This window comes from Thalassospira sp. B30-1, assembly GCF_015767575.1.
Lineage (GTDB): Bacteria > Pseudomonadota > Alphaproteobacteria > Rhodospirillales > Thalassospiraceae > Thalassospira > Thalassospira xiamenensis.
Genome location: NZ_CP065232.1, coordinates 3,784,246 through 3,841,916 on the forward strand (window position 1 = coordinate 3,784,246; position 57,671 = coordinate 3,841,916).

Here is a 57,671-nt window from a genome sequence, read left to right on the forward strand (position 1 = left end):
TGGACCATCCAGACGATAAAATCGCTTGTTGTGACCTTTGGCGTGATTGTCGGCTTGCTGGTGTTGCTCGATATCCTTGATAAAACCGGCATTACCGAGCGCATCACGCGTGGCATGATGCCGATCCTGCGGATTTCGGGATTATCGCGCGACGTCGCCCCGGTAACGACCATTGGTGTGTTGCTGGGCCTGACTTATGGCGGGGCGCTGATCATTGACGAGGCGCGCAAAAAGAACTTCCCGCCGCGCACCCTGTTCTTATCGCTTGCGTGGTTGTCGCTGTCGCATTCCCTGATCGAGGATACGGCAATCATGCTGGCCCTTGGTGCGGATATCTGGATCGTTCTGGTCGGGCGGGTGATCCTGACATTGCTGATCATTGCCGCCCTTGCGCGCCTGACACTGCGTTGGCAGCGGGAACCGGAACAACTGGCAACGGATTCTGCCAGTTCCTGAACGAAACCCGGCCTTGGCATCCTTGATCCCCCTCTGTAAGCCGCAGAATATCTGAAATGTCACAGTGACAAGGCTTGCCCGCGACTATGGCGCGTGTAGAGTGAGCAGGATTGAATTTCTGTCAGGGTCAAGCGGGGTCAAGTTCGGGATTGATGTGTCAGGACATGTATATCCGCGCCATTTTACCTGTGACGAATGGCCAGAACACCGGGATCATCCAGATGGCAGTCCCCGGATACGATATTGACGAAAGCGGTCATCTGGCGATGGATTTTGGCCGTTGTCAGGCAGCCCTGAAAGAGCTGAAACAGCTTCATGTGCGTCATTATGTGTGTCTGACCACGCTATCCGAGATCGGGCCGGAGGAAACCGGCGATATTCGCGATCTGGTCGCACGGCAGGACATCAAAAGCCATCACCTTCCGATAGAAGATTATGCAAAGCCGGACGGGAATTTTTTGAGCGCCTGGCGAAATGTGTCGCCGCAATTGCAGGCATGCCTTGATGCCGGGGACGGGATTGCGTTGCAATGCCTTGCGGGCTATGGCCGAAGCGGCACCATCGCCGCCCTTTTGCTGATCGAGCGGGGAATGGCACCAGACACTGCGATAGAGACCGTAAAGAGGATAAGCGGTGAATCGATAGAAAGCAGCGTACAGTTGGACTTTCTGTTATCCCGGCCTACCCTGTAAAACCTGACCGTTCAGCTTTCCGCAGCGTCAAGCAACGCGCAAAAGCTTAGCAAGGTTTCGGCGCGCAGGCAGAAATACGCCTGAAAGTCGCCTTTTTCAATCGGGCCGATCAGCTTTTCAAATTCGGTCCGGATCAGCTTGGTCGCAAGATCAGGGAAGCGTGCCGACTGATGCACAAGCCCCGGCACGGTGCGATAAAACAGCATGTCGTCGGTACGTTTCAAGACGTCATCCGCAATCAGACCTGCTGTCAGAAGATGGACATCGCGTAGCACGCTCCAGAATTTTTCACGCTCTGCATCGGCCGAAAGACGCGATACCCGATAATAAAGCGGGGCAATCGACGCCTCGATATCCTGGGGCGTTGCGGTAATGCCAAGATCATCAATGATGCGATAGATTCCCGAACGGATCTGCAACCCCTGACGTTGGGTTTCCAATGGCTGATCCTGCACCGTGGTACCGACACCGACCTTGACCACCGCGAGTTTTTCGTAGGCAAGACGCTGGAGCACCTGACGGATCGGCGTGCGGCTGACCTCGAACTCCTTGCCAAGTTCCCCTTCATACAGGACCGCGCCGCTTTCATAGACACCCAGACAAATGCGTTCACGGATGGCTTCGTAAATAATATCAACGCTGGATTTCTGTGTGGATGTCATGCGCTCTGTTCTTGTGTTCGGGCCGGAGTCGCATTGTGAAAACGGCAAATTCGCAACCGATCATGGCCCACCCAATGAAGAATGGTGTACATGTATGCACCTATAATAGCAATGGCAAGATTTCATATTTCGACCTGAGAACCGCTGATAACTGCGATTAAACGGGAACCATTTGCGCTTCCCCACCCTTGTTTACCTCTCTGTCATATAAATATCATTTACTGTATAGCTGTATACAAGCATACTAGCTGCAATGCACAAGACACTCAAATCAGGGAATGGGTGATACGCATGCGTCTTCCAAGGTCACAGTTCTTCTGGCAATTGCTTGTCGTCGGTATCCTCGTCTGGCTGGGATATGTACTGGCCAGCAACATCGAGGCGAACCTGGCGAAATCGAACATCGTTCTGTCATTCGACTTCCTGTCGGGGCAGGCCGGTTTCGATATCAGCGAAAGCCTTTTGCCGGTTTCATCGACCAGCAGCTATGGCAGCGTAATCCTTGCTGGCGTTCTCAATACATTGACCCTTGCATTGTGCTGCATAATCGGCGCGACCGTGATCGGCGTGCTGATGGGGATTTTACGAACAAGCGGCCATTATCTGGGAGAACGGGTTGCCGGGTTTTACATCGAGATCACGCGCAACCTGCCCAAGCTTCTGATCCTTCTTGCGCTTTATCTGGCGATGGTAACCGCACTTCCGATCGTGCGCGAAAGCTGGTCATTTTTCGGTCTTGTCCAGATTTCGAACCGGGCGGTTTATTTCCCGGTTATTGAACAGGGCATCGGGCTTTATTGGGTTATTGCCATGCTGGCGATCTGGCCTGCGGCCCTTTTTATACTTGGCCGCATTGCCCGTCAGATACAGGAACGAACTGGCATCCGGTATCCGGTTATCTGGCCAGTTTCGATTTTCATTCTGGCGATGATCGCAGTACCTGCGACGACGGGCCTGATTGAGTATCCCCTGTCGTGGCCGGTTCTCAAGGGGTTCGATTTTGCCGGGGGCGGACGGATTTCAGTTCAGTTCCTTGTGCTGGTGCTGGCACTTTCGATCTATCACGGTGGGCAGGTCGCGGAACTTGTGCGCGGTGCCGTTCAATCGGTCCCGATCGGGCAATTCGAAGCCGCACGAGCATCTGGACTGAGTTTTGCCCAGATGACGCGACTGGTCATTCTGCCGCAGGCGGTCCGGGCTGCCGTGCCATCAATGGGCAACCAGTATCTGAACATCACCAAGAACACCTCGATCGCGCTCGCGGTCGGTTATTCCGATCTGGTGTCGGTGATGACGACATCAATCAACCAGACATTCCGTCCAATCGAACTGATGACGGTGTCCATGGGTGTTTACCTTGGCATCTGTCTGATCGTTTCGTGGCTGGTCAACATTTATAACGCGCGCGGCCAGATGGTGAGGACCTGATCATGGAACAAACTCTCCGGACCGGAAACGTTACCGCCCCGATCATCAGCCCTGTGACCATATGGCGCAAAAGATTGTTCGGAACCGTGCGCGACAGCGTGCTGACCCTGATCCTGATTGCGATGATTATCGCCTTTGGCCGGGTCGCGGTTGACTGGCTGTTTCTTGAGGCGGTTACCCCGTGGGGGGATCAGGCCGCCTGTGCGGAGGCTACCGGAGCGTGCTGGCCGTTTCTTGTCGAAAAGCACCGGCTTATCTTGTTTGGCACTTATCCGTGGGAACACCAGTGGCGTCCACTGATTGCCAGCTTGCTGCTGATAGCAGGGGTTGTTGTTTCGATGGTACCGCGCTGGCAGGACAGGCGTCTGGCATGGCTTTGGATCTGCCTTGCCGTCGGGTTTACCGTTTTGATGCGTGGTGGCGTGCCGGGCTTGGAATATATTCAGCCAGAACGCTGGAACGGCCTGCCGGTATTGTTGATGCTGGCGATTTTCGGGCTGGTCTTTGCCTTTCCGCTGGGCGTTGCACTGGCCCTTGCCAGACATCAGGACCAATTGCCAGCCATTCGGGCAATTGCCGTTCTGTGGATCGAACTGGTACGCGGCGTTCCGATGATCATGGTGCTGTTTCTCGGGCTGTTTGTTCTGCCGCTTATGATGCCCGACGACATCACGCTCAATCCGCTGATCACGACCATGATCGCATTGGTGATTTTCCATTCCGCCTATTTTGCCGAGTCCGTCCGCGGTGGTTTGCAGACCGTACCAATCGGGCAGTATGAAGCCGCCGACAGCCAGGGCTTGGCCTGGCTGCAAAAGACCCGACTGGTCATTCTTCCGCAGGCTCTCAAGATTGCGATGCCCGGAATTCTGAACACGGTCCTTGGCGCTTACAAGGACACGTCGCTCGTCGTCATCATCGGCATTCACGACATCATGGCCACCGCGAAAATGTCATTCAGCGACCCTGTCTGGCAGCGCTACGGGCTGGAAGCGTATTTGTTTGTAGGAGCGTGGTTCCTGGCAACCTGCTGGTGCCTTTCTTCCTATAGCAGATGGTTGGAGAGAAGAACTTCGTAACGGCATTTTAACAGGGAGCCAAATGATGAAAGTACGTTTTTCCTTGCCTGCTGCGTTTGCAGTACTCGCCGGTCTGACCACACAGGTTCAGGCTGGACCCGTGATGGATCAGATCAAGGCGGATAACAGCCTTGTCTGTCTGGTCAATACCAACTCGCCGGGCTTTTCGGTTCCGGACAGTCAGGGTGTTTATCAGGGTTTCAATACCGATTTCTGCCGCATGGCGGCGGCGGCCATTCTGGGCGATGCCAAGAAAGCCGACATTCGCGGGATCGGTTTTTCCGACAGCATGAAAACAATCGTTGCCGAAGGTGCCCACATGGCATCGCGCAGCATCACCCGCACCGGCACACGCGATGCCAATCCGGGCATGCGGTTTGTCGCGACGACCTTCTATGACGGTCAGGGCTTTATGGTGCCGAAAAAGCTGGGCGTTACCGGTGCATCCGAACTGACCGGTGCGACGGTCTGTGCCGAGGAAGGCTCCACCACGCTTTTAAACATTGCCGACTGGTTTGGTGATCGCAATATCGAGTACCGCGTTGAGAACATTGCCGACAAAACGGCACGCTTGCAGGCATTCTTCTCCGGGAAATGCGATGTTCTGGCCAGTGACCGCACGGCATTGAGTTCCGACCGGTTGCTTGCGGAAAATCCCGATGATTTCACCATCCTGCCCGAAGTGATTTCCAATGAGCCGCTGACCATTCTGACACGCCCCGACGCGACACTTGAAACCGCCATTTACTGGGCTTTTCAGGTCATGCTGAATGCCGAGGAAATGGACATTACGTCGGAAAATGTCGATGCCATCATGGCCGATCTTGCAAATCAGCCCCAAGGGGTTGTGCGCCTTCTGGCTACAGATTCCGCAGCCGGCGAGATGGCCCAGCAGATCGGTCTTCCGGCTGACTGGAGCTATCAGGTGATCAAACAGGTTGGCAATTACGGCGAAGTATATGAACGCCACCTTGGCACCAAGACCACCTTTGGCATGGAACGAACCGGAACGGTAAATGCGCTTAGCCGTGATGGCGGCCTGCTTTATCCCGATCCGATCCGCTAAGCACCCCGGAACGGGGCCGACCAATGAAGACAGCCCGCACGCACCTGTGGTCTGTGAGCAAGTCGGCCCCATTCTTCAGAAATTCAAAACCGGCCTTTGAAGCCGCCACACTATCGGACGGCAGGGCGACATCCGCCCCCGAAGAACAGGGATGGAAACCGTGAACGTAGCAACAACAAGCCCGAACCCGCACCGCGCCAGCATGATCCACATCCGGAACATGAACAAATGGTTCGGCGAGTTTCAGGCACTTAAAGACATCTCACTCGACATTGCCGAAGGCGAACGGATGGTGATTTGCGGGCCGTCGGGATCGGGAAAATCAACCCTGATCCGCTGCATGAACGGATTGGAAAGCCATCAGGCCGGCAGGATCGAAATTGCCGGAAACCGGATTTCGGAAGATGGCAGGTCGCTTGCGAAAATTCGTAAATCGACGGGCATGGTTTTCCAGCAATTCAATCTGTATCCGCACCTGACCATTCTGGAAAACTGCGTTCTTGCGCCGATGTGGGTGCATAAGACACCCCGCAAACAGGCGGAAGAAACAGCGTTTCGGTATCTTGAACGGGTCAATATCACAACCCAGGCGCACAAATACCCCCATCAGCTTTCGGGCGGGCAACAACAACGTGCAGCAATTGCGCGCACGTTATGCATCAGCCCGAAAATCATGCTGTTTGACGAACCGACATCCGCCCTTGATCCGGAAATGATCAAAGAGGTCCTTGATGTCATGGTCGACCTTGCACGCGAAAATATCACGATGATTTGCGTCACCCATGAAATGGGCTTCGCACGCCGGGTCGCCGACCGGATGGTGTTCATGGATCAGGGCGAGATTGTTGAAACCGCCACACCAGATGCGTTTTTCGATGCGCCGCAATCCGAACGCAGCAAGGCCTTTCTGGCCAAGGTATTCAGTCACTAGAAAGTCGCTTTATATGACGACAATTTTATTCGTCTGCACCGGCAATACATGCCGGTCCCCGATGGCGGCCGCCATTGCACGCCAATATGCCCGGCAGCACAAATTGCCAATTACCCCGCATTCCGCCGGAATTCATGCCCGCGAAGGTGATGCCATCACCCCGGAATCAGAATTTGCGCTGCGCCAGATCGGCATTGCCGGCAATCACACGAGCCGGGGTCTTTCACGCGAAATCCTTGAAAGCAGCCATGTGATTTTTGTCATGGAAGCCTGGCAGGCAGAGGCAATCGAGGCCAGCATGGAAGGTTATGCATTTTCCTGCCCGCCCCCGGTTCGAATGCTTGATCATACGGCAGATATTGTTGATCCGCTGGGCCGCGGGCAGGCCGTCTATGACGAACTGGTTTGTCGTTTCCGTGAACTGATCCCTGCCCGGCTGTCCGAGCTTGAAATCAGCGCCATTCCCGAGGGCCGCCCCCGATGCCCCTAAAATTCCAGCAAAAGAGATTGCACTCAGTCAGCCTGAGCAAGCCAATCGAGCATCGGTTCCCACATCGATTTTTCGGCACGTGATCCGACCATCATGCCGATATGCCCCGCAGACGGATGCAATTCCGTCCGCAATTCTTCGGGCAAGCCTGCGAAAAGGGCCTGCGCGCTTTCGGGCGGGACGATCCGGTCATTTTCGGGGATGACGGCAAGTGTCGGGCAACTGATATCTGCCGGGTTGATATCAATGCCGTCGATCTGCCATTCACCCTTGGCCGGTTTGTTTTCGACATACCAGCCAATCAGGCAATCAATCGCTACCCGGCGCGTCAGCGGCACACCATCATTAAGCCAGTCTTCAAGCGCGACGAAATCATCGGCCTTGGCCGAATTGGCCGGGATGGATGCAAAGCGGCGGAACTTTTCCCCGATCATAAAGGGATCGAGGCTGGCAAACAGGCTTTGCAGCACATCGACCGGCAGGCTGTCATGGATCGACAGCATATGGGGCAAAGAGGGCGCGAAGGCCGCGGCAATGCGCCCCTGTGTCGGACCAGCCGCCATGAAATCCCAGGGGGTCGCCAATAGCACCAGACGCGATACCTGTGCGGGGTCAAGCAAGGTCGCCGCCAGCGTGAGCACGCCGCCCATGCAATAACCGATCATCGGCACCGGCCCGCCATTCATATCGGCGATGTCCTGAAGGGCGGTGACCAGACGACCGGCGATGTAATCATCAAGGCCGTAATGGGTTTCTTCTTCGCCGGGATAGCCCCAATCGACCAGAAGCGGCCGATATCCGGCCTTGGCCAGAAAACGTGCGAAGCTTCTTTTTTTGTTTAGATCAAGAATATAGCCGCGGTTCACCAGCGACGGCACCAGCACGACAATACCAAGCGGGCTTTTGGGCTTGGCTTCTTCGACCGCACCGTAATCAAGAATGCGGGTTGCACCATCTTCCCAGAGTACGGGCGCATCATCGGTCCCGCGTTTATAGCCATGTTTTTGATAGGCGCGAACACCGTCATGAAAGGCCGACTGATTGGCAAAGGCGACACGATCAAGTGCCTGCGCGATATCGTCAGGATGATGGTTTTCCATCTCGCTCAGGAGCTTCTTCGCCTGCTCCTGCAGTTCCGGCCTCCAGGGCAGAAATTGTTTCCTGAAGATCGGCAATGCGGCGCGCGAGCTGAGCCAGCTCGTCATCTCGACCGCCAGATGCATCGCCAGCGGCCTTGGCCCCGCGCGACGATTGCTTGCCCTTTTCGGCGGGTTTGTCTGCTGTCGGTTTTGCGCGCTCATTTTTTCCCTGCCCCGTTTTCTTGCTTTGGCCTGTCTTGTCTATCCTGCCTGCGGCGGCCTTGGCCGTATCGGCATCTTTGGCGGCTGCGTCCGGATGGGACGTTTCATCGGCGCTGGTTGCGCCCGTCATTCCGGCCATCGTCGCCATATTTGGCGGGAAAGGCCCACCGGATGGAAAACCAGGTATTGCCATTTTTGACATCTGATTGAACATGGCGGCCATCGGGTTGGCTGCCGGGTCCATCGGCGTGCCCTTGATCATTTCCGGGATCGCTTCGGGCATCATACCCGCTGTCATACCCGGAAAACCGCCCGGAACAGCACCGGGAAAGGCACCGGGTTTCTGCCCCGTTGCCAGTTGTCCGATCAGCTTGCCCCATGCCTCGAACCCCTCGCCGATCCGCGATGTATCAGCCCCGAGCGATGCATAAAGCCGCCCGATGGCGCTTGCCGCGTCGGCACCATCGGCCGTTGCGGCAACCTGTTCGCGCCAAAGGTCCATGAACTGCTGGGCCAGATGATCAAGATGATCGTCAAGTTCATCCTCGAGGTTGTCATTGGGCAGATCGTCGGGCTCCTGATCCTTTTTCGCCCCTATGTCGGACAATGTTGCTTCCCCCGGTTCTGATACGGATCACGCAGATGACATGCGCCTTGCGGCTGGTAAATACTATAGGGGGTTCGGGCCTGCACGAAAACGAAATCCATTGCTGCGTGGCAGCAACCGGGACCAGAGGTTGTTTTTCGCAGCGCACATCGCGTTGAACACTGGACACATTGGAAATTACACGGCACTCTTATGCACGCTTGAGCAGGCGCAAAATTCAAAATGCTGCGCAACATTCAAATTTGTGCAAACGCAAACAAGGTATTTCATACCGCACTGCCCAAGCCAAACGTCCGGGAAACAGGGAAGCAGGGAATAACGTCATGACCACGAAAAAATCAGATGATCAGGATCGCGTCGTTATCAAGAAATACGCGAACCGCCGCCTTTACAACACTGCGACCAGTTCGTATGTGACGCTTGACCACCTGTCGCAGATGGTCAAGGACAATACCGATTTCGTCGTTTATGACGCCAAGACCGGCGAGGATATCACCCGTCCGGTCCTGACACAGATTATTGTCGAGGAAGAAAACAAGGGGCAGAACCTGCTGCCGATCAGCTTCCTGCGCCAATTGATCGGATTCTATGGCGACAGCCTTCAGGGTCTGGTACCGAGCTATCTGGAACAGGCGATGCGTTCGTTTGCGCATAATCAGGAACAGATGCGCGAATATATGCAGGGCACGATGCAGGGCATTTTCCCGTTCGGCCAGTTCGAGGAAATGAACAAGCAGAACATGGCGCTATTTGAGCAGACCATGAAGATGTTTTCTCCCTTCCTTCAGGAAGAGGCCGACAAGGCCAACGGGAAAGCCGATGCAGCCCAGACCGGCAAACCGGCAAAAAATGACGCATCCCTTGATGACCTGAAAAGCCAGCTCGAAGCCATGCAGGCACAGCTCAACAGTCTGGTCAACAACAAAGCCAGCAAGTAAACGGCCCCAAACCCGTTCATTTCAAAGCATCACGCAGAAAGCTCCGGATTTTCCGGGGCTTTTTTGTTTTTGCCTGCGTGTGTCGCGGCATCATTCCTGCATAAACTTTTCATTAACGTTTTTCACCGCCCGGCACCTGTCGCAAGGCGGCAATTTTTGCCGGGTTTACGCCCCCTTGAATGGAGTCCCTTGCATAAGACCAGTTTAATACCCGGGTTAAACGCACAAAACCGCAAAATGACATGACAGCGATCACACCGATCCCCTTGCACCCGGCCCGCAGGCCCGACGCTGCAAGTAGTGGAACAGACGGCCCTGCCGGGATCGGGATGGATATCACTGCACTGGTTTCGCCTGTACGGGAAATCGCGCAGAACGGTGGCGCATGGCTTGAACCCCATGATCCTGGGGGCAGCGCAGCATTTTGGGCGCAGCTTTTGGGCCAGCTCCTACCTCAGGAAAACCTTTTGCAACCTGCGGTCATTCAGGAATTGCATGCCAGCTATGCACGTCATTCCACACCTTACGGCTCAGAAAGCCATGTCTTTTTTTCGCCTAACGCACTAGACAACGACAGGCGAATTGACCTATATAGCTAGCTTCTGGCGGATCGCTGAGACTCCTATCTGACCAAAGTTCAGATATTTCTTGCAAGCAGAAGGCCTTCAAACCGGGTCAACCTGATTGTGATTAATAGGCGAAATTAACAAGCCTGACAGCGTCCCGAGTGGGAATAAATAACTGGCGGTTGATAACGGAAAAATATGCAATGACTGAGATTGTATCAAACGAAGAACCGAAACGCGCTAATCGCGCAACAGATACGGACCGTTATGTCGGTCAGCGTATTCGCGAACGTCGCATCATGCTGGGTCTGTCCCAGCAGCAGATGGCCGACCTGATCGGTGTTACCTACCAGCAGGCTCACAAATACGAGCGCGGCATCAACCGCATTTCTGCCGGTCGTCTTTACGAAATCTCCCAGGTCCTGGGCGTTCCTGTCAGCTACTTCTATGAAGGTCTCGACGGCAACCAGGAAACCGAACTTAATGCGCGTCAGCGCATGTGCCTTGAACTGGCGCGCAACTTTGCGAGCATCAAGCACGAAAAACACCAGGAAGCGCTGAGCCAGATGGCACGCGCACTGGCCGATCAGGCTGCCTAAGCCTGATCACTGCGATCTTCAGCATTGCTGCAAAAATCAGGCTGCCTTCCATGGCAGCCTTTTTTTGTGGCTGATCACAGGCACGATTTTTGTGATAGCGTCACGGCAAGACCAAGACAGGGGCAAACCGCATGACAGGCGATATCACGCAATCCGGCCTGATCGATCTGATCGACGAGCAACGCAGCAAACTTGGCTATCTGTCGATGTCGGCACTGATGGCGCTGTCAAGGACCGGCAATGTCATCCTCGATCCGTTTTCAACCCTGATCAGTATCCATGCCGAGATCGGGCATGACAATATTTTACATCCTGCCGTCCGGCTTGATGCCACCTTACCCGCAACGCTTGAAATTGGCAGCCGAAATATGTTTTACGGCAACACGATGATTGATGCCCAGACAGGGCCGATCACGATCGGCAATGGCAATCTGTTTGGCGAAGGTTGCGTTCATGTCGCCACCAGCCAGCCCGGTGCGGCGATCACTATCGGATCAGACGGTCGTTATCGCGGGTCAATCCAGATTTCAGGCTTATCCGTTCTGGGTGATGGCAGCCAGATCCTTGGCAGTATTATTGTCCGCGATGTGCAGCTTGGCGCAGGCGGATCATTTCGCCACCCGAATGCCGATGAACGTGGTGCGGTTTTAAAGGGGGTTGGACAGGGAAGCGGGATTATCCTTCAGACGGGTCAGGTAATTGCCGGAAACGGCACCCTCGCCCGGGAAAACGTCCGCATGCAGTCCTTCTATCACCCAGACGCAAAATAGGGGCAGCCGATGGCTACCCCTTTGTCGCAAATCCTGTAACCGAACTCTATTGATCGGCAATCACCAGATCGTCGGAATGAATAACCGCGTTGCCACGGCTATATCCCAAGGCGGTTTCGATTTCCTGCGAGGAATGGCCTTTGATCATCCGGGTTTCCTCGGCCGAATAGGATGTAATGCCACGCGCGATTTCAGTGCCCTCGGCATCAAGGATGCGCACCGCATCACCGTGCTTGAAGCTGCCATCAACACCGGCAATCCCCGCCGCCAGCAGGTTTTTGCCTGCCCGCAATGCCTTTGCCGCACCGCCATCAACAATGATGGCCCCGCGTGCCGAAAGCGACGTTGCGATCCAGTGGCGACGTGCCGCAAGCGGGCTTTCACTTGGCAGAAACAGGGTATGTGGCCCGCCTTCGAGCTGCGCCTTTAGCGGATGATAGATGGTGCCGCGCGCGATCATCATGCGGCATCCGGCCTTCATCGCGATTTCGGCGGCCTGCAATTTGGTCACCATGCCGCCGGAGCTATACATCGTCGGCGCGGCACCGGCCATGTCCATGATTTCGGGTGTCAGTTCACGCACCGTCGGGATCAGGGTCGCATCCGGGTTCTTGCGCGGATCAGCGGTATACAGACCATCGATATCGGACAGCAACACCAGCGTATCGGCCGAAATCATGTGGGCAACCTTGGCACCGAGGCGATCATTATCGCCAAAGCGGATTTCTTCGGTGGCAACCGTATCGTTTTCATTGATCAGCGGCACAGCCCCGCGTGCCAACAGGGCATTTAACGTACCGCGCGCATTCAGGTAACGGCGACGGCTTTCCATATCCTCAAGCGTCACAAGAACCTGCGCCATGATCAGGCCATTACGACCCAATGCTTCCTGCCAGACCTGCGACAGGCTGATCTGGCCGGTGGCGGCGGCGGCCTGCTTATCGGCAAGGCTGATGGTGCGGTGATCAAGCCCCAGCAAGCGCCGCCCCATGGCGATCGCGCCACTTGAAACCACGATGACCTCGACCCCGCGTTCGCGCAGAAGTGCGACGTCATCGGCAAGTGCTTCGAGCCAGGCACGGCGAAGCTTGCCGGTATTTTCATCGACCAGAAGGGCAGAACCGACCTTGATGATCAGGCGTTTTGCGTCCGCAAGGCTCACGGTTGGTAGCCCTCATCTTCGCGGCCCTCCATCGCACGGTGCTCGCGCTCTTCGACAATGTGGCGGCGCAGTTCGCGATGAACTTCCTTGACCCCCTGCTGGGTGGCGCCAGACACGATAAAGACTTTCTTGCCGATCCCTTTTTCAAGGATTTCACGCTGCTCCTCGACCATTTCCGGCAGAAGCTGATCGGCCTTGGAAAGGGCGACGATTTCCGGCTTATCTATGAGGACGTCGGCATAGCTTTCAAGCTCTTCGCGAACAGTGCGATAGGTTGCGACCGGGTCCTCGTCCGCGCAATCGATCAGATGCAGCAGAACTTCGCAGCGTTCGATATGGCCCAGGAACCGGGTCCCGATGCCCTTGCCCTCGGATGCGCCTTCGATCAGGCCAGGAATATCGGCCAGAACGAATTCATGATCATCGATCTCAACCACGCCCAGCTGCGGATGCAGGGTGGTGAAGGGATAATCGGCAATTTTCGGACGCGCGCTGGATGACGCGGCAAGGAAGGTGGATTTACCCGCATTGGGCAGACCGACCAGACCGGCATCGGCAATCAGCTTCAGACGCAGCCAGACCGACATTTCCTCGTTCGGCCAGCCTTCTTCAGCACGGCGCGGTGCCTGGTTGGTGGAGGATTTGAAATGGGTATTGCCCCGGCCGCCATCGCCGCCCCGGCAAAGCACAAAGGTCTGGCCCGGCTCAAGCATATCAACAATCAGGGTTTCGCGGTCTTCTTCAAGGATCTGGGTTCCGACCGGGACCTTGATCGTGATCGAGTTGCCCGAACGGCCGGTCCGGTTGCGCCCCATGCCGTGCATGCCGATTTCGGCCTTGAAATGCTGCTGATAACGGAAATCGATCAGGGTGTTGAGGTTTTCAACGGCTTCGACGATCACGTCACCGCCGCGCCCGCCATCGCCGCCATCAGGCCCGCCATATTCGATGAATTTTTCGCGCCGGAAGCTGACCGCACCGGCACCGCCGCGGCCACTGCGTACGTGGATTTTTGCTTCGTCGAGAAACTTCATAACCGGTCCTTTGGGCGATGCCCGTCAATCATTCCGCCCGGCCGGATCGCGATTTCGAAACAGATCGCCTCGCATCGACGGCACGGGAAATTTTCATATAACACATAAAACAAGGGAGGAATGATTGCTCATTCCTCCCTCGAAATCTTTGCTACGGATGAGCGCAGCCGACGGGAGGCTTACGCCTCGGCCGGAACGACACATACATAGGTACGACCCTTGAAGCCCGACTTGAACTGGACGTTGCCGCCAGCCGTCGCAAACAGGGTGTGGTCTTTGGCCAGGCCAACATTGTCGCCTGCATGGAACTTGGTGCCACGCTGACGAACGAGAATGTTACCTGCAACAACCGTCTGGCCGCCGAATTTCTTGACGCCGAGGCGCCGACCTTCGGAGTCGCGACCGTTACGGGAGCTACCACCAGCTTTCTTATGAGCCATGAAACTCTCCTAAAACTGCATCCCGGCCGATCAGGCCGTGATGTCCGTGATGCGCAGAACAGTCAGGTTCTGGCGATGACCATTTTTGCGACGGTAGTTGTGCCGGCGCTTTTTCTTGAAAACGATCACCTTGTCGCCCTTGGTCTGCTCGAGAACTTCTGCATTCACAAAAGCCCCTTTGACCAACGGAGCACCAACCTTCGGCGCACCGTCGCCAGCAACCATGAGAACTTCTTCAAGTTTCACGGTGTCACCGGCCTGGGCAGCGATCTTTTCGACTTTGATAACGTCGTTGGCAGCAACTTTATACTGTTTGCCGCCAGTTTTGATGATTGCATACATCGATATAGTTCCTGAAAAATCATTCTGGAAACGCACACGCGCGCTTCGGTGTCGCTGCTAACTGAAACCGAACCGCTGCGAGAGACGGGTGAAATACCTTTTTCGCCCACCAGAGTCAACCGCAAACCGCACCGTTTCCGGGCTTTGGCCATGGCAGGGACGCATGGCAGAGGTTTGTTTCCCAACCCGGCCCGGCCCAACCGGCAAAAGAGTTCGGGGAAAATACGTTTTCCCTCTTGCATTCTGGCTTAAGGATCGTTAAACAGCGCCTCGAACGCCAGACCACACATGCGGAGAGGTGCCGGAGTGGTCGAACGGGGCGGTCTCGAAAACCGTTGTACTAGCAATAGTACCGTGGGTTCGAATCCCACCCTCTCCGCCATTTACACGTTCGCACCAGAGAAGATTTAGCTGTTGGGAATCCTTACCCCCCCCCCTCCCACAACACTTCCAAAGCGATCCAGAACTCTCAAGAAACACATATTCAAGCGCCACAAGGGATCTTGGAAAAGAGACGCCTTACACCAACCAAGGCAGCACTCTGCATAGTAAAGCACTGTAATTGCTATAACATACTGTCGCTGGTATCTGCTCCCGTTTGAAAAATCCGGTTTCAAGGCACACCCAGTCGAATTCCACTACAAAGACGAAAATCGACGCAGAGTCGTTTGACAGTTGAGATCAAAGCCAAGAACCAATGGAGATTAATATATGGCGTATATTGGATAGAGACAGAGTCACAGGAGCGACAAGACCACATATCACTCATTATTCAAGCAGGACAACCTGACGAATCACAATATTCTGAAAATATTGCTCATACCCTGGAGAACACCCCTCTTCCGAGAAATCAAATTTCGACATATTAGTACTACTTGGATCGAAATCAATATATACAATCTCTCCATCTTTTTTCTTATGCATTCTAGGCAATACATCAAGAACAGAAAGTTTTTTTTCCTTGACCAAAGTATCTTTGCAACTCTTGAGAGCCTATTGCCCCCCCTCCATTGTTACCATAATAGCCAACCATGGATCGAAAACGACCCATCTCTTCAATTCTTCTATCCAAATCTTCACTGTAGAATGGCTATAAGAGATCAAATTTGGAATTTGAGGGCTATAATTGTAGGCCTCAACCGCTCTTGCTTGGAATGCATCAGTAAACAAAGATGCATGTAGAAATATGTCCCGAAAGCCTTGGCACAGAACTACAAAATCGCCACTCATAAGCTGGCTCATTTTATCTTCAAATCCAAGATCAAGAAATGATGCATAACTTTTAGTTGTTGGCCCCTGCATCAAAGGCTTTTCCCATAATTATTCGAGAAGCCCTGTTGCATACCGCACCTCTCTAAACTGACTATTCCCTGTAGGTTGATATTCGATGCTTGCAGCCCCCCCCAGCAAAGGCTATTTGCTCCGAGTCAACATCAATAGAGCGAGTAACACCGACTGAGCGCCGGCTAAGTATCGAATATCCCCCTTGGTAAACAAAAGAAAATGTCGCGTCCAACCATCCCTGCGACTGCCTAACCAACTCGAAATATTCACCATTTAAAAAACAATAATCGAGTATTCGTGGTCCTCTGGCTCATTGACCAAGGGAATACGAACGCTTCCATCGACAACTTTGAGAGCTATCTTTTCTTCTTGAAATTCTATAGAACTTATCTTAGACGGGACATTCGGCAAAACAACGTATTCAACAGATTCAACATCCTCACCAAACACCATTTCCAAATAATCTTTTGTTTGACGATATTCTGAAATGAAGTCATTTCTGAATTAACTTTTATCTTGCTCTGAAAAATACGGGATAAAATCATAATTATACACAAATGCAGCGAGAACCGCAGACATTGTCAGCGCACTATACAGAAGCACTACTCTACTTAAGAACGCCATGCTGTGTTTTTTTTCAATAAAATGACCCACCTTTAGATTTTTATTAAAATCCTACAGCAATAAGAAGTTCTGCAATTCGATGATCATACGTGTGATAGGCCATCACATATTGGTGCGCATTTTTGGCGATGTTGCTCCGATAGTTTACATCACCAAAACGGTCCAGCACGTCATCAAGATTGGAATAGTCTGACGCCAAAGAGATATAATGCTCGTCGGCCTTTAGAATATCGTTATATCGCCCGTTCACCAGTATCTGGCACGTCTGGGTTCCGATTGCGTCGAAATGCCTTGATGAGATGCATTTAGCATAGAACGGCGGACGAGGACGACCTTCGAAAAAGGTCGAATAAATCTCACCAAACTCCATTTGCTCATTAAGTGAAGATTCGTGCTGTACCATGCCCGAACTCAGCACTTTTCTCAAAAACGCTCTAATCTGCCACGGCAATTTATGACCGATTTTTCGAAGCGGAGAGTCATTTGGAATAACCAGAACCTTACCCTTGGTGCGTTCTGCGGTCCATGTCCGGATTTCGTTTATGATCGCGTCGTCTCGTTCCACCCACCAGGACCCAGCTTCACTTGAGACGGTGCCTCGACAGTTATTGAGAAACTGCGCCCATCCCTTTCGGTTCAAGCGCTCCGTGCTGATATTGACGTTCAGCCCCTTTTTTGACATCTCAGGTGACGAAAATAGGTCATGCAAGTTATTACGCTCGCCATCCCCCAGATGAGGCAAATAGCGAACAGCACGAACCCCAATGTCGATTGCGCGATCTGCATCCGACAATACCGGGTAAAACGCATCCGGATTGAGAGCGTGTGGAACAGCCAGCACCGAGTTCTCGACCAAATCCCCCCAAAGAAACTCTCCGGCTTCAAGGGGAAGCTGCGTCGCGATGAAATCTGGTCTGATTACGGCCAAGACATCACGCTTGGCTCCAATTGGAGAACCGGGCAAGTTCACTTCGTTACCAACAAAACTCACCAGTGTTCCGCGACGATCTGCTAGAACATTTGCAAACGGCTCCAAATAGATTGTGGTGTCGCCGTTAGTCGAGTGCAGTAGAACAATCAGATCGGCCTCAGAAACTTCTTTTTTTAAGTCGCTCAGGTTGCCTTTCTGACAGATATTGATCTTCGTTACAGCGAATCTGCTGCTTCGTTCAAAAGCCTCAGTCCAGTCGTCATAATAAGAAAGCCGAGTGGTGTATTCGGCATAGAGAAGCAGCGTGCGTATTGAAGAAGAGCTCATGACGCACGCAAAATTTTCTCGACGATGACAAACGCTGCACGTCCGTCACCAAACTCGGTAATTTCTTTGCGTGGGCCGGCCTCTGGCCCTTTCCACAAACGATTCCATCCCGCCTCGATTGTTTCGGGCCACTCGGTTTCACTGCGCAGGGTAACGCAGGGTTTGGCGTGGAAATAAGCCTCTTTCTGCAACCCTCCGGAATCTGTAAAGACCTGCGTGCAATTGGCAATCAATCCGGCCATCTCCAGATATCCAACCGGGTCGATAATATCAATCCCGTCAAGCGAGACGCCGAACCGCTCGGCTGCGGCTTTTGTTCTTGGATGCAAAGGCAAAACAATCTTCATTCCAGCGGAGTTGTCGCGCAGGAATTCAATCACTTCGCTCAGGCTTTCCGCACTATCTGTATTCTCCGCACGGTGTATCGTCGACAGCGTGTAAGGAACGCCTTTCAAAGAAGCGACAAGCGCACTATTCGGGTCCGCATTGAAACGTTCAATTGCGTCACGGGTCGCGTCATACATGACATCGCCAACATGATGGACCTGATCGACTACGCCTTCATTTGTCAAGTTTTGGACCGCAGCAAATGTCGGACAGAACAGAATATTGCTGACATGGTCTGTAAGAACCCGGTTCACTTCTTCTGGCATTCTACGATTGAATGACCGCAGACCGGCCTCGACATGAGCAACTGGAATATGTAGCTTTGCAGCTGCCAATGCACCAGCCAAGGTTGAGTTCGTATCACCGTAAACCAGAACCCAATCTGGCTTTTCTTCGACAAGAACAGTTTCGATCTTTTCGAGCATACGGCCCGTCATTTGACCGTGATTTCCGCCGTGGACGTCAAGTGAATATGCGGGCTTAGGAATTCCAAGCTCATCGAAGAAAATATCCGACATATTCGCGTCGAAATGCTGGCCGGTGTGTATCATCACCTCCTGCACATCAGGCGTCTGGTCAATGGCACGGGTAATCGTTGCAGCCTTTACAAACTGAGGGCGTGCGCCAACGACCGTAACAACCTTGGTTGGCATTCCTACACCCGATCCATGAAGTAGTCGTGCTGCTTGATGCATGCCTCGATGGTGGATTTGTTCTGGTTCATCCACGTAACAGTGCGCTCAATCCCCTCTCGGACACTAACACTGCATTCAAATCCAAGTTCGCGAAGAGATTTCTCGGTTGAGCCAAACCGTTTACCAGAACGGTCCCAATCACGAGCAGGCTTAAGATCTACCGGTGTTTTATTCCCGGTTACCTCGTTAATGATGGTCGCAAGTTCGAGAATGGACGTCTCCACACCGGACGCAAGATTATAAATCCCGCCATCTTCGCCCTTGGCAGCACAAGCCATAAGGCCGCGCGCCATATCTTCCACAAAAATGAAATCGCGACTGGCATTACCACCATTATCAAGTGGCAAGGCTTCACCATTCATAGCCTTCCAGATGAATGTCGGAGTTACGTTACGCCAGACCGTGTGTACTGTTCCACGCCATTCGCCTGCGCCCAAAATCTCACGCGGGCCATAAACATTCTGGAAGCGCGCCTTAACAATCGGCAACCCATGACGGACCCAGTAGTAGTTGCCGTACAACTCGCCTATCAGCTTGGATATTGAATACGGGCTGTCGTGGTAAAGTGACACCGGGGCATCTTCAGATGTTGCAGATGCTTCGTCGAATGTTTTTTCAGCGACCGCGCATCCTGCAGCAGCGTAAACAACCTTCTTGAGTGATTTAATATCTTTGAGACGTTCGAAAAGCTTCAGACTGGTGAGGGTATTGTTTTCATGATCGGCCATGGGATCATGGATCGACGACTGGTTACCGTGGTAGCAGGAGAGATGCCAAGCATATTCCAAATCATCAGGCAAATTTTTCAGGATCTTGTCACTGGTGATAGAACCAAAAACGAAGGTTACTCTCGGATCATCAACAACGTTGGAAATGTCCGACGAGAGAAGGTTATCAACAATGATGATCTCTTTGGGATCTTGTTCAAGCAGTTTCAGGACGAGGTTGCTACCCACGAAACCTGCACCACCAACAACCAGAACTTTCTTGCCGTTGAACTTGGAAAACTCTTTATCAAGCACTGAACTACCCGCCATTTATTTCTTGAGTCAGCCCCTGTGTCGGTATTTACAACAACCAATACAGAGAGATTACATTCCACAAAACTGTTTCTAAACAATAATGAAACACCCCGATCCACTGCTGCGGACCGGGGTGTCCCCAACTAATTCCTACCCTTGGTCGGGTCAGCCAAATGGCTGTGGATCGCACTCACACCATAATTGTCATACCACTTAAGCATATTGCTTATGGTATCTGCGAAATTCACACGCGCCTTCCACCCGAACGCTTTTTCCGTTTCGGATGGATCAAGGACCACAGCGGGAACGTCGTCATCACCTACAGGTACAACTTTCACCGGCTCATCCAACGTCACACCGAGATGCGCAACCACAGCATCGAAGATGTCTTTGATTGTGTGACCTTCACCGGTTGAAACGTTATACACGCCCGTTGGCGCATCGTCCTGCAAAACCAAGTCCATCAGATCAAAGAAATCGCTCATATCCAGAAAATCGCGAACCGTGTCCGAACAGAAGCAGGATTTTCCATCTTTCAGGCGAGTGTAGAAAGTCGGGATTGGACCGATTGCCAATCGCGGACCCGTGACATTGGCCAGTCGCAACGAGACATATGACAACCCTGACATCGCAAGGTATTGCTCGCCTGCCGTCTTCGAAATGCCATAGCTTGTGAAAGGTGCAGTCGGCGCATCGGCAGGAATTGGAACAACCGCCGGTCGACCATAGCAAAGCGCGGTCTGAAAGTTGATAAAGCGCCGAACGTTATGCGCTTTCGCAGCATTCACAACATTGATCGTTCCGATCACATTGGTGTGTGTATCTTCAGTCCAGTCAGTCAAGTCCTTATAGGCTGCTGCGCTATGAATGACGTAGTCAGGCTGGAATTCAGCAAAGACTTTGTCGACAAGGCTGCTGTCAGCAATCGTGCCTTCAACAACCTTAAGCCCGGCAACGTCGGGAACGACTTCCCGACGCCCCGTTGCAAAATTATCGACAACCAGAATCTCGTGCCCCTGCGGAAGGAGCCGTTCAATCAGGTTTGAACCAAGGCAGCCTGCACCACCAGTAATCAGTATTTTCATATCGAGACTTACTTTTTAGCGTCGTGCTTAAGGTGAGTGTATCCACCGTGAACGCCGAACTCCTGATAATATTCAACACCAAGACGGACGGTTTCTTCAAGCGGGGTAAACTCGATATCGCCGAAATCAGCAAAGGTCCGAGACGGGTCAAGCAAAATTGACTCAGCATCATCCGGACCAAGGTCCCGAACATCCGGTTCCGGATATTCATTGAGCTTCATGGCCTTAACAACCGCATCATACAGCTCAATGATTGCAACGTCTGTTCCCGATGAGAAGTGGTAGGTGCCACTGCCTTGACCATCAGCAGCTTTCACCGCATAACGCGCCAAGTCACCAACAAACACGAAATCACGACGCGACTTTGTCACGAAGCACTGTTTGCCCTGGCTCAGTCGATCAAAGAAGATTGGCAGCGGTCCGCTTACGTTGCGCGGGCCAATTACGTTTGCGAGACGGAAAGTTACGTAATCAATCCCTGAAAGACGAAGATATTCTTCGGTCACAGTTTTGGAGATCGAATAGCTGGAATTGTCCGCATTGATTGGGTGTTTCAACGTAACCGGCTGCTCGTTCGGTTTAACACCATAGCAAAGAGCAGTCTGGAAATAGACGAAACGGCCTACGCCAAATTCCTTCGCAGCATTTACCAGGTTCGCACCGCCAACACAGTTGGTCATAGTGTCGCTGTACCAGTCAGACGGATCTTTATAGGAAGCTGCGGTATGAACAATCACGTCTGGACGAAAATCACCGATCAGCTTGTCGATCAAGCCCTTGTCGGCAATCGAGCCTTCAACAGCGGTCAGATTTGGGTGCGCTGACAGGTGCTCAGGACGACCAGTCGCAAAGTTGTCAATGCTGACAACCTCGTCACCACGCGCCAAAAAGAGTTCTGCAATGTGAGACCCAACCTGTCCACAACCGCCAGTAATAAATGCCTTCATAAATCCTAGACCCTATTCCAAAGTAGTTCCCTGCATACAAACGAAGTATGCGTCTAATTCAACATCGCACGATATTCGCTGGCCTTATCATGGAACTGCTGATGCCACAATTCCAGACTGAGTAATCCCCATGTCTTACGCGAAAAACGACCTGCTTTATCAAAGTTCCTCAGAACGGCGTCGTAATTAATGTAATCACGTGAACGCGCCTTTGAACCATGGAAAATATCGCGAACCATTTCGTTCAGCTCCCCGGCAAACCACTCGCGAAGGGGAACCGGGAAGCCCATCTTGTCTCGACGTTGCAACAATCCCTCAGGCAACACATCTTTGTATGTCTGTTTGATCATATGCTTCATATGGCCACCTTCAAATTTGACGTCTGCCGGTACGGTCGCTGCAAACTCAATAAGAGGATGATCCAGAAGCGGTACGCGGCTTTCCAAACCGTGCGCCATGCTCATTCGGTCTTCCACCTGAAGAAGAGCTGGCAGCAGACACTTGAAGTCAAAATGGGTCATGCTGTCAAAATAGGCTTCCTTTCGGACGTTCCCGCGATTGTTAAATATCGCCTTGAAGTCTTCGAAAACTTTTTCCTTGCTCAATGAGCTCCAATCAACTTCATCAACCATATCGGTTGACCTATCAACCAACCGGAAATAGCGAGCGTCAATAGACTCAAACAAACCTTCACGCCAAAATTCTTTGATCAGCGGCTTGTATTCACGCAAAACGCCCAAGTTTGGAATAATCGATTCAGGCGTAACGACGAAATTACCGTTTTTATAGGTCCCGTCGATCGCAGCCTTAATCGCTTGCTCGAAATAGGCAACAACATACCGGGCGTATCCGCCGAAAATTTCGTCCCCGCCCTGACCGCCTAGGACGACCTTAACATGTTCGCTGGCCAGCTTTGAGACCATGTACTGTGGAAACGACCCTGGACCTGCTACCGGAACATCAAGATGATAAATTACCTTTTCAATATTCTCACGGAAGTCTTCTGCGGTGATATCGATCTGATTGAGCTCAGAGCCGCATTGATCAGCAGCTATTTGCGCATACCTGCTTTCATCATATCCGTCAAAACAGGTAAATTTCCCGTGGAAGGCCTGATTATTCTCTGGCGCATGTTGCCGCGCCAGGATCGCTATAAGGCTTGAGTCAATGCCGCCAGACAAATAGCTGCCGACGGGCACATCGCTTCTCAGATGGACATCAATTGAGTCATCAAGAAGTTCTCTCATCTTACCATCAAAGTAAGAAGCAGTGTGATCATAGTCGATTTCGTAATGGACGTCCCAGTAGCGCTCGACCCGTACCTGGCCGCGTTCTACAATAAGCTGATGGCCTGGCATCAATTGCTTCACACCTTCAAACAGAGTGTGCTCGCCAATTGTGTACTGGAAGGTCAGGTATTCGGCAAAAGCCCCTGCGTCGGTACGAATATCGGGAAGCAGCGGCAGCAACGCCTTAATTTCCGACGCAAAAATCAGGTTGCCCTCAACTATAGCATAGTAAAAGGGCTTAATCCCGAAACGGTCACGTGCCGCCAACAAGCGTTTGCGTTTTTCGTCCCAAATTGCGAACGCAAACATGCCTCGAAAATGCTGAACACAATCAGTGCCATACTTTTCGTAGGTAGCAAGGATTGTTTCAGAGTCTGAAGAGCTTTCGAACGACCATATCGGAGACAACTCTTTCTTAAGCTCAATATAATTGTAGATTTCGCCATTGAACGTTAGAACCGTATCATTCGGTGCTGTCATCGGCTGAGCACCATGATCGGTCAGATCAATGATCGAAAGACGGCGGTGAGCAAGACCAACACTCTTATTTTTTGCAGACCAAGTGCCTGCGCCATCTGGGCCGCGGTGTGCGATCAACTTATTCATTACATTAAGTTTATCATCCAGACGGCCCAACTCCGAACCGCGAAGAGAAATAATCCCAGCAATGCCGCACATCTTAACCTTACCCCCAACCGAACAAAATTTTTCTAACGAAAGGCTTTATTTTACATTCTACGATCTGAATCAACCGTCGGAATACTGGAGACTTCGAATTACGCATAGCCCCTTTGAATTTGCCCCACAATGACGATAGGGCAATAGCAAACCTCATTCGGTACTTAAACCCCAAAGATTTTTTATCAGACGATCGCTCTATCTCAGTAACGAACTTCAGTCCCATATCAGCCTTTCTTGGAATATTAAGCTTCTCAAAGCTGGCCGATATTTCTTTGTCAAAGGCAGCTATAAAAGTCTTCAGTGTCCATTTTGAAGAAAGAGCCACTTCTTCATGCGCCGCCATTATTATCTTGTTCGCCTTCGCAGGGTCGCGAATAAAATCGACAACTTCCTTCATATTTGAATGGTCACGAGAGAGAACTAAAAAATGCCTGTTAGGCTCAAGGACCCCCGAATACTCTCCGTCGTACATAATCATCAAAGTTTTCAGGCACGCAGCTTCGAAACAACGCGGTGAAATTGCCTTGATAACAACTGAACCGTCACGCCCTTCCATGAATAGCTCTTGAACTTCGCGGAACGTTGCTTCGGGATAAAGCCTTACATATTCTTCAATCTTGGAAGATACATGGCCTGTGAAATCAATAAAGCTTGCACCACTTTCTGTACCCAGCACAGCTTTCGAGTTGGCCAGAAATGAGTTCCACTTTTCACCATACAGACGGCAGGATTCCTCTGTAGAAATATCACAAGTTAATTTATATTTACGCGCATCCAGCAAGAAATTTTCGGCGATTTTCCACTTCTCTTGACTGAACTCACCATACCAAGCAGGTAGCTTTCGGGCCCGGTATCCCACGTCGACAGGCCTGTCCAAATAGTTGGGGACAGTGCGCGACAACAAGTGCTCGGGAACAAAGCCGGTCAAAGTAGATACAAAGCGTACTCTCGTAAAATCAACATTGCGATACACCTGCTGGGCTTGAAAATTATTCAATATAGTAAAGACAAGATTAATTCCGAGGTCATTTATCGCTGCACTAGTTTTGTCAGCCCATCTCATTTCATCCTGAACAAAGGCAGCCTTTAATCCTTTGAAATCTGATACGTCATTAAAAACCCCTTTTGATACGTACTGTTCATTAGATATAATTACAGAATAGTGAAAAACTACTACATCAAAAGTATCAAAGTTTATATTCATCGACTTCGCGGACATAACGTCCACTAAAGCAATTCGATGCTGGCTCCAGTTCTTAAACGCAAGAAGGTGATCATTCACAGTTCCTGCTTCTCGCCCAACATTTGAACAAAGAACAATTATATTCATTTTAGTATCCGACTAACTATCAGCCAGCGCGGCAGGTCCCCCGCTTCTCCACCATCCACGGTCGTTCAATTCGAACCATTCGACCAAACTAATCCATTTCCAGAGAGCCCAAGAGTTATTTTTCCGACCGCCCAGATGCTCTTCCCACAACTTAAGCACTTCATCTTGATAATATCCGTCAATCCCGCTTAATCTATCGTCGGTGATCCTCTCAAAGCACCAGTCTTTCAACTCTCCCCTCATCCAGTGATCCAGCGGAGCAGCATACCCAACTTTGTCAACCCGCCACCTGATACTCTCGGGGACGATGCCCGCAGCACATTCACGCAGGATCCTCTTTTGCCACCCGTCTCGAATATATGCGTCATCAGGTAGGCTCATGCAAAGATCAGCGAATTCGTAATCCAGAAAAGGCAGGCGCGCCTCTCTTGAAAAGGCCATAGAGTTCCGGTCAGCATACCGCAACAACATAGGCAGGCTGTTATAGGTGACAGCATCAAATAGAATTCTCCTAAGATCACTATTTTCAGCCCCCAAAGCCTTTTGATCCTTTGAGCCTCCTCGAGCTTTCTTTTTCTGTATAAGTGAAGCAATTTCTTCGTTACTGAACGCAACTTGTGCGTTGAACCGACGCTCCGGCTTTTCGTACCCCTCAGATGCTGAGATGAGCCTGCCATTAAACGCCTGCGTCTCTTTCATTGCTACATCGAAATATCCTTGATCAATAAGATCAAGCTGACGTGTCTTAAAATAATATTGATAACCGGCCAGCAACTCATCAGCCCCCTGCCCATCCAATAAGACCGTCACGTTGTTTTCCTTTGCCAGACGGGCAACACACCACTGCAAATAGATAGACGCCGAGAGAAAAGGCTCCTCCTGATGCCAATGCAGCATCAATGAGTCTTTCTTAAGTCCTTCCGGGTTGGGCGATACCTTCAATGAGTTTACGTGCGTAAATTCTTGGACAGCATCAATTTCATTTTCTTCGGAAATATCTGCATCATCGGGAAAACAGGCAGAAAATGTATGTTGTGTGTTAATATTGCTTTCATTTTGATTAGCAATGATGCCGACGATTACAGACGAATCCAGCCCACCAGATAAGCTAGAACCAACAGGAACATCAGACCGAAGCCTCATTGCCACGCTTTTTTCAAGCTTGGCCTTGAGATCCGATACCGCATCTACATCCCGAACGACGGAATAATCAGGCGTCCAATATTTCCATTCCTTGATATTCCGACCTTCAACAGACAACCATCTCGCCGTTGCTGCGGGGAACCTTTTAATATTTACAAAAAATGTGCGCTCGTCATTCTCGTACCAGTCACCCTTGGCGTAGGCCGTAATGCTTTGGTCATCGATGGTAAGATCAATAAGCGGATGCGCTGTAATCGCCTTCATTTCAGAGGCAATGACCACAGTACTTAGATCTCCGAAACCAATAAAAAGTGGTTTTTCACCGAAACGATCTCGCGCGACAAGCAACCGTTTCTGCAAACGATCATAAAAAATCAAAGAGAACATACCATTAAGTCTAGATAATGCACCCTCCCCCCACTCTATCAACGCAGTAAGAAGTACTTCTGTATCGCCAGATGTTCTGAACTTGTGCCCAAGCTTTGACAGTTCTTCCTTGAGTTCGATAAAATTGTAGATTTCCCCATTGAACACCAATACATATTGATTACAAGCTGACACCATCGGTTGATTGCTCCCCTCAGAGCAATCAACAATCGAAAGTCTTCTATGCCCAAATGCGACCTTACGTTTGGGCGACATCCACTCGCCACAGGCATCGGGTCCTCTGTGTCTCAACCTGTCGCGCAATTCGCATAACAATTTTGTCTCGACAGGTACTACCGGAGACAATATCCCCACAATTCCACACATGACGCGCCTGTTACAAAATATTAGTGACCATTTTTTCTTTTATCTTCGCAGGTATTCTCTGCCAAACAGCACGGCACACTGCGTACAGACATTTATTGTTTTGGATTGTCCCGACAACGTATTTACGAATTACGTACTTGACGTTCTTTCTGTTTATGCTCGGAATTTTTATCGTTAGCCATCCCCCGGATTTTTTGAAATGAATCTTGGAGATATTAGCCAACAACTCTTTACGATCAACGACTCCAAGAGGCAATGGCGGCATAATCTGCTTTACCACGGTATCCCCCGGAACCTGATCGACATATAACGCAAAAATATTGTTTTCCCTAGGCCATCTTATGTAGCGACTAATGACCCGGTCAAAATTCTCAACAAAGGTTTGGTAACTGTATCGCCCGGTATTGATTACATCTTCATAAGCTTTGGCGGTCATATTTTCCAAAAATTCGTGATTTTCCAAAAGATCAAATATTTCATAAATATTTGAAAAATCTTTTTTCAAAGGAATATAGTGCTCCCAAGGCCGAACAACCCCGGAATAGTCCCCCTCGAACAAAACGAGCGCCGTTCTTAACTTTATTGCTTCGAATATCTTAGGAGAAACTTGATTCATGACAATCTCCCCTTCGACGCTGGAAACAAGCTCAAGAGCTTGATCGTAATAGCAGTCCGGTGATAGCCTCTCGCTCATTTTCTTTAATTGATCGGAAATTCTTCCGTCAAAATCAAAGACATTGGAGCCACTTTCAGTTCCCAGCGTTGCCCTGCAACTTCCCAAGAATCTATACCATTGATCCCCGTAAACTCGAAATTGATCATCGACTTCTATATCGATAGACACTGCTTTTTCTTGAGCCAACTTCTTTACTTGCTCACCGATGATATACTTGTCATATCCAAGTTGACCATAAATCGGTGGCAACCGACGCCCACGATAGCCAATCCGGACCTCTCTTTGATCCAAAGGAATGCCAAAGTCCTCAATCCCCGGGCTTTCGGGAACATATCCGGTCAAATTGTTGATAAACTTTGTTCCTGGAAACCGATAAGAAGGATATACCTTTTCGATGTAGTCTTCCGGCACACAGGTGTAAACAATATCGAAACCTAGCGTCTCGATGTAGGAACGCGCTCTTTCGGTATTCTCATATTCATCTTGAATAAAGAGTATCTTGAGTCCGTCAAAGTTTCTCATTTTATTGAAAAACTTCTCTTGCAGATGTCCAACTATAGATAGCCGAATCGAGTAATGCAAAACAACGCAATCAAATGACGAAAAGTCGACCTCGCCTGGATCCGCAGATAAAGCCTGCCAATCATAAATCGAGCATGGGATGTTGAATATGCGGCTGGAGCTGTACTTCGTAAAAGCAGCAACGTGTTCTTGAACCGTTTTGGTCTCAACAGCACCTGCGTCGTATAAAAATGCGATATTTGCGCTTTTTTGATTGCTCTTATTTATCTCATCCTCGATTTTCGCCAACAAAGCATTAAAACGGGAATTATATGAATTCTCCTGAGCAACCTTTCTACGCAGATTCTTGGCCTGACCATCACTCGACACAAACTGCAATTTTACAATCTGCTGCACAAACTCATCTGAATTACTTGCAATTGCGAAAGTATCGGGATGCTTTTGCAGGGCATCAATTGGAACGCTAACAACGGGTAAATCGCATGCAACATACTCAAAGGCCTTAAGAGGCAGAGAATTTTTAATCCAGGCATCGACATAGAATGGGATCAACCCTACCGTCGAGCATTTCAATTCCAAGTAAAGATTCTTGCGGTCTAGCGCCCCCAAATAAATGACGTTTGGCAGCTCTTTGATCGCTTTCCAATCTTTATTGCGTGTAGTTTCTTCCCCTATAAACTTGAATGTCCAATCGTCAAGGCTTTCAACCAAGGTGCGGATCATACCAAAGTCAAGCCGATCGTTCACCCCGCCCTGATATACAGCAATTTTATCAGAATCCCTGCGTGACACGGTCTCTGGCACAACACTATCAATGAAGCCCAGATCACAACCATTCTCAATTACTTGCATGTTCTTAATAGCAGGAATTGCGCGTGCATAAGAGTTAGCGACACCATTACTACATGCAACAACCATATCGACCTTCGGCAAGATCCATCGTAAGGACTTTCTTATGTCGTGGATGCCATCTTCCCAAACTTTGGTATCGGTGAAATAATCTTCAGTTGCGTGATAAACTCTAAATCCTGAACTTAAAGATTCTATCAATAACTTATAGTTAATGGGGTCGTATAACCACACAATCGGACGCCGATACCCGCGGGCGCGCAGAATTTTCTTGATAGTAGATACATCTCGCAACGTGAGTTGCACACTCACATTGACCAATTCAATATTTTTATACTGGGTATCAACAACCCGAACTTCCGATGATATTGTATTCTTATGCTGAAAGAAAAGAACAGGCAGGCTATCTGCAAACCTAGTAGCGTAATGAAATCTATTACTTATCGCCTCTTTGTCCCAGTCGGACCAAGTCAGCATAAGAACGCAATCAAAATCATCAGAAATAGAATAAAACATATTTATAATCTCTAATATCCAGACTTTAATTCAATATGCTTTTCTTTTACTGCTTCCACAACAATCTCATGAGGCCGCATAAATACCCGACACAGCAAACTATTCCACTTATTTACATCAGACGGATTACCTATCTTTTCCAATACTTTCTTTTGAATTAACTCGTAAATCCTCTTAAATGATTTATTATCCATATAAATATCTCGAGGAGTAAAAATACTATATCCATCAATATGATATTTTCTGATCGAGAAACCTGCATCTACGAACATGTCGCGCAACAATTTTTTATTAAAGTTTCTCAAATGGACATACTCATATTTACATCCCATTTTCGGAGAATACTTTAATAAAGACTCCCGGTAAGGCACTCGAATATACGCCCTACCTCTTACTTTCAATGACCGATTAACACTAATAAGATAGGATCCAACATTCAAGACATGTTCCATTACATCGGTACTGGTAACAATATCAAACTCGTTAAGATACGGTAGGTTTTCTGCGTTAGCGAGAACCGGTTGAATCGATCTTTTATTCTCCATTCTCTTAAGATATGGAAGGGAGATATCAACAGCAACTACAGATTCAGCTCCTGCAGAGACAAGAGCTTTAGCAAGAACACCTTGACCAACCCCCAGCTCACAAACACGAGAACCTGTAACGTTGCCAATATACTTTAGCATATTGTTTGCTTGGTGGCCGATATACGTCCGATCCAAAATGGATTCAGACAAGTCATCTTCAGCAATTTCATCGTAGTTCGTCAGGTACTCTTTGAATGCCCGACTCTCGCGATCCGACTGGCTTAGCATTTCGACAACGCCACCAACTCGTCCCGAGCCCCAACCACAAGACGCACACTCATGTCCTGCGTCTTCTCGTGCGCGGGTTACATTGTAACAATTCGGACAAGAATTCATTCTTAACCCCTAAAACCTATTTGTATTAGTTTTGACTATCCATCCATTGCCCAGTCAAAACTATCTTCGATTTATCGCGCATAGATGACTTAACACTCACACATTGTGCTCGCGAAAGAATGTCATATCGCAGAGCGCTTTCTGGACATGCGAGGTCAAAATTCTTATACAATCCACAAGACAGGAAGTAACGTCCCTCCCCAATCGGATTTGTATCAAGCCAAAATTCGACTTTCTTAATGCTACCGCTAGATAACTGATAGTCTTGCTCCGGCTGCACAACTTGACACACCAAGTTACCGACATCATCGTACAAAACAAACAGACAAGAACAGCCGTGAGACCGATCATCTTCACAACAAACTTCAGCAACTAGCCTGACGGGTTCCCCAGTAGAAAAATGATCGATAACCAGACCGTCAGAATTGGTAATATAAGAGCTGTCAATTCTCAACGGCCCTTCACCCCCCCATCTCGAACCGCCAGCCGATGATTTGGGCGACTGCTCATTCGTCGACAAGGATGCATTCTTTTCAGCATCCTTGTTCATCCTCATGATGCGCTCTTCATACTGGTTCACCACAGTGAGCGGGTCACCGGAGGTCAGTATCTGGCCGTTATCGATCCACAGAGCTTTATTCGCGAACTGGAGAATTTGGCTCATGGAGTGTGAAACGATCAGCAAAGTTGCCCCTGAGTCCGTAAGCCGCCGAACTCGTTCTGCTGAGCGAGATGCAAAGTAGGCGTCTCCAGCTCCAAGCACTTCATCAATTATGACAATATCTGGTTTAATCGCAGTTGAAACCGCAAACTGCAGCCGGGCCCTCATACCGAGAGAATATGATTTCATCGGTTGGTTCAAAAAATCGCCAAGCTCACAAAAACTGACGATATCATCAATAGCAGCATCTAGCTCTGATGCAGGCAAACCACTATAGGCCAGCGCTGAACGAATGTTCTCCAGCCCAGTAAATTCCCCATGAAAACCTAAGCCAGTCTGCATCAAGGCCTGAACGTTACCGTTAACCTCAATTTTGCCGGTGGTCGGCGCAAAGTTACCGGTAATCAGCTTCAAGAGTGTTGTTTTACCAGCGCCGTTTCGGCCAATAATACCAACTCTCTCACCTTTCTTGATGTCCAAATTAATGCCATTCAGAGCACTGAATGTCTTATAATTCAATCGCCGCCAAAAGCGCAACCAAGATACGCCCAAGACGTCCAGCGCCTGATCAGAAAAGCTATCATAAAGCTTATACTCCTTCTTCACATCACTCAGACGAATGGCAATATCACTACCAACCAAGGAGCTAGAGCGCTTTGCCCCTCCTGCTTCCACTGAAGCTTTAATTGAATTATGCATAGTCGAAAAACACCGTCTTTGCGCGGGAGAACACATACGCACCAAGAACAAAACTGCCGATGCCAAACACACTAATGCCCAGTAAAATTGGCCATGGCGGCAACATGCCGAGCACAATCAAACTTTGGAAAGAGATCACAAAATACGCCAGCGGATTGAAGTATATAAGAACAGCAAGGGAACTCGGCAGCATATCGGGCGTATAGGCAATCGGACTGGCCACTAACAGGAGAATGGTGACATAGGTCAATATTTGCTGAATGTCTTTCAGAACCAAATTCGCAAGTGACAGTATCCACGCTATGCCCGTAAGAAACATTGCCAACAAGGCCATAACAACGGGTACGAGTAACCAGGTCCAGAACAACTGCCCGAGGAAAACCGTTGCAACAGCGATTATACCAATACCAATCGCCAAGGTTACCAGTGACACAACAACTTCACGCAGCGGCACTAATTCGGCCGGGTAAACTGTATTCAGTAGAATATCCTTGTCTGCAGACAAGGAAGTTGTCGCCAACATCAACCCCTGACTAAAGTTAATCAGCGGTACCAGTCCCGAAAAAATATACAGGACATACAAACCCGGCTCCATATCGGGCGGACGGACGCGAAAGACAACCAAGTATATTGCGGCATAAAGAGAAAGTAGCAACAACGGGCCCAAGACAATCCAAACAAGCCCAAGCACAGAGCCGGCGTAACGCTGGCGCAATGACGTATTTACGGCAGCAAATAGCAAGTGGCGCCGCGACCATATCAAGGTAATCGGAGAGAAAATAAAAGTCGGCTCTTCACGCATTTTTTTGCCAATAGCTTCAGAGTAGAAGAAATTGATTTTCACCCAAGGGTAAACAACAATTTTGCTAGTTTAGGCTTGCTATAACAACGTCGGTGATCCGCTGCAGCTGTTGCTCATCAAGGCCAGGGTGCATCGGAATACTTATCACTTTTCGCGCAAGATTTTCTGAGACATTCATGCCATCCCCCAAATTCGGGAACGACTTGTATGCTGTCTGCATATGCATCGGCACAGGATAATAAATTGCCGTTGCAATACCATGCTCCCGACACGCATTTTCGATCAACGACCTGTCCTCTGCCACAATTGTGAACTGGGCCCAGACAGATTTATACCCTTGCGGTACCTTTTGGCACGATACGTAAGGAGACAGCGTTTCTGTGTAAAATGCCGCGACTTCATTTCTTATTGCTATTTCACTTTCAAAAATCGAAAGTTTTTCTAACAATATCGCCGCCTGTATCGTATCCAGCCTGCTGTTCAATCCAATTCTTACGTTATCGTATTTGTCTTGCCCCTTGCCGTGAAACCTCAAAGAACGCAGCTCTTCGGCTTTTTGAGGTTCATCAGTGAAAATTGCTCCTCCGTCGCCATAGCATCCCAGTGGTTTCGCTGGAAAGAAGCTCGTGGTTGTATAATCCGCCAACACACCGGTGCGACACCCATCAATCTCCGCCCCAAAGCTTTGAGCCGCGTCTGCAATCAGGACCATGCCTTCTCTGGTCGCTATTTCGCGCAAGGCATGATAATTCGCCGGCAATCCAAAGATATCAACAGCCACAATTATCCTCGGCCGCAACCCAAGTGCCTTCGCCTTTTCGATACCTGCTTCGAGACTTGCCGGATCAATGTTGAATGTGCGCGAATCAACATCAACCAATATAGGCGTAGCCCCAGTGCCAGGGACAATTTCAGCCGTCGCAACGAAGGTAAAAGACGGTGCGAATACGGCATCTCCGTGACCAACACCTTCGGCCATCATCACAAGCGACAATGCATCAGTACCATTTGCACAAGTTACAACGTGTTTTGCACCAGTGAACTCTGCAAGTTTCTCTTCGAGCTCCGCAACCTCGGGACCCAGGATGTACTTTCCATGATCAAGAACCCTGGCCACAGCTGCATCAATCCGGTCACGAATACGTTCCTGCTGCGCCGCAAGGTCAATGAGCGCAATCTGTTTAGTCACTTGTTACTTCCTCCAAGAGGCCCTCAGCCACTTCCCGATATTTTCTGCCCTCACGCGGGCATACCAGATCCTCTCCCAGCATTTCACCTGCATGACTTGCCCACCCGATACGTCTTGCCGGAACACCTGCCATTACTGCGAACTTGGGAACATCTCGTGTTACAACGGCCCCGGCACCGATAAAGGCGTACTCATTTATCGTCACACCGCAAACAATCGTGCAATTCGCACCAAGAGATGCACCTCGCTTGACCAGTGTACTCTTGTATTCATCCTTTTTTTCAACCCCGGCACGCGGATTGATTACATTGGTGAACACCATACTTGGACCGCAGAAAACTTCGTCTTCCAACGTTACGTTGTCATAGATCGAGACATTGTTCTGGACCTTCACCCGGTCCCCAAGAACGACCTTGTTCCCGACAAAAACGTTTTGCCCCAAGGAACACCCGGCACCTATGCGCGCACCACCGCACACATGAACCCAATGCCAAATACGACAGTCTTCCTTGATTAACGCGCCCTCATCCACGATCGCTGTCTCATGGATAAAGGTTGATGCACCAATGGTTGTCATAGTTTCACGTTCATGCAGAAAGGATGGAAATCACCAGAAAGCGAGGCCGGTGTCATCTTGCGAATGTCATAAACTGTTTCGATGCAAGCTCGGGCATCTTCAATACCAAACCCGCCACCTGCAAGAATGTCACGATAACTGTCTGTATGCAATTCGGTGAAGCCATCCGAGAATTCAAGCTCTTCGTCTTCAATGAGAATGGAGCGATAGGTTCTCTTACCCGCTGACTTTGCGTCTGCCGGGAGATATTCCGGGTTGATCGACAAGAACCAGCGCACACGAGCATGATCATATTCCAGATAACCAGATGCAACATCAGCCTCATGCAGGTGTACGACATTGTTTCGAACATCACCAAACACCCACCCGAGCATATCAAAGAAATGAACACCAATATTCGAAGCGATACCGCCGGACTTTTTGACATCGCCCTTCCAGCTTACACCATACCAGTGCCCACGGGACGTCAGATATGTCAGATCAACATCAAAGACCTTGTCTTTCGGTGCATTGGCAACCTTGTCACGCAATGCCTTGATTGCCGGATGCAGACGAAGTTGCAGAATGTTGTATATTTTTGCGTCACCCTCGCGCTCGATTTCCGACAGTGCATCTATGTTCCAAGGTGTTAGCACCAAGGGCTTTTCACAAATCGCGTGCGCCTGATTACGGAGTGCGTGACGGATATGAGCATCATGCAGATAGTTTGGAGAGCAAATACTGAAATAATCAACTCCTGTGCCCTGACGTCGCAACAGGTCTATGTGCCGGTCAAAACGCTCGAATTCCACAAAGAAATCCGCATCCGGAAAATGACTGTCAATGACGCCCACTGAATCATTGGGATCAAATGCTGCAACCAGGCTGTTCCCAGTATCCTTGATCGCTTTCATATGGCGTGGAGCTATATACCCAGCGGCACCAACCAATGCAAAGTTCGTCATTTTTGTCCTTCATTCTCTCATATCAAGCAAGGCTCAGGGCAGACACTTCTGCACAAAAACCCCACATTACACAATAGTATTTTCTCGTCAGAGGGTACTCAACCAGAACAAAGCGAAACGGGAGAAAACACCCCACTCAAAAGCATAGGTCATCGCTTCAAGTTCTTTAACTTACATGCTTAGAAGCACTGACCCTCCCCCCATATCAGTCTCACTCATAGGGTGAGTGCTTGGTTTGATTTAAGTGCCATACCCTGAAGGGACCGCAAGGGGCCTTGGGCTCGTTGCGGCCCCTCTTACAGGGCCGTTGAATGCCTGCGCAAACTGAGCCGGTGTTTGATAGTTGAGCAAGGAGTGGGGCCGGATGGTGTTATAGTGTTTCCATCAGGCCTCAATGATCTTGCGGGCTCCGTGGATGCTTGCAAACCAGTTCTCATTTAGGCATTCTGTGTCGGTTTGCTAGGGTGGATAAACCGTAGCTTCACCCCGGTTTTGTACGACCATTCAAACATCGCCCGGGAAGTCAGTTTAGGGCCGTTGTCATGAACCAGTTCGTCCGGATAGCCATGGATAATGGCCAGTTGATCAAGATATCGGGTGAGCCACTTGCCAGATATCGAGACGTCAACAATTTGGCCTAGACAGCCCCGCGTACAATCATCGACGATATTCAAGACCCGGAACCGACGTCCGTTCCACAGGCCATCCGAAACGAAGTCCAAAGACCAACGTTGGTTGCGGCGAACGGCTGCCTTGAGAAGAATGCGATCCCGATGCGCCAGCCGTTTGCGTTTGCGGCGACACACCTGAAGGCCTTCTTCACAATACAGGCGATAGATTCGCTTGGCATTGACCACGAGACCTTGCCTTGCGCAGAAAGACATGCAGGCGCAAATAGCCATAGCGGCGATACTGACCTGCCAACACCTTGAGGCGTGACCGTGCCGGCGCATCATCCTCTCTTCTGGAAGCATAATGCAAAACCGCGCGGCTGATCCCGACAAGCCCGCAGGCGCGGCGTTCGGTAAACTGGTGCTCTGCTGTCAGGTGAGCAACCGCCAAACGCCGCGACGCAGGCTTTAAAAGCTTTTTGCCAAAAGATATTTCAGAGCGGCGTTGTCGAGCATCGATTCCGCATACAGCTTTTTCAGTCTGGCGTTCTCTGCCTCAAGTTCACGAAGCCGCCTGGCATCGGATATCTCCATCCCGCCAAACTTCGACTTCCAACGGCAAAAGGTATGCTTGGCAATACCATGACGGCGGATGATATCCTTCACCGCAAATCCCGCTTCCTGTTCCTTCAAAACCCCGATGATCTGTTCTTGCGAAAAGCGCTTCTTCATCTCGAGTTCTCCTTTGCCTTAGTTTGGAAAACTCACTCCAAAAATGCGACTGTTTTCGGAGAGAAGGTCAGCACTACTGCCATTGAGCAAGAGCACTTGCCTTAACAGCGATATTAACTGAAGCAGCAAAAACCTGGGAGAAAAAACGAAGGAGAGAACCGGCCCAAAGCCGTTTGAACCTAAAGAAGTCCGCACCCTCTATTTGAGGGTTACTCATTTAGTAGGCAAACAAAACTGCGCTAGAGGGAACTCTTAGATGCAAGCTCAAAAACCGCCAAAGTCTCCTCACTCACATGATGCTCGATCCCCTCGGCATCAAATTCCGCGATAGCAGGGTCGACGCCCAATGCGATCAGGAAATTATAGACGATCTCGTGGCGCTTGCGGCATTTCTCGGCAAGCTCCTTACCCTGATCGGTCAGAAAAATCGAGCGATATGGGCGTGATGTGACAAAGCCGTCACGCTCCAGGCGCTTGATCGTATTGTTGACCGTCGCCGCCGTCACGCCAAAGCGTTCGGCAAGGGCGACGGATCGCGCCTCGCCTTCTTCCTGGATCAGGTCGGCGATCATTTCGACGTAATCCTCGGTTACCTCGCGGGCATGGGCGTCGCGCAATTGCGCAAAAACTTCGGCCTTGTTGTGTCGCGGATGACGCGCATTCGGATCGCCCATTCACAGCTCCTTTGAAATCCCCAAGGTCTTCATATCAACATAGTGTGCAAAAATCAATTTAGCCTTGACTAACTTTAAAAGTCCGCACATAAATAGGGGATATTGGCAGACTGATTTTAACTTGCATCACAGGACCGCCTCACATGTCGCTTCGCCGCATCGCCCGGAATTTAGGTTTTGCCCTTGCTGCCGTCTGCGGCTTTGTTGCCGTTTCGGTGACAGCTGCCTCTGCCAAGCCGATTGATGTTGTCGCCACGACATCCATGATCGCCGACGCGGCGCGTCAGGTTGCAGGCGACCGCGCAAAGGTCACCGCCCTGATGGGCCCCGGGGTTGATCCGCATTCCTATCGCCAGACACGCAGCGACATTGCCGCCATGGCGCGCGCCGATCTGGTTTTGTGGCATGGCCTGTATCTTGAGGCACAGCTTGAGGAATTCTTCCTTGATCTGGAAAAGCGCCGCAATGTCATTGCCGTCGGCGAAGCAATCGACACGTCAAAGCTTCTGAGCCATGCGCAATATAAAGGCCGCTATGACCCGCATGTCTGGATGGACCCGCAATTGTGGGAAACCGTGGTGCTGGCGGTTCGTGATGCGCTGATCAAGACCGATCCCGAGGGCGAGGCCACCTATCGCGCCAATGCCGACAAGCATATTGCCGATATCGAAAAGCTGATTACCTACATGCAATTGGTCACCAAAACAGTGCCGGAAAAAAGCCGTGTGCTGTTGACCGCGCATGACGCGTTCAGCTATTTCGGGCGCGGCTATGATTTCGAGGTTCTGGGCATTCAGGGCATTTCAACAGAATCCGAAGCCGGCCTTCGTCGGGTCGAGGAACTGGTCGACACCATTGTTGATCGCAAGATCGCCGCGGTCTTTGTTGAAAGTTCCGTGCCGGAGCGTAATGTGCGCGCCCTGATCGAGGGTGCTGCCGCGCGCGGCCAGAAAGTTGAAATCGGCGGCACGCTGTTTTCCGATGCCATGGGAGAGCCAGGCACCTATGAAGGCACCTATATCGGCATGATCGACCATAACGCGACCCTGATCACCCGTGCGCTTGGCGGCGATGCCCCGGCCACCGGGATGCAGGGCAAACTGGCCGCCGGCTCCTGAGCCGCGCCACCGAAGGAACTGTCATGAGCAACGCAGAACTGATTGCAGAAGCCGGAAAGATCGTTGATGTCGCGGGCAAGGATGCGCCGCTGACGGTGCGTGGCCTTACGGTATCCTATGGCAACAAACCGGCGGTCTTTTCTGTCGATGCCTCTATCCCGGCGGGCTCCATGACCGCAATCATCGGGCCGAACGGGGCGGGCAAATCGACCTTCCTGAAAGGGACACTTGGCGTGATCCCCCGGCTGTCTGGCGAAATACGCATTTTCGGCAAACCGTTTCACGAGGCACGCGACCGGGTGGCCTATGTTCCGCAACGCGCCAGTGTTGACTGGGATTTCCCCGCACGCGTTATCGATGTCGTCCTGATGGGGCTTTATGGCTCGGTCGGGCTGTTTCGTTTCTGGCGGGCGCGCCACCGCCAACAGGCCATGGAATGCCTTGAACGCGTCGGCATGGCCGACTTCGCCACCCGTCAGATCGGGCAGCTTTCCGGCGGTCAGCAGCAACGCGTATTCCTTGCACGCGCATTGGCGCAAAATGCCGAATTTTACCTGCTCGACGAACCCTTTGCCGGGGTCGATGCCGCAACCGAACGGGCCATTGTCGCCGTCCTTAAGGACCTTAAGTCCGAAGGCCGGACAGTTGTTTGCGTGCATCATGACCTATCCACGGTTGCCGAGTATTTTGACCGCGTGCTTCTGATCAATGTGCGCCGCATTGCCGAAGGCCCGGTCGATACCACCTTTACCGCCGCCAATTTGCAGGAAACCTATGGCGGGCGACTGGCGACCACGCATATCGATGAATTGCGTCTTGCCTGATCAAATGCCCGTCTTGGCAAAGCCATCGGAACCACTCAGATGAGTTTTCTTGATTACTTCATAAGCGCCCTTTTCCTTCAGGCCGGATATAACAGCGCCCTTGTCGCGGTTGGGGCCGGGTTGCTGGGCCTTGCCGGGGGTGGTGCCGGTGCGTTTATTTTCCTGCGCAAACGAGCCCTTGTTTCCGATGCGATCAGTCACGCCACCCTGCCCGGTGTTGGTATTGCTTTCATCTTGATGGTTGCCTTTGGCGGGGATGGCCGCTGGTTACCCGGATTGATCATCGGATCGGCCATTTCATCGGGCATCGGGCTTTTGATGGTCGAATGGATCACACGCCAGACCCGCCTGACCGAGGATGCCGCAATCGGGGCGGTTCTGTCGGTTTTCTTTGGGCTTGGCATCGTTTTGCTGACGATTATTCAAACCATGTCGTCAGGCCGTCAGGCCGGGCTTGAAAACTTCCTGCTGGGATCGACCGCTGGCATGCTGATCAGCGAGGCAACCACAATTGCGATTGCCGGTGCCCTTGCCACCGCCTTTGTTTTCATGCTGCGCCGTCCGATGACGCTAGTGGCGTTTGATCCGGAATATGCCGCAACAACCGGTATCAATGTCCGTCATATTGATCTGGCCATGATGGGGCTGGCGCTGATTGTTACCGTGATCGGGCTCAAGATCGTCGGTCTGATCCTGATTGTTGCCCTGCTGATCATTCCGCCGGTTACCGCCCGGTTCTGGACCAATCAGGTCGGACCGATGATCGGTATTGCCGCCGCCATTGGCGGACTTGCCGGTTATATCGGGGCGGTGTTTTCGGCCGCCGCCGCCTCGCTCCCGACCGGGCCGATCATTGTTCTGGTGGCGTTCGGGTTCTTTGTCTTTTCCGCATTGTTTTCACCGCTTCGTGGCGGTCTGGCATCGGCCCTGCGTCATTGGCGTTTCCAGCGCCGCGTGCATCGCCGTCAGGGGCTTTTGGCACTGGCGCGACGCGAACCGATCTATGATGGATTTACCCTTCGCATCCTGCGTCAGTCCGGCATGATACGGCCTGACGGGGTGGCAACCCTGCGTGGTAAAACCGCATCGCAAAAGGCCGCCCATGACGAAGCAAGATGGGCGATGGCGCGGCGCATCCTGCCCGATGATTCAGCGATTGAACGCTATGACGGTCTGACCCCGATCGAGGATATGATGACACAGGATCAGATCGACGAAATCGACCGCGTGATTGCCGAACAGACCGGATCCCCCGCATGATCGACAATCTGATCACCGCCCTGGGTGCTGAATTTGTGCAACTCAGCCTGACACCAATCGTGATCGGTATTCTGGGTGCGGTTGCCTGTGCCCTGCCCGGGAATTTCCTTTTGCTGCGTCGCCAGGCCCTGATCGGAGATGCGATCAGTCATGTCGTCCTACCCGGTATTGTCGTGGCATTTCTGGTAACCGGCACCATCACGGCCGTACCGATGATGATCGGTGCGGGCTGTGCCGCCATTGTTGCCGTCATCGTGATCGAGCTTGTCAAACGGCTTGGCCGGGTTGAGCCGGGGGCCGCGATGGGGCTTGTTTTTACAACCCTTTTTGCCGCCGGTGTGCTGCTGCTTGAAATCACAGACACCAGTTCGGTGCACATCGATGTGCAACATGCGTTGCTGGGCAATCTTGAAAGCCTGATCTGGTTTGATGCCGAAGGATGGCAATCGTTGCTTGACCCGGCGGCCCTGGCAACCCTTCCGCCCCAGTTACCGCGACTGGCGGTCGTTCTTTTGGGGATCGTGCTGTTCATCACGCTATTCTGGAAAGAATTGAAAATATCGACCTTTGATGCCGCCTTTGCCGAGGCGATTGGCATTCGAACCCGTGTACTGGGATTTGCGCTGGTTGTCGCCACCGCAATTGCCGCAGTTGCCGCCTTTGATGCGGTCGGATCGATCATTGTGATTGCGATGTTTGTCTGCCCGCCTGCCGCAGCCCGCCTGATGACCAACCAGCTTGGCTGGCAGATCGGATGGAGCGTTGTGTTTGCCGTAATTTCGGCAGTTCTGGGTTATGTTTTTGCCGGATACGGGCCGGGCTGGTTCGGGTCGCCCTATGCGGTCAGTGCGGCCGGCATGATCGCCACGATTTCCGGTATTATCCTGTTGCTGGCCTGTCTGTTCGGACCGCAACGCAAACGTACCGGCCAGCGCGCCGAAGCGTAAAGGAGGCTTGCATGACAATGACAAAACTGACCGGATCAACACTTGATCTTAAACGGGCATCGCGCCGATTGGCAAAAATCCGCCGCGCGATTGCCGCCGCCCGCAAGCTGGGTGCCTGAAACCGGCATCAGTTTGATCTCGCCCTGAGCCTTCCAGAACGGCATACTGGGAGCATGGTGAAATCTGTATTCTATCGCTATCTGTCGACTGCCTGTTTTAGCTGTCTGCTGTCGGGCATGGCGGGTGGCGTGGCATTACCTGCAAAAGCACAGGAATTCAGAACCCTTGCAGACATCGAACGTGACCTGAACCGTTATGAAAAGGTTGCACTGCACAGTTTCGCCGACCGTGCTTCCTTTCTGTCGATCATTGATCGGACGCTTGGCCTTGATAACATAAAAGGTGTGGATCTGCTGTTTGCCAAACTGCCGCAGTCGCCCTTTACCGTATCGGGACGCCGCGGCAACAATCAGGCAGTACCGTGCCAGATTTTCATTCCGGCAAAAATCGCACCGGGTAGCGGGACTGAAATTTTCGCCGACCTGATGCGCGGCTGGTTTGGCAATCAGCTTCACTATTCCAGCAGTGCCGATCTGACCTATGGCTGGTTGATGCGCCACGAAGTGCGCCATTGCGATCCGTCACATTTCGGCGATGGCGGCACCAAGGAACGCGATAACGAAATCGAAGCCGATCTTTTCGCGCTGAACGTCATCACCGATCCGGTTGTTCGTAAAAAGCTGGCGCAGGATGCGCTGGCATTTCGCATGATCACCGCGACCCTGTTTGCCAGCAGCAGCCATATGACCGGCCTGTCACTGAAACGTGCATTGCATGACACACAATCAGGAAACGATCCGACGGCTGCCGACGAAATGGCGGCCTTTCTTGCGGCGCGACAACAAGTCTTCGATCACGCCAAAGCCATCACCACAGGCCCCCGTCCGACCAATCACGATATCATTCGCGCCGTGATCGAACTGGCAGGCACGCAACAAGGCAATCTGCTGGTTGCGGAAATTCTGGTCGACCTTGATCAGGCCATCGCCCATTTCGCCCCCGAACTGCACGACCGAAGCAAATCAGTCCAATAGCACCTGAACAAAAATCAGGCCGTCTTGCGCCAGAAGGTCATGGCGAGACACTGATCACGGTCAAGGCCGACTTCCTTCCGCCATATCTGATGAATGGATTTATAGCTGGCCTGCTCGACCCCGGCCCAGCAATAGACACGCGCCCGATCCTTGGGCACTTCGATACGGCTGACCGCCTCGCGGATCGGACTGGTATCGGTTGCGGGATGGGTATCACGACACACCCATTCAATCGCGATCCGGCTTTTGGTGGCCAGATCGATGATGTCAGCCGAACTTTGTATCTCGATCAATGCATGTCCGCTGGCATGTTCGGGCAGTTCTTCAAGATAACGGCCAATCGCCGGAAGGGCGGTTTCGTCACCTGCAAACAGGAACCAGTCGGCATCGGGCAGTTCCCCACCCAGCGGCCCGGTCATGCCGATCCGGTCCCCCGGTTGCGCATGAAGCGCAAAGGCAGACCCGGGGCCGTTATCGCCATGCATGACAAAGTCCACCTCGATCCAGCCTGCCTTGGCATCGATCCGGCGGATGGTGTAAACCCTTGGCGCAACCGCATTTTCACCCTCGGGCCAGACCACCATACCATTGGGGGCCAATGTCGGCCATTGCGGTTCGCCAACATCACGTGGCGGGATCAGAAGGCGCATGTGAATGCCATCGCCATCGTAAAATTCCAGATCATCCCCCGCCAGCCGCAACCGGCGCATATGAGATGACAGGTCCGTCACACCAATCACACGAAGTTCCCGGAAGTTCGGCAGCTTGCCGTTGCTTTCCCCCGCCCCCTTCCAGCGGCAGTCAAGATCGGCTTCGGGTACGATGCTTTGCAGGATGGCAATAAGTGCGGCCTTCATCTGTGCAACACCGGCCTCGCTTTTTGAGCCGACTTCGATATCAAGGTGCTTTTCACCGGGCTGCAAAGTCAGATGCCCGACCGAAAGTGAAATCTTCGCACCGTTGTCATCGTTCGTCACATCGCAATCATGTTCGGCATAATAAGCTGCAACCGCGTTTGCGACATCGGCACTTGCGCTCAGAACGATGCGGGTTTTGGCAATCAGCGGGCTGTCAGACTTTACAGGCATCAGATGACTTTCGGTGGCGGTTGGGGGCAACGATTGACCGTGCATCATTGATAATAAAACTGATAGGCATTCTCAATAAAATTATTGTCATTGCAATCGTCGGGTCATGTTACATCATGGCCCGACCCGCACCGGTCGGATGCGTGCACCAATGCATGAATGACCGGAAGTCCATGATCCATAAAGACGAAACAATGCCATGACCGATAAAATCCGCCGCCTGAAGTCCTTTGAATTCGCCACTGCCGTTGATTGGGCCGCACAGGAAGGCTGGAATCCGGGTTTTTCGGACGCGGATGCGTTTTTCAATACCGATCCGCTGGGCTTCTGGGGGACGTTTGACAAACAGGGGCTGGCCGCCGTGATTTCAGCCGTGCATTACAATTCGGATTACGGATTTGTCGGCTTTTACATCTGCCGCCCTGATCGTCGCGGCGAAGGCCTTGGTTTGCGGCTTTGGGAAACCGTGCTGGGCGAGGCGGTTGCCAAAACAATCGGTCTTGATGGCGTTGTCGATCAGCAGGAAAACTATCGTAAATCTGGCTTTGAGTTGGCCCATCGCAACCTGCGCTTTGGCGGCGTGGTTACGGCACAAAACCCGCAAAACGACGACCTGTTCGAACTTCTGATCAATGATATCGCCATCATTGATGCCTTCGAACAGACCTGCAAACTGTTCCCGGAAAGCCGGATCGAGTTTCTGCGCGGCTGGATTTCTGCGGAAAAGCACACCGCACTGGCTCTTCGCGGCCCGATGGGATTGCGCGGCTATGGCGTGATCCGGCCGTGCCGCACCGGGCATAAGGTCGGGCCGCTTTTTGCCGACAATATCGACGATGCCCGCACCCTGTTCCAAGCCCTGCTTGCCACCCGCAAGGAACAGGATCAGCCGGTCTATCTTGATATCCCCGATGGCAATGAAGCCGCCCGTGCCCTGGTCGAAGAACACGGCATGCAGGCGGAATTTGAAACCGCGCGCATGTATCGCGGCAAAGCCCCAGAACTGAATCTTGAAATGACGTTTGGCATTACATCGTTTGAATTAGGCTGACTATCCTTACCGGTGGGTTGAGCCCCCGACAAAAGTCGACTAACAAACGTATAGTATGTCCTAGACATTCGCGATAAGCATATAAGCGGATCGGGAAGGCACAGATATGGATTGTTCGCGCCGAGCGAACGAATTATGCCGGATTTTATCCGCTTGCTATGGAAAATCCGTCTGCAACCTCCCAATTTGATGGATTGAAACGGAAAATATAACCGCCAACACCATGACACGTATCAGGGGTACCGCGTTTTGATGTTTGCCAGAACAGAATGGCTGCCTGACAGTCTGGAAGAAAGATTGCCTTTTTCGATCCCGAACCAGCTTTTGCCGCATGAATTCATAACGCCGGAAAACGTATAAGCATCATGGATATTGCAACACTTATCGGGATCGTCGCCGGTATGGGGGTTATCTTTGGCGCCATCCTTATGGGCGGCAGCCTGAATGCCTTTGTCGATCTGCCATCGATCATGGTTGTTTTTGGCGGCACGGCGGCGGCAACGCTGATTAAATTCCCGATGCGTGATGTGATCAAGTCGCTGAAGATCGGGATCAGGATCGCCTTCAAGAACCCAAAGGAAGATCCGCTGTCGATCTATGAAAAGGCCATCGAACTTTCAACACTGGTGCGCAAGAACGGCCTTCTGGGGCTTGAGAATGTCGAGATTGAAAACGACATCATGGCGCGCGGCATTCGCATGTGTGTTGATGGCCATAGCGGTGAAGTCATTCGAAGTTCGATCTCGAGCGAGGTCGAAAAATCGATCCAGAATGACGAACTTGGCGAACTGATGTTCCGCGGGATTGGTGATACCGCCCCGGCCTTTGGCATGATCGGCACACTGGTCGGTCTGGTGCAGATGCTGGCCAACCTGTCGGACCCCGATGCCATCGGCCCGGCCATGGCGATTGCGATGCTGACCACCTTTTATGGTGCGGTTCTAGCCAACCTGATTGCGCTTCCGGTTGCCGACAAATTGGCCCTTAAGGTCGAACAGCTTAAAAGCACCAAGCAGTTGATTATCGAATCTGTGGTCCAGATTCAATCAAGCCAAAGCCCATTGGTGATGAAGGAAATTCTTGGGCCCTATTTGCCGGGCGGTATCCCCAAAGATACCGACAGCGAAGGCGGCGAATAAACCGCGCAACATTCATTTACGACAGATACATAAGGCAACAGGCGTAGAAGATGGCAAAGAAACCGGCAGCAGGAGCTCCCGCATGGATGGCGACATTCGCCGATCTCATGTCATTGCTGCTCGTGCTGTTTGTGCTGTTGCTCACCTTTGCCGAAATGGATGTCATCAAATACAAACAGATTGCCGGATCGGTCAAAACCGCGTTTGGCTTTAGCAAGCAGGACGAACTGGCCGGTGTTGTCGAACTTGATGGTTCGATCCTTGGCAAGGCGCTGAAACAGCCGACCCCTGACACCCCCCGCATTGTTTCCAACATCCCGCCCGTCGAAACGCCCGAGATCGAGATAAAGGAAGGCGACAGCAAATCTGAAAAGGCCGAGGCCCTCGAAGAAACACTGGAAACCGTGCTTCATAAAATGGGCATGACAAACCAGATCGGCGTTGATCGAAAAGACGGCGACGTGGTTGTCCGTTTTCCAAACGAGATTGCCTTTCCATCCGGCTCTTCGGGGATGACAGCGGAATTTGCGGCCATCCTGAACCGGCTTGTACCGGTCATCAATCAGACCGAAGGTCAGGTCGTGGTTTCCGGCCACACCGATAACATTCCGGTATCGTCAAATTCGCCCTATATCTCGAACTGGGATTTATCGGCGGCGCGGGCCACATCGGTCATCCATTACATGATTGATCAGAATGGTACCGACCCGGCCCGCATGGTTGTGCAGGGCCACGGTGACAGCCGCCCGATTGCCGACAACAGCACGCCCGAAGGCCGGGCACAAAACCGACGCGTCGAAATCATGATCGAAATGGTCGATGACGCCGGAAACAATAGCGGCGCGACGACATCCGGACCGACCGGTGGCACAAACACGGAAACAGGCAGTGATGGCATTCCATCACCCGAACAACGTCGAAGCTTTTCAGTACCGGGCAACCAGTAATCATCGGATGCAACCGGGTGACAAAACTCGATAAAGCAGGCAAGCTTGGTGGAATGACAACGCGGTCGCCAAAAAAACTATCCGTCCTGTATGCCGATTACAGTGACCGGAACATCAAGGCAGTGCAGACAGCACTTGAACCGCTGCATCTGGCGGCCTTTCATGCGAGTGACGACCGCGACGCCATCATCGAACTGACCCGTAAACACCGCCCGGATCTGATCCTGATAGGTCTTTATCTGGACGGTATTCGCGGTATTTCGACCATTCGCGACCTGCGTCAAAGCGCGTCGGATGCCGATCCATTCTGCAATCAGGTCCCGGTCTTGCTAGGCGCGCCAAAACTGGATCGTCGCGCCATGCGCGATGCGGTCGAAGCCGGGATTGAAGGCGTCTTTCGCCAGCCGGTCGACGCCGACCGTTTGCGCAAGATCGTTCAAACCGTGATTAAAAAGCCGCGCCGCTTCGTATTCGAAGACAATTATTTCGGCCCGGCACGCGAAGGCGATAATGTCGCCGAACCATCGCGCAAAATACGCCAGCCCCGCAATGCCAGCGCCCTGATCGACCGCGAGATTGAAAAACCGGCCCGACGTCATGACGACATCAAATCGCCTGAACCTGCCGAGGAACCGGCATCGGATCAGAATGGCGAAAAGCCCGCAGCCAAACCGCGACCGTCGCGGTCCGTCACCCTGAAACCTGCGATGCACTCCAAAACATCATCACGCAACGCTGCCACGGTCACACAGACGTTGGACACCAAACGCTCCACCAGTGCCAAGATCGGCATTGAAACCTCTGATGCCAAACCGGGGAAAACGCAGCGCGACTATAACCTTGATGCGGCAGAATCCGTTCGCGCGGTGCTTTCCCCCGTGCCGCAACCGCTTGAAACCGCCAAACTGACCGATGACAGGGCAGAAGACGCAGACCCGGCCGACACCAGCGTTGATGAAAAGCTGGTTGAAATCGATCTGACCGAAGCCCTTAAGGGGCATCGGCTTTGGGTTGATACCGGCGGCAAGGAGGGGGCGATGATGTCGATCAGGCACGCCGATCTGCGCGATGCCGATCTTGAAGGCATCGACCTGACCCGATGTGCCTTGCCGCATGTGTCATTTCGCAATGCCAATTGCAAAAAGGCGGTGCTGCGTCGTTGCGATATGACGGCGGGCGATTTCATCGGCTGCAATCTGGATCATGCCGTGCTTGCCGCCACCCGTCTTTCCGGTGCCAGCTTTACCGATGCCATCTTGCGCAACACGGTGTTTCTCGGCTCTGATCTGGCAGGTGCATCATTTCGCGCCATGACACTGCACAATTGCGATCTGAGCGGTGCCAATCTTGCCCAAACCGATTTCCGCGATGCCGATCTGTCCACGGCCAAGGGATTGTTCGCCGAACAGATCCAAGGCGCACGGATCAACGCCAATACCCGCCTGCCACGTGACATGAAGCTCAAGGATTAAGGATCAGGCTTAAAGCCTAGCGCCGACCAAACATCTTTTCGATGTCGTGCAGTTTCAGTTCAACATAGGTCGGGCGGCCATGGTTGCACTGCCCTGAATGCGGGGTGGCTTCCATCTGGCGCAATAGTGCATTCATTTCATCAGCATTGAGCTTCCGCCCGGACCGCACCGACCCATGGCATGCCATGGTCGCGCAGACATACATCAGCCGGTCCTTAAGGGCCATGCCCTGCCCCAGTTCGACGATCTCGTCGGCCAGATCGCGCACCAGCCCCGCAACATCAACCTTGCCCAGCATTGCGGGCACTTCGCGCACCACCAGCGCACCGGGGCCAAACGGCTCGATCACCAACCCCAATTCGGCAAATTCTTCGGCACGCTCAGCCACCCGTTCGGCAGATGCCTCGTCCAGTTCGACGACTTCGGGCAACAGCAATCCCTGCCGTTTAACGCCATTTTCCGCCAGATCGGCCTTCATACGTTCATAGACAATGCGTTCGTGGGCGGCATGCTGATCAACAATCACCAAGCCATCGCGGGTCTGGGCGATGATATAGTTTGCATGCACCTGCCCGCGCGCAGCGCCCAGCGGATGATCAACAAATTTGGCGACATCAGTGTCGTCGATCCGTGCCGACGGGGCAGCACCGGCATACCCGCCACCATATCCCCCGGCCAGCGCACTGGCGGCAGCCGCGGCAAATCCGCCATTATCACCGCCGGTCTCTCCACCGGCAAAATCACGCCCGCGATCAAACAGGCCACCAAACGAGGTTGCCGGTGCCTGTGCCGCGTAATCGCGCTGTATGGCTGCCGAACCTGGATGGCTGGGTTGATAGGACCCGAAATTATACCCGCCCGAGGCGGGGCGCCCGCCGCCATAGGGCAAGGATGGTCCGTCACCTTCGCGCCGGGCTGCGCCCAGCGCCATATCGGCCACCGTGGTCGATGCCCGGTGCCCGGCCCCGGCCAAGGCGTGTTTGAGCGCGCCGACGATCAACCCACGAACCATGCCCGGATCACGGAACCGGACCTCGGTTTTGCCAGGATGGACGTTGACGTCAACATCACGGGGCGAAAGTTCAAAAAACAGCGCCAGCAACGGATGACGGTCGCGCGCCAGAAAATCCTGATAGGCCCCGCGCACCGCCCCCTGCAACAGCCGGTCCTTGACCGGGCGGCCATTGACAAACATGAACTGCATCTGCGCGTTGCCACGATTCAATGTCGGCACCCCGGCATAGCCGGTCAGGCGAATGCCTTCGCGTTCTGCTTCGATCTGAAGGGCGTTATCCTGAAATTCACGGCCCATAACTGCCCCCAGCCGTTTCAGGCGGGCATCGAACAAATCACCTTCGCAGGCCGGGTAATTCAAAATCTGCTTGTTGCCGTCCCCCGACAGGGTAAAGCCAACATCGGGCCGCGCCATCGCCAGCCGATCCATGATTTCGCGCGCATACATCTGTTCGGTCCGCGCGGTTTTAAGAAACTTCAGCCGGGCGGGTGTCGCATAGAAAAGGTCGCGTACCTCAACTCGCGTGCCAAACGGGTGGGCCACCGGTTCCGGTACGCTTTTCGCCCCACCTTCAACCGTCAACGTCCAGGCATTTTCCGCCCCGCGCACCCGACTGGTCAGGCGCATCCGTGATACCGATCCGATGGATGGTAAGGCTTCGCCGCGAAACCCCATAAAACCGATATTGAACAGATCATCATCGGGCAGCTTGGACGTCGCGTGACGTTCGACCGCAAGGCCAAGTTCATCGGGCGTCATGCCCTTGCCATCGTCAGTCACCGACAACAGGGTCCGCCCACCATCGCGCAAGGTCACGTCTACCCGCGTTGCCCCGGCATCCAGCGCATTTTCCACCAGTTCCTTCAACGCCGCAGCCGGGCGTTCAACCACCTCACCGGCGGCAATTTGGTTGATCAGGTTCTGGGGCAGGACGCGCAGGGTCATGAAGGGAAATGCTCGTTAAATCGGGGTGATATTATTGTGATTGAAACGAACCTATCAAAGCACAAAGCGCGGCGAAATGCCTTTCACCGCGCTTTGTACATTTTAAAGTCAGGATCGGCTTAAAACGCCAGATCGCCTTCGGGTTTGCCCACCACCGTCACGGTAACATTGGCCGGATCAAGCAGTTCGCTGGCAACCCGGTTGACGTCATCAAGGGTGACGGCCTCGACAAAGCTATTGCGTTTATCAAGGAAGTCCTTGCCCAGTTCCTGCATCTGCATGCCAACCAGCATGCCCGACAGGTTGCCAAGGCTGGTAAAGCGCAGCGGGAAGGCCCCGGTCAGATAGGATTTGGCGTTATCGAGTTCTTCCTGCGACACGCCTTTGTCCTTCATCTTCTGCCATTCATCGCCAATAATCGACAGGCTTTGGCCGATGGCATCGTTGCGCGTCGCAACTCCGCCCGTGATCAGCTCAGCCTTGTCCATATCGGCCAGATAGCTGTATACGCCGTAAGCAAGGCCGCGCTTTTCACGCACTTCCTCTGTCAGGCGCGATGAAAAACCGCCGCCGCCAAGGATATAGTTCATGACATAGGCGGCATAGAAATCCGGGTCCTTGCGCGCGATACCCTTCTGGCCCCAGACTGCCTGGCTTTGCGGGATGTCCTGCTGAATGACCTCGATCCCGCCAAATTTTGGCGTGACTTCGGGAATGGCCGGAAGGTCGCTTTTGTCCGGCAGACCGCCAAAGGCTTCGTCAAGCAATGGGCCGAGTTCCTCGGCCGTGATATCGCCCGCGACCCCGATCACCAGATTGTCGCGCGCCATGGCATGACGGACAAATTCACGGAAATCATTGGCATTCAGGCTACTGACCGATGCCATCGTTCCCGATACCGGATTGGCATAGGGATGATCACCAAAGATCGATTTGAAAAACGCCTTGCCGGCAATATCGCCCGGATCATTTTCCGCCCGGCGCAAGCCCGAAATCACCTGTGCACGGATGCGTTCAACCGCCTCGTCGTCAAAGCGCGGCTCGGTAAGCGCCAGACGCAGAAGATCAATCGCCGTGTCGCGTTCGCGCGTCAATGTCACCATTGATCCGGAAAAATCATCGCGACCGGCATCAAAGGAAATGCTGATCGACCGGTCTTCCATTTCGGTGCGGAAGGTCTGGCTGTCCATTTCGCCAGCCCCCTCGTCGATCAGGCCCGACACCATATTGGCAAGCCCCCCCTTGCCTTCCGGGTCGGTCGCGGAACCGGCCCCCTTGAAGGCAAAATCAACCGTCAGAAGCGGGTTCAGGTGATCTTCGATCAGCCATGCGGTAATGCCGCCATCCGATGTGACTTCCTGTACCTCGACAGCCCTTGCGTGGCTGGCAAATGACGTCATCAACAGGGTGGCCGATGCCAGCCCCAGCAGGGTTTTGCGCATTTTCATTACCGGAATTGTCTTTGCAATATAGCTCATGATCAATGCACCTCCTGCTCGCCGGTGACCGGCGCGGTTGGCATGCCGTTCACCGGGCCGCCTTCGGGCGGCTGCAACCAGCCGGTTACTGAACGTTTATCGTCAAATACCGATTTGGCAGCTTCGTTGACCTGCTCGACCGTTACCGACTTGATCCGATCCGGCCAGCTTTCAACCTGATCGACGGTCAAACCAACCGCCAGCGCTTCGCCCAGGGTACGCGCAGCCGCCGAAAGGGAGTCACGGGCGAAAACCGCACTATCAAGAAGCTTCTGCTTGGCACGCGCCAGTTCTTCCTCGGTCACGCCATTTTCCGCAACCTTGGCAATTTCGGCATCTACCGCCTTCTCCAGATCGGCCAGTTCGACACCGTCGCGCGGGACGGCATACAGGCCAAAGCTTGCCAGATCAACCGCAACCGGGTCATAGAAAGTCCCGGCACTGGTCGCAATCGACTGATCGACAACAAGGGATCGGAAGAAACGGCTGGTCGTGCCCGATCCAAGGATTTCGCTCAGGACCTCAAGCGGGGCGGCCTGATCGGCATTTTCGCTGTTGTAGGACGGTGCAAGGTAATAACGCGACATGGATGCCTGCCCGACGCGCGGATCGGTCAGCGTTACCTTGCGCGGGGCATGCTGGGTCGGTTCCTTGACACGGTGGCGGGTGGCAACGTCGCCCGCCGGAATGACACCATAATATTTTTCGGCCAGCGGTTTAAGCTGATCCATGGTGATGTCCCCGGCCACGACCAGAATGGCGTTATTGGGCGCATACCATTTGCGATAAAACGCCAGCGCGTCATCGGTCGACAGGGTTTCCATCTCATTGAGCCAGCCGATGATCGACCGGCCATAGGGATGGGCCATATAAAGGGCAGCCCGCATCTGTTCACCCAGAAGCGCACCGGGATTGTTATCAATCCGTGATCTGCGTTCTTCGATGATCACGTCGCGTTCGGGTAAAACCACATCATCGGAAAGCTGAAGATTCTGCATCCGGTCGGCTTCCATCTGCATGACCATTTCAAGCCGGTCACGCGCGATATTCTGGAAATACCCGGTATAGTCCCATGCGGTGAATGCATTGTCATTGCCGCCATTGCGCGCAACGATCTTGGAAAAATCACCCGGGGCAATGTCCTTCGTACCCTTGAACATCAGATGTTCAAGGAAATGGGCAATCCCTGATACGCCCTCAGTCTCGTCGGCGGATCCGACCTTGTACCAGACCATATGGGTTACGACCGGGGCGCGGTGATTTTCCACCAGCACAACCTGCATGCCGTTATCAAGGGTCATGGTTTGCGGGCTGAAAACCGCCGCCCCGGCCAAATGGGGGCTCAGGATCATAAGAACAGCGGCAAGCAGGCCAATTGGCCCGCGCGCAAATATCGAAATCGGGGATCGGGTCGGAAATGTCATTACGTCATCCCAATGCTATAAGCAGGATCGCCAGGAAGCAGGCAGGGTGCCTGATCTATACGGCAACGGACAAGTTTTGATTAAGAACTGAATATGACAGAACAAGGGCGCGGAAAGACCGCGCCCTGCCATAATTCGAATTTTGTTCTATTTCCGGGACAACTCACCGGAAAGTGACCGCAACACCCTAGAAGATATCTTCCAGCCAGCCTTTCTGACGGCGTTCGATGACCGGTGTTTCACCTTCGGAAACCGACTCACCCAATGCCTGCTGATCGCGGATGCGCTTGGCTTCGGCTTCGGCATCAACCTGGGTGCCAAATTGCGGTTTTTCCTGCCAGAAGATCAGCTTGTCGACGACGCTGTCGCTTTCTTCGATAAAGATCGATGTTTCACGATCAACCGTGGTGCGGATTGCCGGATCGGCATATTGCGCGCCCGACTGCGACAGCAGGGCAACCTGCCCCTGACTGCGATTGCCATCGGTGATATCACGCTTGACCGCGTCCGGGTCTTCACCGGTCAGGATACGACGCGCCTGATCGGTGGTCGTGCCGGTCTGCGGGCGCGGTGCGCCCGGTTCCGGAACACGCAGCGTGAAATCAGGCGGCAGGCTCAGCGGTGCACGGGAAACAACCTGAAACTCGTCCGGAGCCGTTTTGTTCAGACCAAACGTTTCACGCGTTGATTCACAACCGGACACGGCAAATGCCAAACCGCCCAGCAGCGCAACTTTGAAAATCGATGTCGATAGTTTCCGGGCCATTGATGCCTCTTTACCACTCAGTCTCCGGCACGGAATTGCCGGATCAAAAATTACCTGGATGATTTTTTACCGCCAAACAGGGAATCGATCAACAAAAGGACTGCACCAATCGTAATTGCGCTGTCCGCAATGTTGAAAACCGGCCAATGATAGCCTGCAACATGCATATCGATAAAGTCGGTTACCGCCCCGTGACGCAACCGGTCAACAAGGTTGCCAACCGCCCCGCCAACCACAAGCGCCAGCGCAATGCCCAACAACCGGTCGCGCGTCCGCCACATCCAGATCAGGAAGCCGACGGTAATTGCCGCCGTCGCCAAAATCATGACCCACGGCGCCTGCCCCTGGAACAGGCCGAATGAAACGCCACTGTTCCATGCCAGCAGGAAATTCATGAACGGCGTGACTTCAATCACGCGATGCGGGTTTGACAATCCGTCAATCGCCAGCTGCTTGGTCCACTGATCGACGGCAAAGACAACCGCAATAATGACCAGCCCAAAGACAAAGGCACGATGTTTCATCAACACTCTTTCTGTCTTGCCTGAACACGGTCTTCCGAATGGACAGACCAGAACCGGAAACGGGCCGCCTTATTGGGCGGCCTCGATCCCCATTTCATCAACGGCATCAGCACAGCGCAGGCACACGGTTTTGTGCACCGGGTGGCTGCCGACTTCGGGCAATGTCTGCCAGCAACGCTCGCATTTCTCGCCCTCGGCCAATGCCGGAACCACACCAACGCCGGTAACTTCTTCAAGGGTATAGGCCCCTTCGGGTGCGTCGCCGGTGATCAGTTCTACATCAGATGTGATGGCGATTTCGGCAAGATTAAGGCCATTAAGCGCTTCGACATATTCCGCCGTTGCATAGACCTTCGGTGCGGCATCAAGGCTGGCCCCGATGCGTTTTTCGGCACGTTCCAGTTCCAGCGCACCGGTTACAACGCGACGCAGCTTGCGGATTTTTTCCCACTTGGCGGCCAGCGCGTCGTTTTTCCAGCCATCCGAGATCGTGTTGAACGTCTCGGAATGAACCGAACTGTCGGCACCATAGCGCGCGCGCCATGCCTCGTCGGCGGTAAAGCACAGAACCGGTGCCAGCCAGCGCACCAGACTGTCAAACACGCGGTCCATAACGGTACGCGCCGCACGGCGTTTGGCACTGCTTGGCGCGTCGCAATAAAGCGCGTCCTTGCGGATATCGAGGTAAAACGCCGACATATCAAGCGCACAGAAGTTATGCAGTTCGATAAACAGCGTATGGAAATCGAAATCCGCCGTCGTCTTGCGCACCAGATCGTCCAGCTTGCTCAGACGATGCAGGACCCAGCGTTCCAGTTCCGGCAATTCGTTATCCGCAACCTTTTCCGCCTCGGTAAAGCCGTCAAGATTGCCCAGCAGGAAACGCAGCGTATTACGCAGGCGGCGATAGATGTCCGAATGACGTTCGATGATCTCGTGGCTGATGCGCAGGTCATCGTGATAGTCGGAACTGACCACCCAAAGACGCAGGATATCCGCACCAAGCTTGTTGATGATGTCCTGGGGCGCGATGACGTTGCCAAGCGACTTGGACATCTTGCGGCCTTCGCCGTCCAGAACGAAACCGTGCGTTAGAACCGCGTCATAAGGCGCACGGCCGCGCGTGCCGCAGGATTCCAGCAAAGAGCTATGGAACCAGCCGCGATGCTGATCCGATCCTTCAAGGTAAAGATCAGCCGGCCATTTCAGGTCCTGGCGTTCTTCCAGCACGAAGGCATGGGTCGAACCGGAATCAAACCAGACGTCAAGAACGTCGGTGACCTGTTCGAAATCCTTGGCGTCATATCTGTCGCCCAGGAAATATTGCGCATCGCGGGTGAACCATGCATCGGCACCTTCTTCGCAGAAGGCGTCGTAAACACGGTTCAGCACGTCCTGATCGCGCAGCGGTTCACGGGTGTTTTTATTGATGAACACCGTGATCGGCACCCCCCAGGCACGCTGGCGCGAAACGCACCAGTCCGGGCGATTGGCAATCATCGAATGCAGACGGTTACGCCCGCCTTCCGGCACAAAGCGGGTTTCATCAATCGCCTTCAACGCCTTTTCGCGCAGGTCATTATCCTTCATGGAAATGAACCATTGCGGTGTGGTGCGATAGATAATCGGCGCCTTGGATCGCCAGGAGCACGGATAGGAGTGCTTCAGACGCCCGCGCGACAGCAACGCGCCAACCTCGACCAGCTTGGCAATGACCGCTTCGTTGGCATCGGCTTCCTTGCCATTTTCATCATAGATGCGTTTGCCGGCAAACAGCGGCACGGTCGGGTAATAAGCCCCTTCACCATCCACCATTTCCGGGATTTCAAGACCGTATTTCAGACCGGTTTGGTAATCGTCCGGGCCATGCGTCGGCGCGGTATGGACAAAGCCGGTACCGGTGTCGGTCGTGACATAATCCGCCGCCAGAAGCGGCACGTCAAACTCATAACCCTGCCCACGGAACGGATGGGCGGCAATGGTGCCTTCAAGGTCGGAACCCTTGAAATTGCCAACAACCTTGTGCCCGGTGATGCGACCGTTTTTACAAACGTCTTCGACCAGATCGGCACAGATCGCCATTTTCTCGCCGACCTTGGCCCAGGCTTCTTCGGCGGTTTCGGTCACTTCGATCACGACATAGTCGATCTCGGCCCCGTACGAAATCGCGCGGTTGCCGGGGATCGTCCATGGGGTTGTGGTCCAGATCAGGATCGTCGCATCGGAAAGGGCGTCGACCTTGGATGAAACAACCGGGAACCGGACATGGATCGTTTTGCTGGTGTGGTCGTGATATTCGACCTCGGCCTCGGCCAGGGCGGTTTTTTCGACCACCGACCACATGACCGGCTTCGAGCCCATATAGAGCGAGCCGTTCATCAGGAATTTGCCAAGCTCGCGGGCAATCGATGCCTCGGCCTTGTAATCCATGGTGACATAGGGATTGTCCCAGTCGCCCATCACGCCAAGCCGCTTGAATTCCTCGCGCTGGATATCAAGCCATTTCTGGGCGAACTCGCGGCATTCCTTGCGGAATTCGGCAATCGGCACGTCGTCCTTGTTCTTGCCTTTGGCACGGTATTGTTCTTCGATCTTCCATTCGATCGGAAGCCCGTGACAATCCCAGCCCGGCACATAAACCGCGTTCTTGCCCAGCATCTGCTGCGAACGGGTGATCACGTCTTTCAGGATTTTGTTGAGTGCATGACCAATATGCAGATGGCCATTGGCATAGGGCGGGCCATCATGCAGGACAAACATTTCACGATCCGCCGAAATACCGCGAATTTTGCCATAGAGGTCCTCTTTCGCCCACTGTTCCAGCAGGGTCGGCTCCATCTTTGGCAAACCCGCCCGCATCGGAAAATCGGTCTTGGGCAGGATAACGGTCTTTTTGTATTCGACACTCATCGTGACGGTCCTGTCGTCTTTAAACAAATTACAAGGGCGAACCCCCGGTGATACTGGCTGCCCCCGTAAAGGCGCGCGGATCATAACGGGTTCGTCGACAAATTCAAATCTTGCCGAGAATCTCTTTGGCGGCAATCACATCCGCGGCGATCTGGGCTTTCAGTGCATCAAGCCCGTCGAACTTCTGTTCGCCCCGGATAAAGCCGTGCAAACGCACGCGAACGCGACGGCCA

The 57,671-nt window shown here is 52.6% G+C and carries 52 protein-coding genes, 1 tRNA gene and 1 pseudogene (2 of these 54 only partly in view); 21 read left to right on the forward strand and 33 right to left on the reverse strand.

What is annotated here, in order from left to right; genetic code table 11:
- Both IT971_RS17780 and IT971_RS17785 read left to right on the forward strand, forming a co-directional pair.
- Window positions 1-456: the 3' end of a nucleoside recognition domain-containing protein gene (locus IT971_RS17780; protein WP_223304862.1), read on the forward strand. 576 nt of this gene lie to the left of the window's left edge; 456 of the gene's 1,032 nt are visible here — the last part of the coding sequence; its start codon lies off the left edge, out of view; its stop codon occupies window positions 454-456.
- A gap of 221 nt (window positions 457-677) precedes the next feature.
- Complete coding sequence (locus tag IT971_RS17785; protein ID WP_175484467.1) at window positions 678-1,148, forward strand: dual specificity protein phosphatase family protein; 471 nt, start codon at window positions 678-680, stop codon at window positions 1,146-1,148.
- Window positions 1,149-1,159: 11 nt separating this feature from the next.
- On the opposite strand, the gene IT971_RS17790 is transcribed toward IT971_RS17785, so the two are convergent.
- Entirely contained in the window at window positions 1,160-1,810 is a 651-nt protein-coding gene (locus IT971_RS17790; RefSeq protein ID WP_065701734.1) for a GntR family transcriptional regulator, read from the reverse strand.
- Window positions 1,811-2,101: 291 nt separating this feature from the next.
- Between IT971_RS17790 and IT971_RS17795 the strand changes: the two genes are divergently transcribed.
- From IT971_RS17795 to IT971_RS17815, 5 genes are all read left to right on the forward strand, one after another.
- Window positions 2,102-3,238, forward strand: coding sequence for an amino acid ABC transporter permease (locus tag IT971_RS17795; RefSeq protein ID WP_065701735.1), 1,137 nt, complete (start codon window positions 2,102-2,104; stop codon window positions 3,236-3,238).
- A 2-nt stretch (window positions 3,239-3,240) separates the two neighbouring features.
- Window positions 3,241-4,317 carry an amino acid ABC transporter permease gene (locus IT971_RS17800; RefSeq protein WP_083195710.1) on the forward strand — a complete coding sequence of 359 codons (1,077 nt, stop codon included), beginning with the start codon at window positions 3,241-3,243 and terminating at the stop codon, window positions 4,315-4,317.
- 22 nt (window positions 4,318-4,339) lie between these two features.
- Window positions 4,340-5,383, forward strand: coding sequence for a transporter substrate-binding domain-containing protein (locus tag IT971_RS17805; RefSeq protein WP_083195711.1), 1,044 nt, complete (start codon window positions 4,340-4,342; stop codon window positions 5,381-5,383).
- A 151-nt stretch (window positions 5,384-5,534) separates the two neighbouring features.
- Window positions 5,535-6,314, forward strand: coding sequence for an amino acid ABC transporter ATP-binding protein (locus IT971_RS17810; RefSeq protein ID WP_369813945.1), 780 nt, complete (start codon window positions 5,535-5,537; stop codon window positions 6,312-6,314).
- A gap of 13 nt (window positions 6,315-6,327) precedes the next feature.
- Window positions 6,328-6,804 carry a hypothetical protein gene (locus IT971_RS17815; protein ID WP_074624791.1) on the forward strand — a complete coding sequence of 159 codons (477 nt, stop codon included), beginning with the start codon at window positions 6,328-6,330 and terminating at the stop codon, window positions 6,802-6,804.
- A gap of 23 nt (window positions 6,805-6,827) precedes the next feature.
- On the opposite strand, the gene IT971_RS17820 is transcribed toward IT971_RS17815, so the two are convergent.
- Window positions 6,828-7,904 carry an alpha/beta fold hydrolase gene (locus tag IT971_RS17820; RefSeq protein WP_083195713.1) on the reverse strand — a complete coding sequence of 359 codons (1,077 nt, stop codon included), beginning with the start codon at window positions 7,902-7,904 and terminating at the stop codon, window positions 6,828-6,830.
- Window positions 7,885-8,712, reverse strand: coding sequence for a hypothetical protein (locus IT971_RS22460; RefSeq protein WP_083195714.1), 828 nt, complete (start codon window positions 8,710-8,712; stop codon window positions 7,885-7,887). Before IT971_RS22460 ends, IT971_RS17820 begins: the two co-directional genes overlap by 20 nt.
- A gap of 323 nt (window positions 8,713-9,035) precedes the next feature.
- Here IT971_RS22460 and phaR point away from each other — a divergent pair, with 323 nt between their 5' ends.
- The 4 genes from phaR (at window position 9,036) to IT971_RS17840 (ending at window position 11,585) form a co-directional block, all read left to right on the forward strand.
- Window positions 9,036-9,650, forward strand: coding sequence for a polyhydroxyalkanoate synthesis repressor PhaR (gene phaR, locus IT971_RS17825; protein ID WP_062948121.1), 615 nt, complete (start codon window positions 9,036-9,038; stop codon window positions 9,648-9,650).
- Window positions 9,651-9,892: 242 nt separating this feature from the next.
- Window positions 9,893-10,249 carry a hypothetical protein gene (locus IT971_RS17830; protein WP_065701738.1) on the forward strand — a complete coding sequence of 119 codons (357 nt, stop codon included), beginning with the start codon at window positions 9,893-9,895 and terminating at the stop codon, window positions 10,247-10,249.
- Window positions 10,250-10,419: 170 nt separating this feature from the next.
- Window positions 10,420-10,815 (forward strand): helix-turn-helix domain-containing protein, encoded by a 396-nt coding sequence (locus IT971_RS17835; protein ID WP_007090137.1) that lies wholly within the window; start codon window positions 10,420-10,422, stop codon window positions 10,813-10,815.
- 131 nt (window positions 10,816-10,946) lie between these two features.
- On the forward strand, window positions 10,947-11,585 hold the full coding sequence (locus tag IT971_RS17840) for a hypothetical protein (protein ID WP_065701739.1): 639 nt from the start codon (window positions 10,947-10,949) through the stop codon (window positions 11,583-11,585).
- Between the two features lie 46 nt (window positions 11,586-11,631).
- Here the strand turns inward: IT971_RS17840 and proB are convergent, their stop codons facing one another.
- The 4 genes from proB to rplU all read right to left on the reverse strand — a co-directional run bounded on the left by proB (window position 11,632) and on the right by rplU (window position 14,563).
- Window positions 11,632-12,747, reverse strand: coding sequence for a glutamate 5-kinase (gene proB / locus IT971_RS17845; RefSeq protein WP_065701740.1), 1,116 nt, complete (start codon window positions 12,745-12,747; stop codon window positions 11,632-11,634).
- The gene (gene obgE / locus IT971_RS17850) at window positions 12,744-13,781 is read right to left on the reverse strand and encodes a GTPase ObgE (protein ID WP_065701741.1); all 1,038 of its coding nucleotides are present in this window, start codon (window positions 13,779-13,781) and stop codon (window positions 12,744-12,746) included. Before obgE ends, proB begins: the two co-directional genes overlap by 4 nt.
- A gap of 179 nt (window positions 13,782-13,960) precedes the next feature.
- Window positions 13,961-14,221 (reverse strand): 50S ribosomal protein L27, encoded by a 261-nt coding sequence (gene rpmA / locus IT971_RS17855; protein WP_007090141.1) that lies wholly within the window; start codon window positions 14,219-14,221, stop codon window positions 13,961-13,963.
- A gap of 30 nt (window positions 14,222-14,251) precedes the next feature.
- Window positions 14,252-14,563 (reverse strand): 50S ribosomal protein L21, encoded by a 312-nt coding sequence (rplU, locus tag IT971_RS17860; protein WP_007090142.1) that lies wholly within the window; start codon window positions 14,561-14,563, stop codon window positions 14,252-14,254.
- A gap of 292 nt (window positions 14,564-14,855) precedes the next feature.
- Here rplU and IT971_RS17865 point away from each other — a divergent pair.
- Window positions 14,856-14,945 (forward strand) — tRNA-Ser (locus tag IT971_RS17865).
- A 611-nt stretch (window positions 14,946-15,556) separates the two neighbouring features.
- On the opposite strand, the gene IT971_RS17870 is transcribed toward IT971_RS17865, so the two are convergent.
- From IT971_RS17870 to mntR, 18 genes and pseudogenes are all read right to left on the reverse strand, one after another.
- Window positions 15,557-15,865: a hypothetical protein gene (locus IT971_RS17870; RefSeq protein WP_065701742.1), complete on the reverse strand. Its 309-nt coding sequence runs from the start codon at window positions 15,863-15,865 to the stop codon at window positions 15,557-15,559.
- Window positions 15,866-16,514: 649 nt separating this feature from the next.
- A complete protein-coding gene (locus IT971_RS17875) occupies window positions 16,515-17,729 on the reverse strand; it encodes a glycosyltransferase (RefSeq protein ID WP_065701744.1) in 1,215 nt (404 codons plus the stop codon).
- Window positions 17,726-18,769 (reverse strand): non-hydrolyzing UDP-N-acetylglucosamine 2-epimerase, encoded by a 1,044-nt coding sequence (gene wecB / locus IT971_RS17880; protein ID WP_065701745.1) that lies wholly within the window; start codon window positions 18,767-18,769, stop codon window positions 17,726-17,728. The genes IT971_RS17875 and wecB overlap by 4 nt, the downstream gene beginning before the upstream one ends.
- Before the next feature lie 2 nt (window positions 18,770-18,771).
- On the reverse strand, window positions 18,772-19,833 hold the full coding sequence (locus IT971_RS17885) for an NAD-dependent epimerase/dehydratase family protein (protein ID WP_247643531.1): 1,062 nt from the start codon (window positions 19,831-19,833) through the stop codon (window positions 18,772-18,774).
- Between the two features lie 143 nt (window positions 19,834-19,976).
- Window positions 19,977-20,918 carry an NAD-dependent epimerase/dehydratase family protein gene (locus tag IT971_RS17890; RefSeq protein ID WP_065701747.1) on the reverse strand — a complete coding sequence of 314 codons (942 nt, stop codon included), beginning with the start codon at window positions 20,916-20,918 and terminating at the stop codon, window positions 19,977-19,979.
- 8 nt (window positions 20,919-20,926) lie between these two features.
- Window positions 20,927-21,865, reverse strand: coding sequence for an NAD-dependent epimerase/dehydratase family protein (locus tag IT971_RS17895; protein ID WP_065701748.1), 939 nt, complete (start codon window positions 21,863-21,865; stop codon window positions 20,927-20,929).
- A gap of 53 nt (window positions 21,866-21,918) precedes the next feature.
- Window positions 21,919-23,832 carry an asparagine synthase (glutamine-hydrolyzing) gene (gene asnB, locus IT971_RS17900; protein WP_065701749.1) on the reverse strand — a complete coding sequence of 638 codons (1,914 nt, stop codon included), beginning with the start codon at window positions 23,830-23,832 and terminating at the stop codon, window positions 21,919-21,921.
- Between the two features lie 7 nt (window positions 23,833-23,839).
- A complete protein-coding gene (locus IT971_RS17905) occupies window positions 23,840-25,165 on the reverse strand; it encodes a glycosyltransferase (protein WP_139189973.1) in 1,326 nt (441 codons plus the stop codon).
- A 12-nt stretch (window positions 25,166-25,177) separates the two neighbouring features.
- Window positions 25,178-27,061 (reverse strand): asparagine synthase (glutamine-hydrolyzing), encoded by a 1,884-nt coding sequence (gene asnB, locus IT971_RS17910; protein ID WP_065701751.1) that lies wholly within the window; start codon window positions 27,059-27,061, stop codon window positions 25,178-25,180.
- Between the two features lie 10 nt (window positions 27,062-27,071).
- Window positions 27,072-29,624 (reverse strand): glycosyltransferase, encoded by a 2,553-nt coding sequence (locus IT971_RS17915; RefSeq protein ID WP_065701752.1) that lies wholly within the window; start codon window positions 29,622-29,624, stop codon window positions 27,072-27,074.
- A gap of 11 nt (window positions 29,625-29,635) precedes the next feature.
- Window positions 29,636-30,547 carry a bifunctional 2-polyprenyl-6-hydroxyphenol methylase/3-demethylubiquinol 3-O-methyltransferase UbiG gene (locus IT971_RS17920; protein WP_083195715.1) on the reverse strand — a complete coding sequence of 304 codons (912 nt, stop codon included), beginning with the start codon at window positions 30,545-30,547 and terminating at the stop codon, window positions 29,636-29,638.
- A 25-nt stretch (window positions 30,548-30,572) separates the two neighbouring features.
- Window positions 30,573-31,907, reverse strand: coding sequence for an ABC transporter ATP-binding protein (locus IT971_RS17925; RefSeq protein WP_065701754.1), 1,335 nt, complete (start codon window positions 31,905-31,907; stop codon window positions 30,573-30,575).
- Window positions 31,900-32,709: an ABC transporter permease gene (locus IT971_RS17930; protein ID WP_139189974.1), complete on the reverse strand. Its 810-nt coding sequence runs from the start codon at window positions 32,707-32,709 to the stop codon at window positions 31,900-31,902. Before IT971_RS17930 ends, IT971_RS17925 begins: the two co-directional genes overlap by 8 nt.
- A 64-nt stretch (window positions 32,710-32,773) precedes the next feature.
- Window positions 32,774-33,898 carry a DegT/DnrJ/EryC1/StrS aminotransferase family protein gene (locus IT971_RS17935; RefSeq protein ID WP_065701755.1) on the reverse strand — a complete coding sequence of 375 codons (1,125 nt, stop codon included), beginning with the start codon at window positions 33,896-33,898 and terminating at the stop codon, window positions 32,774-32,776.
- Complete coding sequence (locus IT971_RS17940) at window positions 33,891-34,475, reverse strand: acyltransferase (RefSeq protein ID WP_065701756.1); 585 nt, start codon at window positions 34,473-34,475, stop codon at window positions 33,891-33,893. The genes IT971_RS17935 and IT971_RS17940 overlap by 8 nt, the downstream gene beginning before the upstream one ends.
- Complete coding sequence (locus IT971_RS17945) at window positions 34,472-35,419, reverse strand: Gfo/Idh/MocA family protein (RefSeq protein ID WP_065701757.1); 948 nt, start codon at window positions 35,417-35,419, stop codon at window positions 34,472-34,474. The genes IT971_RS17940 and IT971_RS17945 overlap by 4 nt, the downstream gene beginning before the upstream one ends.
- A 240-nt stretch (window positions 35,420-35,659) precedes the next feature.
- Window positions 35,660-36,762 (reverse strand): annotated as a pseudogene (locus IT971_RS17950) (IS3 family transposase).
- Between the two features lie 239 nt (window positions 36,763-37,001).
- The gene (gene mntR, locus IT971_RS17955; protein ID WP_065701760.1) at window positions 37,002-37,436 is read right to left on the reverse strand and encodes a manganese-binding transcriptional regulator MntR; all 435 of its coding nucleotides are present in this window, start codon (window positions 37,434-37,436) and stop codon (window positions 37,002-37,004) included.
- Window positions 37,437-37,579: 143 nt separating this feature from the next.
- Here mntR and IT971_RS17960 point away from each other — a divergent pair, with 143 nt between their 5' ends.
- From IT971_RS17960 to IT971_RS17980, 5 genes are all read left to right on the forward strand, one after another.
- The gene (locus tag IT971_RS17960; RefSeq protein ID WP_065701761.1) at window positions 37,580-38,554 is read left to right on the forward strand and encodes a metal ABC transporter solute-binding protein, Zn/Mn family; all 975 of its coding nucleotides are present in this window, start codon (window positions 37,580-37,582) and stop codon (window positions 38,552-38,554) included.
- A gap of 23 nt (window positions 38,555-38,577) precedes the next feature.
- On the forward strand, window positions 38,578-39,378 hold the full coding sequence (locus tag IT971_RS17965; protein ID WP_065701762.1) for a metal ABC transporter ATP-binding protein: 801 nt from the start codon (window positions 38,578-38,580) through the stop codon (window positions 39,376-39,378).
- Between the two features lie 39 nt (window positions 39,379-39,417).
- Window positions 39,418-40,638 (forward strand): metal ABC transporter permease, encoded by a 1,221-nt coding sequence (locus tag IT971_RS17970; protein ID WP_065701763.1) that lies wholly within the window; start codon window positions 39,418-39,420, stop codon window positions 40,636-40,638.
- On the forward strand, window positions 40,635-41,585 hold the full coding sequence (locus IT971_RS17975) for a metal ABC transporter permease (RefSeq protein WP_065701764.1): 951 nt from the start codon (window positions 40,635-40,637) through the stop codon (window positions 41,583-41,585). Before IT971_RS17970 ends, IT971_RS17975 begins: the two co-directional genes overlap by 4 nt.
- Window positions 41,586-41,758: 173 nt before the next feature.
- On the forward strand, window positions 41,759-42,679 hold the full coding sequence (locus tag IT971_RS17980; protein ID WP_065701765.1) for a hypothetical protein: 921 nt from the start codon (window positions 41,759-41,761) through the stop codon (window positions 42,677-42,679).
- A gap of 14 nt (window positions 42,680-42,693) precedes the next feature.
- On the opposite strand, the gene IT971_RS17985 is transcribed toward IT971_RS17980, so the two are convergent.
- Window positions 42,694-43,767, reverse strand: a complete 1,074-nt coding sequence (locus IT971_RS17985; protein ID WP_065702139.1) for a siderophore-interacting protein — start codon at window positions 43,765-43,767, stop codon at window positions 42,694-42,696.
- A gap of 199 nt (window positions 43,768-43,966) precedes the next feature.
- Between IT971_RS17985 and IT971_RS17990 the strand changes: the two genes are divergently transcribed.
- The 4 genes from IT971_RS17990 to IT971_RS18005 all read left to right on the forward strand — a co-directional run bounded on the left by IT971_RS17990 (window position 43,967) and on the right by IT971_RS18005 (window position 48,376).
- Complete coding sequence (locus IT971_RS17990) at window positions 43,967-44,818, forward strand: GNAT family N-acetyltransferase (protein WP_065701766.1); 852 nt, start codon at window positions 43,967-43,969, stop codon at window positions 44,816-44,818.
- A gap of 365 nt (window positions 44,819-45,183) precedes the next feature.
- Complete coding sequence (locus IT971_RS17995; RefSeq protein ID WP_007090151.1) at window positions 45,184-45,957, forward strand: motility protein A; 774 nt, start codon at window positions 45,184-45,186, stop codon at window positions 45,955-45,957.
- Between the two features lie 50 nt (window positions 45,958-46,007).
- Window positions 46,008-46,904, forward strand: a complete 897-nt coding sequence (locus IT971_RS18000) for an OmpA family protein (RefSeq protein WP_074624792.1) — start codon at window positions 46,008-46,010, stop codon at window positions 46,902-46,904.
- A gap of 17 nt (window positions 46,905-46,921) precedes the next feature.
- Window positions 46,922-48,376, forward strand: a complete 1,455-nt coding sequence (locus IT971_RS18005) for a pentapeptide repeat-containing protein (RefSeq protein WP_065701768.1) — start codon at window positions 46,922-46,924, stop codon at window positions 48,374-48,376.
- Between the two features lie 16 nt (window positions 48,377-48,392).
- Here IT971_RS18005 and mutL read toward each other — a convergent pair whose 3' ends face one another.
- The 7 genes from mutL to IT971_RS18040 form a co-directional block, all read right to left on the reverse strand.
- A complete protein-coding gene (gene mutL, locus IT971_RS18010) occupies window positions 48,393-50,336 on the reverse strand; it encodes a DNA mismatch repair endonuclease MutL (RefSeq protein WP_065701769.1) in 1,944 nt (647 codons plus the stop codon).
- 119 nt (window positions 50,337-50,455) lie between these two features.
- A complete protein-coding gene (locus IT971_RS18015) occupies window positions 50,456-51,814 on the reverse strand; it encodes a pitrilysin family protein (protein ID WP_065701770.1) in 1,359 nt (452 codons plus the stop codon).
- A gap of 2 nt (window positions 51,815-51,816) precedes the next feature.
- Window positions 51,817-53,238: a pitrilysin family protein gene (locus tag IT971_RS18020; protein WP_063093213.1), complete on the reverse strand. Its 1,422-nt coding sequence runs from the start codon at window positions 53,236-53,238 to the stop codon at window positions 51,817-51,819.
- A gap of 187 nt (window positions 53,239-53,425) precedes the next feature.
- Window positions 53,426-54,004 (reverse strand): DUF3035 domain-containing protein, encoded by a 579-nt coding sequence (locus tag IT971_RS18025; RefSeq protein ID WP_007090157.1) that lies wholly within the window; start codon window positions 54,002-54,004, stop codon window positions 53,426-53,428.
- A gap of 50 nt (window positions 54,005-54,054) precedes the next feature.
- A complete protein-coding gene (gene lspA, locus IT971_RS18030) occupies window positions 54,055-54,528 on the reverse strand; it encodes a signal peptidase II (protein WP_007090158.1) in 474 nt (157 codons plus the stop codon).
- A gap of 69 nt (window positions 54,529-54,597) precedes the next feature.
- On the reverse strand, window positions 54,598-57,438 hold the full coding sequence (ileS, locus tag IT971_RS18035; protein WP_065701771.1) for an isoleucine--tRNA ligase: 2,841 nt from the start codon (window positions 57,436-57,438) through the stop codon (window positions 54,598-54,600).
- A gap of 103 nt (window positions 57,439-57,541) precedes the next feature.
- Window positions 57,542-57,671, reverse strand: the 3' end of a protein-coding gene (locus tag IT971_RS18040) for a bifunctional riboflavin kinase/FAD synthetase (protein ID WP_065701772.1). 827 nt of this gene lie beyond the right edge of the window; 130 of the gene's 957 nt are visible here — the last part of the coding sequence; the start codon falls outside the window, past its right edge; the stop codon is at window positions 57,542-57,544.

Excerpts from the sequence above, each read along its gene's own strand:
- IT971_RS17785 (WP_175484467.1), top strand. The coding sequence starts at position 678 with ATGGCAGTCCCCGGATACGATATTGACGAAAGCGGTCATCTGGCGATG.
- IT971_RS17790 (WP_065701734.1), bottom strand. The coding sequence starts at position 1,810 with ATGACATCCACACAGAAATCCAGCGTTGATATTATTTACGAAGCCATC.
- IT971_RS17795 (WP_065701735.1), top strand. The coding sequence starts at position 2,102 with ATGCGTCTTCCAAGGTCACAGTTCTTCTGGCAATTGCTTGTCGTCGGT.
- IT971_RS17800 (WP_083195710.1), top strand. The coding sequence starts at position 3,241 with ATGGAACAAACTCTCCGGACCGGAAACGTTACCGCCCCGATCATCAGC.
- IT971_RS17805 (WP_083195711.1), top strand. The coding sequence starts at position 4,340 with ATGATGAAAGTACGTTTTTCCTTGCCTGCTGCGTTTGCAGTACTCGCC.
- IT971_RS17810 (WP_369813945.1), top strand. The coding sequence starts at position 5,535 with ATGGAAACCGTGAACGTAGCAACAACAAGCCCGAACCCGCACCGCGCC.
- IT971_RS17815 (WP_074624791.1), top strand. The coding sequence starts at position 6,328 with ATGACGACAATTTTATTCGTCTGCACCGGCAATACATGCCGGTCCCCG.
- IT971_RS17820 (WP_083195713.1), bottom strand. The coding sequence starts at position 7,904 with ATGGAAAACCATCATCCTGACGATATCGCGCAGGCACTTGATCGTGTC.
- phaR (WP_062948121.1), top strand. The coding sequence starts at position 9,036 with ATGACCACGAAAAAATCAGATGATCAGGATCGCGTCGTTATCAAGAAA.
- IT971_RS17830 (WP_065701738.1), top strand. The coding sequence starts at position 9,893 with ATGACAGCGATCACACCGATCCCCTTGCACCCGGCCCGCAGGCCCGAC.
- IT971_RS17835 (WP_007090137.1), top strand. The coding sequence starts at position 10,420 with ATGACTGAGATTGTATCAAACGAAGAACCGAAACGCGCTAATCGCGCA.
- IT971_RS17840 (WP_065701739.1), top strand. The coding sequence starts at position 10,947 with ATGACAGGCGATATCACGCAATCCGGCCTGATCGATCTGATCGACGAG.
- obgE (WP_065701741.1), bottom strand. The coding sequence starts at position 13,781 with ATGAAGTTTCTCGACGAAGCAAAAATCCACGTACGCAGTGGCCGCGGC.
- rpmA (WP_007090141.1), bottom strand. The coding sequence starts at position 14,221 with ATGGCTCATAAGAAAGCTGGTGGTAGCTCCCGTAACGGTCGCGACTCC.
- rplU (WP_007090142.1), bottom strand. The coding sequence starts at position 14,563 with ATGTATGCAATCATCAAAACTGGCGGCAAACAGTATAAAGTTGCTGCC.
- IT971_RS17870 (WP_065701742.1), bottom strand. The coding sequence starts at position 15,865 with ATGCAGGGGCCAACAACTAAAAGTTATGCATCATTTCTTGATCTTGGA.
- IT971_RS17875 (WP_065701744.1), bottom strand. The coding sequence starts at position 17,729 with ATGAGCTCTTCTTCAATACGCACGCTGCTTCTCTATGCCGAATACACC.
- wecB (WP_065701745.1), bottom strand. The coding sequence starts at position 18,769 with ATGCCAACCAAGGTTGTTACGGTCGTTGGCGCACGCCCTCAGTTTGTA.
- IT971_RS17890 (WP_065701747.1), bottom strand. The coding sequence starts at position 20,918 with ATGAAAATACTGATTACTGGTGGTGCAGGCTGCCTTGGTTCAAACCTG.
- IT971_RS17895 (WP_065701748.1), bottom strand. The coding sequence starts at position 21,865 with ATGAAGGCATTTATTACTGGCGGTTGTGGACAGGTTGGGTCTCACATT.
- asnB (WP_065701749.1), bottom strand. The coding sequence starts at position 23,832 with ATGTGCGGCATTGCTGGGATTATTTCTCTTCGCGGTTCGGAGTTGGGC.
- IT971_RS17905 (WP_139189973.1), bottom strand. The coding sequence starts at position 25,165 with ATGAATATAATTGTTCTTTGTTCAAATGTTGGGCGAGAAGCAGGAACT.
- asnB (WP_065701751.1), bottom strand. The coding sequence starts at position 27,061 with ATGTGTGGAATTGTGGGGATATTGTCTCCGGTAGTACCTGTCGAGACA.
- IT971_RS17915 (WP_065701752.1), bottom strand. The coding sequence starts at position 29,624 with ATGTTTTATTCTATTTCTGATGATTTTGATTGCGTTCTTATGCTGACT.
- IT971_RS17920 (WP_083195715.1), bottom strand. The coding sequence starts at position 30,547 with ATGAATTCTTGTCCGAATTGTTACAATGTAACCCGCGCACGAGAAGAC.
- IT971_RS17925 (WP_065701754.1), bottom strand. The coding sequence starts at position 31,907 with ATGCATAATTCAATTAAAGCTTCAGTGGAAGCAGGAGGGGCAAAGCGC.
- IT971_RS17930 (WP_139189974.1), bottom strand. The coding sequence starts at position 32,709 with ATGCGTGAAGAGCCGACTTTTATTTTCTCTCCGATTACCTTGATATGG.
- IT971_RS17940 (WP_065701756.1), bottom strand. The coding sequence starts at position 34,475 with ATGACAACCATTGGTGCATCAACCTTTATCCATGAGACAGCGATCGTG.
- IT971_RS17945 (WP_065701757.1), bottom strand. The coding sequence starts at position 35,419 with ATGACGAACTTTGCATTGGTTGGTGCCGCTGGGTATATAGCTCCACGC.
- mntR (WP_065701760.1), bottom strand. The coding sequence starts at position 37,436 with ATGGGCGATCCGAATGCGCGTCATCCGCGACACAACAAGGCCGAAGTT.
- IT971_RS17960 (WP_065701761.1), top strand. The coding sequence starts at position 37,580 with ATGTCGCTTCGCCGCATCGCCCGGAATTTAGGTTTTGCCCTTGCTGCC.
- IT971_RS17965 (WP_065701762.1), top strand. The coding sequence starts at position 38,578 with ATGAGCAACGCAGAACTGATTGCAGAAGCCGGAAAGATCGTTGATGTC.
- IT971_RS17970 (WP_065701763.1), top strand. The coding sequence starts at position 39,418 with ATGAGTTTTCTTGATTACTTCATAAGCGCCCTTTTCCTTCAGGCCGGA.
- IT971_RS17975 (WP_065701764.1), top strand. The coding sequence starts at position 40,635 with ATGATCGACAATCTGATCACCGCCCTGGGTGCTGAATTTGTGCAACTC.
- IT971_RS17980 (WP_065701765.1), top strand. The coding sequence starts at position 41,759 with ATGGTGAAATCTGTATTCTATCGCTATCTGTCGACTGCCTGTTTTAGC.
- IT971_RS17985 (WP_065702139.1), bottom strand. The coding sequence starts at position 43,767 with ATGCCTGTAAAGTCTGACAGCCCGCTGATTGCCAAAACCCGCATCGTT.
- IT971_RS17990 (WP_065701766.1), top strand. The coding sequence starts at position 43,967 with ATGACCGATAAAATCCGCCGCCTGAAGTCCTTTGAATTCGCCACTGCC.
- IT971_RS17995 (WP_007090151.1), top strand. The coding sequence starts at position 45,184 with ATGGATATTGCAACACTTATCGGGATCGTCGCCGGTATGGGGGTTATC.
- IT971_RS18000 (WP_074624792.1), top strand. The coding sequence starts at position 46,008 with ATGGCAAAGAAACCGGCAGCAGGAGCTCCCGCATGGATGGCGACATTC.
- mutL (WP_065701769.1), bottom strand. The coding sequence starts at position 50,336 with ATGACCCTGCGCGTCCTGCCCCAGAACCTGATCAACCAAATTGCCGCC.
- IT971_RS18015 (WP_065701770.1), bottom strand. The coding sequence starts at position 51,814 with ATGAGCTATATTGCAAAGACAATTCCGGTAATGAAAATGCGCAAAACC.
- IT971_RS18020 (WP_063093213.1), bottom strand. The coding sequence starts at position 53,238 with ATGACATTTCCGACCCGATCCCCGATTTCGATATTTGCGCGCGGGCCA.
- IT971_RS18025 (WP_007090157.1), bottom strand. The coding sequence starts at position 54,004 with ATGGCCCGGAAACTATCGACATCGATTTTCAAAGTTGCGCTGCTGGGC.
- lspA (WP_007090158.1), bottom strand. The coding sequence starts at position 54,528 with ATGAAACATCGTGCCTTTGTCTTTGGGCTGGTCATTATTGCGGTTGTC.
- ileS (WP_065701771.1), bottom strand. The coding sequence starts at position 57,438 with ATGAGTGTCGAATACAAAAAGACCGTTATCCTGCCCAAGACCGATTTT.